This is a genomic window from Saccharopolyspora sp. NPDC002578 (assembly GCF_053592695.1).
This window is the reverse complement of record NZ_JBSFWJ010000037.1, coordinates 1-56373: the sequence shown is the minus strand read 5'-3', so window position 1 is coordinate 56373 and position 56373 is coordinate 1. Positions and strand designations below refer to the sequence as shown.

The 56373-nt window shown below is 70.9% G+C and carries 57 protein-coding genes (1 of these 57 only partly in view); 41 read left to right on the top strand and 16 right to left on the bottom strand.

Annotated elements, in window-relative coordinates; translation table 11 throughout:
* The 16 genes from ffh to whiG form a co-directional block, all read left to right on the top strand.
* Positions 1 to 1414: the 3' portion of a signal recognition particle protein gene (ffh, locus tag ACWD38_RS18490; RefSeq protein WP_184481731.1), read on the top strand. The gene continues 158 nt to the left of window position 1, outside the view; only the last 1414 of its 1572 coding nucleotides appear in the window; its start codon lies off the left edge, out of view; it ends in the stop codon at positions 1412 to 1414.
* Positions 1411 to 2487, top strand: coding sequence for an amidohydrolase family protein (locus ACWD38_RS18485; RefSeq protein ID WP_184481729.1), 1077 nt, complete (start codon positions 1411 to 1413; stop codon positions 2485 to 2487). The genes ffh and ACWD38_RS18485 overlap by 4 nt, the downstream gene beginning before the upstream one ends.
* Positions 2488 to 2654: 167 nt before the next feature.
* Positions 2655 to 3455 (top strand): CPBP family intramembrane glutamic endopeptidase, encoded by an 801-nt coding sequence (locus ACWD38_RS18480; RefSeq protein ID WP_343071541.1) that lies wholly within the window; start codon positions 2655 to 2657, stop codon positions 3453 to 3455.
* A 212-nt stretch (positions 3456 to 3667) separates the two neighbouring features.
* Positions 3668 to 4117 carry a 30S ribosomal protein S16 gene (rpsP, locus tag ACWD38_RS18475; RefSeq protein WP_184481727.1) on the top strand — a complete coding sequence of 150 codons (450 nt, stop codon included), beginning with the start codon at positions 3668 to 3670 and terminating at the stop codon, positions 4115 to 4117.
* Positions 4114 to 4353, top strand: coding sequence for an RNA-binding protein (locus tag ACWD38_RS18470; RefSeq protein WP_184481725.1), 240 nt, complete (start codon positions 4114 to 4116; stop codon positions 4351 to 4353). The genes rpsP and ACWD38_RS18470 overlap by 4 nt, the downstream gene beginning before the upstream one ends.
* Positions 4354 to 4360: 7 nt before the next feature.
* The gene (gene rimM, locus ACWD38_RS18465; RefSeq protein WP_184481723.1) at positions 4361 to 4891 is read left to right on the top strand and encodes a ribosome maturation factor RimM; all 531 of its coding nucleotides are present in this window, start codon (positions 4361 to 4363) and stop codon (positions 4889 to 4891) included.
* A 102-nt stretch (positions 4892 to 4993) separates the two neighbouring features.
* Complete coding sequence (gene trmD, locus ACWD38_RS18460; RefSeq protein ID WP_184481721.1) at positions 4994 to 5788, top strand: tRNA (guanosine(37)-N1)-methyltransferase TrmD; 795 nt, start codon at positions 4994 to 4996, stop codon at positions 5786 to 5788.
* 223 nt (positions 5789 to 6011) lie between these two features.
* Positions 6012 to 6371 carry a 50S ribosomal protein L19 gene (gene rplS, locus ACWD38_RS18455; RefSeq protein ID WP_184481719.1) on the top strand — a complete coding sequence of 120 codons (360 nt, stop codon included), beginning with the start codon at positions 6012 to 6014 and terminating at the stop codon, positions 6369 to 6371.
* Positions 6372 to 6646: 275 nt separating this feature from the next.
* Positions 6647 to 7561: a signal peptidase I gene (gene lepB / locus ACWD38_RS18450; protein WP_343071540.1), complete on the top strand. Its 915-nt coding sequence runs from the start codon at positions 6647 to 6649 to the stop codon at positions 7559 to 7561.
* 2 nt (positions 7562 to 7563) lie between these two features.
* Positions 7564 to 8331 carry a ribonuclease HII gene (locus tag ACWD38_RS18445; protein WP_343071539.1) on the top strand — a complete coding sequence of 256 codons (768 nt, stop codon included), beginning with the start codon at positions 7564 to 7566 and terminating at the stop codon, positions 8329 to 8331.
* Positions 8332 to 8364: 33 nt separating this feature from the next.
* Positions 8365 to 8691, top strand: coding sequence for a DUF2469 domain-containing protein (locus tag ACWD38_RS18440; protein WP_184481717.1), 327 nt, complete (start codon positions 8365 to 8367; stop codon positions 8689 to 8691).
* Between the two features lie 242 nt (positions 8692 to 8933).
* Positions 8934 to 9347: a YraN family protein gene (locus ACWD38_RS18435; protein WP_184481716.1), complete on the top strand. Its 414-nt coding sequence runs from the start codon at positions 8934 to 8936 to the stop codon at positions 9345 to 9347.
* Complete coding sequence (locus ACWD38_RS18430) at positions 9348 to 10865, top strand: YifB family Mg chelatase-like AAA ATPase (protein ID WP_450124523.1); 1518 nt, start codon at positions 9348 to 9350, stop codon at positions 10863 to 10865.
* 217 nt (positions 10866 to 11082) lie between these two features.
* Positions 11083 to 12219: a DNA-processing protein DprA gene (gene dprA / locus ACWD38_RS18425; protein ID WP_184481712.1), complete on the top strand. Its 1137-nt coding sequence runs from the start codon at positions 11083 to 11085 to the stop codon at positions 12217 to 12219.
* Between the two features lie 93 nt (positions 12220 to 12312).
* A complete protein-coding gene (locus ACWD38_RS18420) occupies positions 12313 to 13281 on the top strand; it encodes a tyrosine recombinase XerC (protein WP_450124522.1) in 969 nt (322 codons plus the stop codon).
* Positions 13256 to 14347 carry an RNA polymerase sigma factor WhiG gene (whiG, locus tag ACWD38_RS18415; RefSeq protein WP_450124521.1) on the top strand — a complete coding sequence of 364 codons (1092 nt, stop codon included), beginning with the start codon at positions 13256 to 13258 and terminating at the stop codon, positions 14345 to 14347. Before ACWD38_RS18420 ends, whiG begins: the two co-directional genes overlap by 26 nt.
* Positions 14348 to 14377: 30 nt before the next feature.
* Here whiG and ACWD38_RS18410 read toward each other — a convergent pair whose 3' ends face one another.
* Complete coding sequence (locus ACWD38_RS18410; protein ID WP_450124520.1) at positions 14378 to 14989, bottom strand: murein hydrolase activator EnvC family protein; 612 nt, start codon at positions 14987 to 14989, stop codon at positions 14378 to 14380.
* Between the two features lie 503 nt (positions 14990 to 15492).
* On the opposite strand from ACWD38_RS18410, the gene rpsB reads away from it, so the two are divergent.
* The 7 genes from rpsB to ACWD38_RS18375 all read left to right on the top strand — a co-directional run bounded on the left by rpsB (position 15493) and on the right by ACWD38_RS18375 (position 21738).
* Positions 15493 to 16329, top strand: coding sequence for a 30S ribosomal protein S2 (rpsB, locus tag ACWD38_RS18405; RefSeq protein ID WP_184481704.1), 837 nt, complete (start codon positions 15493 to 15495; stop codon positions 16327 to 16329).
* A 217-nt stretch (positions 16330 to 16546) separates the two neighbouring features.
* Positions 16547 to 17362, top strand: coding sequence for a translation elongation factor Ts (gene tsf / locus ACWD38_RS18400; RefSeq protein WP_184481702.1), 816 nt, complete (start codon positions 16547 to 16549; stop codon positions 17360 to 17362).
* A gap of 198 nt (positions 17363 to 17560) precedes the next feature.
* The gene (pyrH, locus tag ACWD38_RS18395; protein WP_450124519.1) at positions 17561 to 18310 is read left to right on the top strand and encodes a UMP kinase; all 750 of its coding nucleotides are present in this window, start codon (positions 17561 to 17563) and stop codon (positions 18308 to 18310) included.
* 91 nt (positions 18311 to 18401) lie between these two features.
* The gene (gene frr / locus ACWD38_RS18390; protein ID WP_184481698.1) at positions 18402 to 18959 is read left to right on the top strand and encodes a ribosome recycling factor; all 558 of its coding nucleotides are present in this window, start codon (positions 18402 to 18404) and stop codon (positions 18957 to 18959) included.
* A 182-nt stretch (positions 18960 to 19141) separates the two neighbouring features.
* Complete coding sequence (locus tag ACWD38_RS18385) at positions 19142 to 19987, top strand: phosphatidate cytidylyltransferase (RefSeq protein WP_184481695.1); 846 nt, start codon at positions 19142 to 19144, stop codon at positions 19985 to 19987.
* A gap of 10 nt (positions 19988 to 19997) precedes the next feature.
* Complete coding sequence (locus tag ACWD38_RS18380; RefSeq protein ID WP_450124518.1) at positions 19998 to 20729, top strand: class I SAM-dependent methyltransferase; 732 nt, start codon at positions 19998 to 20000, stop codon at positions 20727 to 20729.
* Between the two features lie 526 nt (positions 20730 to 21255).
* Complete coding sequence (locus ACWD38_RS18375; protein WP_450124517.1) at positions 21256 to 21738, top strand: hypothetical protein; 483 nt, start codon at positions 21256 to 21258, stop codon at positions 21736 to 21738.
* A 5-nt stretch (positions 21739 to 21743) separates the two neighbouring features.
* Here the strand turns inward: ACWD38_RS18375 and ACWD38_RS18370 are convergent, their stop codons facing one another.
* From ACWD38_RS18370 to ACWD38_RS18355, 4 genes are read right to left on the bottom strand one after another with little or no spacing between them, the layout of a single operon-like run.
* Positions 21744 to 22415, bottom strand: a complete 672-nt coding sequence (locus ACWD38_RS18370) for a metal-dependent transcriptional regulator (protein WP_425503613.1) — start codon at positions 22413 to 22415, stop codon at positions 21744 to 21746.
* A gap of 52 nt (positions 22416 to 22467) precedes the next feature.
* Complete coding sequence (locus ACWD38_RS18365; RefSeq protein ID WP_184481689.1) at positions 22468 to 23346, bottom strand: metal ABC transporter permease; 879 nt, start codon at positions 23344 to 23346, stop codon at positions 22468 to 22470.
* Entirely contained in the window at positions 23343 to 24065 is a 723-nt protein-coding gene (locus ACWD38_RS18360) for a metal ABC transporter ATP-binding protein (protein WP_184481687.1), read from the bottom strand. Before ACWD38_RS18360 ends, ACWD38_RS18365 begins: the two co-directional genes overlap by 4 nt.
* Positions 24062 to 24964, bottom strand: a complete 903-nt coding sequence (locus ACWD38_RS18355) for a metal ABC transporter substrate-binding protein (RefSeq protein WP_450124516.1) — start codon at positions 24962 to 24964, stop codon at positions 24062 to 24064. The genes ACWD38_RS18360 and ACWD38_RS18355 overlap by 4 nt, the downstream gene beginning before the upstream one ends.
* A 165-nt stretch (positions 24965 to 25129) precedes the next feature.
* Between ACWD38_RS18355 and rlmN the strand changes: the two genes are divergently transcribed.
* A complete protein-coding gene (gene rlmN, locus ACWD38_RS18350) occupies positions 25130 to 26239 on the top strand; it encodes a 23S rRNA (adenine(2503)-C(2))-methyltransferase RlmN (RefSeq protein WP_450124515.1) in 1110 nt (369 codons plus the stop codon).
* A 459-nt stretch (positions 26240 to 26698) separates the two neighbouring features.
* Here rlmN and ACWD38_RS18345 read toward each other — a convergent pair whose 3' ends face one another.
* From ACWD38_RS18345 to ACWD38_RS18330, 4 genes are all read right to left on the bottom strand, one after another.
* Complete coding sequence (locus tag ACWD38_RS18345; RefSeq protein WP_184481683.1) at positions 26699 to 27187, bottom strand: beta-class carbonic anhydrase; 489 nt, start codon at positions 27185 to 27187, stop codon at positions 26699 to 26701.
* 312 nt (positions 27188 to 27499) lie between these two features.
* Positions 27500 to 28579, bottom strand: a complete 1080-nt coding sequence (locus ACWD38_RS18340; RefSeq protein WP_184481681.1) for a hypothetical protein — start codon at positions 28577 to 28579, stop codon at positions 27500 to 27502.
* A gap of 164 nt (positions 28580 to 28743) precedes the next feature.
* Positions 28744 to 29016 carry a DUF2631 domain-containing protein gene (locus ACWD38_RS18335; protein WP_184481679.1) on the bottom strand — a complete coding sequence of 91 codons (273 nt, stop codon included), beginning with the start codon at positions 29014 to 29016 and terminating at the stop codon, positions 28744 to 28746.
* A gap of 201 nt (positions 29017 to 29217) precedes the next feature.
* Positions 29218 to 29496: a GlsB/YeaQ/YmgE family stress response membrane protein gene (locus ACWD38_RS18330; protein WP_184481677.1), complete on the bottom strand. Its 279-nt coding sequence runs from the start codon at positions 29494 to 29496 to the stop codon at positions 29218 to 29220.
* 163 nt (positions 29497 to 29659) lie between these two features.
* Here ACWD38_RS18330 and dxr point away from each other — a divergent pair, with 163 nt between their 5' ends.
* The 10 genes from dxr (at position 29660) to ACWD38_RS18280 (ending at position 40221) form a co-directional block, all read left to right on the top strand.
* Positions 29660 to 30967, top strand: a complete 1308-nt coding sequence (gene dxr, locus ACWD38_RS18325; protein ID WP_184481675.1) for a 1-deoxy-D-xylulose-5-phosphate reductoisomerase — start codon at positions 29660 to 29662, stop codon at positions 30965 to 30967.
* The gene (locus ACWD38_RS18320) at positions 30967 to 32250 is read left to right on the top strand and encodes a M50 family metallopeptidase (protein WP_184481673.1); all 1284 of its coding nucleotides are present in this window, start codon (positions 30967 to 30969) and stop codon (positions 32248 to 32250) included. The genes dxr and ACWD38_RS18320 overlap by 1 nt, the downstream gene beginning before the upstream one ends.
* Positions 32251 to 32604: 354 nt before the next feature.
* Positions 32605 to 33762 carry a flavodoxin-dependent (E)-4-hydroxy-3-methylbut-2-enyl-diphosphate synthase gene (ispG, locus tag ACWD38_RS18315; RefSeq protein WP_184481671.1) on the top strand — a complete coding sequence of 386 codons (1158 nt, stop codon included), beginning with the start codon at positions 32605 to 32607 and terminating at the stop codon, positions 33760 to 33762.
* A 175-nt stretch (positions 33763 to 33937) separates the two neighbouring features.
* The gene (locus tag ACWD38_RS18310; protein WP_184481669.1) at positions 33938 to 34774 is read left to right on the top strand and encodes a GNAT family N-acetyltransferase; all 837 of its coding nucleotides are present in this window, start codon (positions 33938 to 33940) and stop codon (positions 34772 to 34774) included.
* 94 nt (positions 34775 to 34868) lie between these two features.
* Positions 34869 to 36704 carry a penicillin-binding transpeptidase domain-containing protein gene (locus tag ACWD38_RS18305; protein WP_450124514.1) on the top strand — a complete coding sequence of 612 codons (1836 nt, stop codon included), beginning with the start codon at positions 34869 to 34871 and terminating at the stop codon, positions 36702 to 36704.
* A 24-nt stretch (positions 36705 to 36728) separates the two neighbouring features.
* Positions 36729 to 37034 carry a type II toxin-antitoxin system Phd/YefM family antitoxin gene (locus ACWD38_RS18300; protein ID WP_450124513.1) on the top strand — a complete coding sequence of 102 codons (306 nt, stop codon included), beginning with the start codon at positions 36729 to 36731 and terminating at the stop codon, positions 37032 to 37034.
* Positions 37031 to 37423, top strand: a complete 393-nt coding sequence (locus ACWD38_RS18295; RefSeq protein WP_184481665.1) for a type II toxin-antitoxin system VapC family toxin — start codon at positions 37031 to 37033, stop codon at positions 37421 to 37423. Before ACWD38_RS18300 ends, ACWD38_RS18295 begins: the two co-directional genes overlap by 4 nt.
* Positions 37424 to 37542: 119 nt before the next feature.
* On the top strand, positions 37543 to 38400 hold the full coding sequence (gene map / locus ACWD38_RS18290) for a type I methionyl aminopeptidase (protein WP_184481663.1): 858 nt from the start codon (positions 37543 to 37545) through the stop codon (positions 38398 to 38400).
* Positions 38397 to 39929 (top strand): cobyric acid synthase, encoded by a 1533-nt coding sequence (locus tag ACWD38_RS18285; protein ID WP_184481661.1) that lies wholly within the window; start codon positions 38397 to 38399, stop codon positions 39927 to 39929. Before map ends, ACWD38_RS18285 begins: the two co-directional genes overlap by 4 nt.
* A gap of 19 nt (positions 39930 to 39948) precedes the next feature.
* Positions 39949 to 40221 (top strand): type II toxin-antitoxin system Phd/YefM family antitoxin, encoded by a 273-nt coding sequence (locus tag ACWD38_RS18280; RefSeq protein WP_184481659.1) that lies wholly within the window; start codon positions 39949 to 39951, stop codon positions 40219 to 40221.
* Here the strand turns inward: ACWD38_RS18280 and ACWD38_RS18275 are convergent.
* Positions 40188 to 40886 carry an FCD domain-containing protein gene (locus ACWD38_RS18275; RefSeq protein WP_184481657.1) on the bottom strand — a complete coding sequence of 233 codons (699 nt, stop codon included), beginning with the start codon at positions 40884 to 40886 and terminating at the stop codon, positions 40188 to 40190. The genes ACWD38_RS18280 and ACWD38_RS18275 overlap by 34 nt on opposite strands.
* A gap of 103 nt (positions 40887 to 40989) precedes the next feature.
* Here ACWD38_RS18275 and ACWD38_RS18270 point away from each other — a divergent pair, with 103 nt between their 5' ends.
* Positions 40990 to 42282: a CynX/NimT family MFS transporter gene (locus tag ACWD38_RS18270; RefSeq protein ID WP_450124512.1), complete on the top strand. Its 1293-nt coding sequence runs from the start codon at positions 40990 to 40992 to the stop codon at positions 42280 to 42282.
* A 208-nt stretch (positions 42283 to 42490) separates the two neighbouring features.
* Here ACWD38_RS18270 and ACWD38_RS18265 read toward each other — a convergent pair whose 3' ends face one another.
* Complete coding sequence (locus ACWD38_RS18265) at positions 42491 to 43132, bottom strand: TetR/AcrR family transcriptional regulator (RefSeq protein ID WP_184481653.1); 642 nt, start codon at positions 43130 to 43132, stop codon at positions 42491 to 42493.
* A gap of 95 nt (positions 43133 to 43227) precedes the next feature.
* Here ACWD38_RS18265 and ACWD38_RS18260 point away from each other — a divergent pair, with 95 nt between their 5' ends.
* On the top strand, positions 43228 to 44013 hold the full coding sequence (locus tag ACWD38_RS18260) for an MBL fold metallo-hydrolase (protein ID WP_184481651.1): 786 nt from the start codon (positions 43228 to 43230) through the stop codon (positions 44011 to 44013).
* A 155-nt stretch (positions 44014 to 44168) separates the two neighbouring features.
* Here the strand turns inward: ACWD38_RS18260 and ACWD38_RS18255 are convergent, their stop codons facing one another.
* The gene (locus ACWD38_RS18255; RefSeq protein WP_184481649.1) at positions 44169 to 44387 is read right to left on the bottom strand and encodes a hypothetical protein; all 219 of its coding nucleotides are present in this window, start codon (positions 44385 to 44387) and stop codon (positions 44169 to 44171) included.
* 154 nt (positions 44388 to 44541) lie between these two features.
* Here ACWD38_RS18255 and ACWD38_RS18250 point away from each other — a divergent pair, with 154 nt between their 5' ends.
* The 3 genes from ACWD38_RS18250 (at position 44542) to ACWD38_RS18240 (ending at position 45894) form a co-directional block, all read left to right on the top strand.
* Positions 44542 to 45405, top strand: a complete 864-nt coding sequence (locus tag ACWD38_RS18250; protein WP_184481647.1) for a Scr1 family TA system antitoxin-like transcriptional regulator — start codon at positions 44542 to 44544, stop codon at positions 45403 to 45405.
* Positions 45405 to 45581 carry a DUF397 domain-containing protein gene (locus tag ACWD38_RS18245; RefSeq protein WP_184481645.1) on the top strand — a complete coding sequence of 59 codons (177 nt, stop codon included), beginning with the start codon at positions 45405 to 45407 and terminating at the stop codon, positions 45579 to 45581. Before ACWD38_RS18250 ends, ACWD38_RS18245 begins: the two co-directional genes overlap by 1 nt.
* A gap of 133 nt (positions 45582 to 45714) precedes the next feature.
* Positions 45715 to 45894, top strand: coding sequence for a DUF397 domain-containing protein (locus ACWD38_RS18240; protein WP_184481643.1), 180 nt, complete (start codon positions 45715 to 45717; stop codon positions 45892 to 45894).
* 56 nt (positions 45895 to 45950) lie between these two features.
* Here the strand turns inward: ACWD38_RS18240 and ACWD38_RS18235 are convergent, their stop codons facing one another.
* The 4 genes from ACWD38_RS18235 to ACWD38_RS18220 form a co-directional block, all read right to left on the bottom strand.
* The gene (locus tag ACWD38_RS18235; protein ID WP_184481641.1) at positions 45951 to 46238 is read right to left on the bottom strand and encodes an AbrB/MazE/SpoVT family DNA-binding domain-containing protein; all 288 of its coding nucleotides are present in this window, start codon (positions 46236 to 46238) and stop codon (positions 45951 to 45953) included.
* A 30-nt stretch (positions 46239 to 46268) separates the two neighbouring features.
* Entirely contained in the window at positions 46269 to 46772 is a 504-nt protein-coding gene (locus ACWD38_RS18230) for a metallophosphoesterase family protein (RefSeq protein ID WP_184485630.1), read from the bottom strand.
* Between the two features lie 25 nt (positions 46773 to 46797).
* Positions 46798 to 48201, bottom strand: a complete 1404-nt coding sequence (locus ACWD38_RS18225; protein WP_450124511.1) for a mycothione reductase — start codon at positions 48199 to 48201, stop codon at positions 46798 to 46800.
* A gap of 424 nt (positions 48202 to 48625) precedes the next feature.
* On the bottom strand, positions 48626 to 54097 hold the full coding sequence (locus tag ACWD38_RS18220) for an ATP-binding protein (protein ID WP_450124510.1): 5472 nt from the start codon (positions 54095 to 54097) through the stop codon (positions 48626 to 48628).
* 296 nt (positions 54098 to 54393) lie between these two features.
* On the opposite strand from ACWD38_RS18220, the gene ACWD38_RS18215 reads away from it, so the two are divergent.
* Entirely contained in the window at positions 54394 to 55563 is a 1170-nt protein-coding gene (locus ACWD38_RS18215; protein WP_184481634.1) for a histidine kinase, read from the top strand.
* A 19-nt stretch (positions 55564 to 55582) separates the two neighbouring features.
* The gene (locus ACWD38_RS18210) at positions 55583 to 56251 is read left to right on the top strand and encodes a response regulator (protein ID WP_184481632.1); all 669 of its coding nucleotides are present in this window, start codon (positions 55583 to 55585) and stop codon (positions 56249 to 56251) included.
* Positions 56252 to 56373 lie beyond the last annotated feature (122 nt).

Below are 56373 nucleotides of genomic sequence, written 5' to 3'. Positions count from 1 at the left end.
GGGTGTCAAGGATCGCGCGAAGGGTGCCGAGGTCTCCGGCGCGCTCAACCCGGCGCAGCAGGTCATCAAGATCGTCAACGAGGAGCTCGTCGGCATCCTCGGCGGCGAGACCCGCCGGCTGGAGCACGCCAAGAACCCGCCCACGGTGATCCTGCTCGCCGGCCTCCAGGGCTCCGGCAAGACGACGCTGTCCGGCAAGCTCGCCAAGTGGCTCTCCGGCCAGGGGCACACCCCGATGCTGGTGGCCTGCGACCTGCAGCGCCCGAACGCCGTGACGCAGCTGCAGGTCGTCGGCGAGCGCGCGGGCGTGCCGGTGTTCGCGCCGGAACCGGGCAACGGCACCGGGGACCCGGTGGACGTCGCGCGGCGCAGCCTCGACGAGGCCAAGCGCGCCCAGCACGACGTGGTCATCGTCGACACCGCGGGCCGCCTCGGCGTGGACGAGGAGATGATGCGCCAGGCCGCGGACATCCGGGACGCCGTCAGCCCCGACGAGATCATGTTCGTCGTCGACGCGATGATCGGTCAGGACGCGGTCTCGACCGCAGAGGCCTTCCGCGACGGCGTCGGCTTCTCCGGCGTGGTGCTCACCAAGCTCGACGGCGACGCCCGCGGTGGCGCGGCCCTGTCGGTGCGGCACGTGACCGGTCAGCCGATCATGTTCGCCTCCAACGGGGAGAAGCTGGAGGACTTCGACGTCTTCCACCCGGACCGGATGGCGAGCCGGATCCTGGGCATGGGCGACATGCTCACCCTCATCGAGCAGGCCGAGCAGGCGTTCGACGCCGACCAGGCCGAGCAGGCCGCGCAGAAGCTCGGTTCCGGGCAGCTCACGCTGGAGGACTTCCTGGAGCAGATGCAGGCGGTCCGCCGGATGGGTCCGCTGCAGAACCTGCTGGGCATGCTGCCGGGCGCGAACCAGATGAAGGACCAGCTGGCCAACTTCGACGAGAAGCACCTGGACCGGCTGCAGGCCATCATCCGCGGCATGACGCCCGCCGAGCGGGACGACCCGAAGATCATCAACGGTTCTCGGCGGCAGCGCATCGCCAAGGGCTCCGGTGTCAACGTCAGCGACATCAACGACCTCGTGAACCGGTTCTTCGAGGCCCGCAAGATGATGCAGCAGATGGCGGGCCAGTTCGGCGGCTTCGGCGGCGGGGGCGGCACCAAGAAGGTCAAGAAGGGCAAGGGCAAGAACCGCAAGAAGGTCAAGGGCCCGACGCAGCCCAAGGGCATGCGCGGCATGCCCGGCGGTTTCCCCGGCATGCCGCCCGGCGGATTCCCCGGTGGCATGCCCGGCGGCATGCCCGGTGCCGGTCAGGACATGTCCCAGCTCGAAGGCGGGCTCAACGAACTCCCGCCGGGCTTCGACCCGTCCAAGCTGAACTTCGGCGGCAAGAAGAAGAAATGACCGCGCCGCTGCACGTGCGCGGTGTCCTGCTGCCCGACGGCGAACCCGGTGAGCTGTGGATCGCCGACGGCCGGATCAGCCGCACGCCGCTGCCCGGCGCGACCACCGTGTTCGACGGCGGCTACGTCGTGCCCGGACTCGTCGACGCGCACTGCCACGTCGGCATCGGCCCGGACGGGCCGGTGGACCTCGACGTGGCGGCGCGGCAGGCGGAGACCGACCGGGACGCGGGCACGCTGCTGCTGCGCGACTGCGGGGCGCCGATCGACACCAAGCCGCTGCAGCAGCGCGACGACCTGCCGCGCATCATCCGCGCGGGCAGGCACCTGGCGAAGCCGAAGCGCTACATCCCGTACCTCGCCGACCAGCTCGAACACGAATCGCAGCTGCCCGCCGCGGTGGCCGAACAGGCCGCCGACGGCGACGGCTGGGTGAAGCTCGTCGGGGACTGGATCGACCGGTCCACCGGCGACCTCGCCCCGCTGTGGAGCGACGAGATCCTGGTCGAGGCCATCGCCACCGCCCACGCGCACGGGGCGCGCGTCACGGCGCACGTGTTCGGGGAGGACGCGCTGCCCGGTCTGCTCGCGGCGGGCATCGACTGCATCGAGCACGGCACCGGCCTCACCGACGACACCGTCGAGATGATGTCCCGCCACGGCACCGCGCTGGTGCCGACGCTGGTGAACATCGAGAACTTTCCCGGATTCGCCGCCGCGGCGACGAAGTACCCGGATTACGCGAGCCACATGACCGCGCTCTACGAACGCGGCGACGCGACCGTCGGCAAGGCGATCGAAGCGGGCGTCCCGGTCTACGCCGGAACCGACGCCGGCGGCGGCATCGAGCACGGCGTGCTCGTCGACGAGATCCTCGCGCTGCACCGCGTCGGGATGTCGACCGAACAGGCGCTGGGCGCCGCGTCCTGGGCGGCCCGCGACTGGCTCGGGCATTCCTGCCTGCGGGACGGAGAAGCGGCGGACCTCGTCTGCTACGACTCCGATCCGCGCAAGGAACTCGCCGCGTTGCGCCATCCCCGGCGCATCGTCCTGAAGGGCGCCGTCGTCACCTGAACGACGGGGGCTTCCGCGTCCGAATTCGGATGTGGGGCGGCGAAAGCCGAAGGTAATCTGACGATTCCGCCGGGAAATCGGCGTGCTGGACAGCAGACCACGGCCGAGCGGTGGAGAACGGGACGCGCGCGTCCGGGCCACGCCGCCCGCCCGAGACGGAGGCGCCCGTGCAGGTACCGCAGCCCGAGCCCACCGAAGGCGTTCCCGCCGTCGGGGAGATCGCGGGAGGAACCGCCATCGCAACCCAGGTGCAGCCGCCACCCGCGGAATCCGACCACCGGTGGGGGTTCGGCGCGTTCTTCCTCGCGGAAGCCGTGTTCATCCTCGCGTCCGTCACGCTGGCGGCCCTGTTCGGAGATCCGGGGGAGAGCTCCTGGTTCACGGTGGCGCTCCCGCTGATGCTGATGGTGCCGACGCTGCTGTCCGCCGCGGTGGCCGTGGTGATCACCGTGGTGCGCGGCAACGGGCCGCGGCTCGACTTCGGGTTGCACTGGCGGTGGTCGGACGTCACGACGGGCTTCGGCATCGGCGCGATCGGCCTGCTCAGCACGACCGTCGCCTCGATGATCTGGATCCGCTGGGTGGGGCCGGAGAACGCCACCTCCACGGTGAGCACCCTGCTCGACGGGGTGCGGCTGCCGCCGCTGCTCGCGGTGCTGATCTTCCTGCACGTGTGGCTGATCGCCCCGGTGTGCGAGGAGATCCTCTACCGCGGCCTGCTGTGGGGCGCGATGGAACGGCTGCGCTGGAGCCGGATCAGCGCGTTCGTGCTCAGCACCGCGGTGTTCGCGATCGGGCACCTGGAACCCGAGCGGACCTGGCTGCTGCTGATCATCGCGATCCCGATCGGCGTCGCCCGGATGCGCACCGGCAGGCTCACCGCCAGCGTCGTCGCGCACCAGGTGAACAACTTCCTGCCCGCGCTGGGACTGCTGCTGATCTCGCTCGGCGTGGTGACGCCGACCTGAGCGCGCCGGGGCCGTTCGGCCGGAGCAGCCCGCGGCGGGTACCTCCTGCGAGGCCGAGCCGGGCATCTGGCAGAATAAACGCCTGTTCGCTGCGAGTCGGTCCCTCTCACCGTCCGCGGCCATCGACGTATGAGCCTTCCACTCCGTATGTCCCCACACGGCTTGGTTTGCTCACCCGAGCACGAACGAGAGTCTGAGGAGCACCAGCACCCGTGGCTGTGAAGATCAAGCTGGCGCGGATCGGTAAGATCCGGGAGCCGCACTACCGCATCATCGTCGCCGACTCGCGTACCCGCCGTAACGGCCGGGCGATCGAGACGATCGGTCAGTACCACCCCATGGAGAACCCCAGCCGCATCCTGGTCGACTCCGAGCGGGCGCAGTACTGGCTGGGTGTCGGCGCGCTGCCGACCGAGCCGGTGCAGGCGATCCTGGAGGTCACCGGCGACTGGCAGAAGCACAAGGGCCTGCCGGGCGCCGAGGGCACGCTGAAGGTCGCGGAGCCCAAGCCGAGCAAGCAGGAGCTGTTCGCCGCAGCTCTGGCCGCCGCCGGCGAGGACACCGTCGCCGACGCGACCACGCCGAAGAAGAAGGGCGGCAAGAAGGCCGACGCCGACGCGGCCGCCGCCGAAGAGCAGAAGTCCGAGGACGGCCAGGCGTGACGGTCCTCGCGGACGCGCTTGAACACCTGGTGCGCGGCATCGTCGACAACCCCGACGATGTCCGCGTCCAACTCCTCACCACCCGGCGCGGCCGCACCCTGGAAGTCCACGTGAACCCGGACGACCTGGGCAAGGTCATCGGCCGCGGTGGTCGCACGGCGACCTCGCTGCGCACGGTGATCTCCGGGATCGGCGGTCGTGGCATCCGGGTCGACGTGGTCGACACCGATCGATGAGGACGGCATGACCGGTCCGATGCTGGCCGTGGGCAGGGTGGCCAAGACGCACGGCGTGCGCGGCGAAGTCGTCGTCGACGTGCGCACGGACAGCCCTGAGCTGCGGTTCGCGCCGGGCGCGGTGCTCGGCGTCCAGCGGCGCGGCGAAGCCGGGCCGGACACGCTCACCGTGACAGCCGCCCGGCCACACGCCGGGCGGCTGCTGGTGCGCTTCGAGTCGGTGGACGACATGGACGCCGCCGAGCACCTGCGCGGCGCCACGCTGATGGTCCGCGCGGATGCGCTCGAAGCAACCGGCGATCCGGACGAGTACCACGACCACCAGCTCGAAGGCCTGCGAGTGGTGCTGCCGACCGGCGACGAGGTCGGCGTGGTGCGCGAGATCCTGCACACGCCCGGCGGCGAGCTGCTGTCGGTGCGCACCCCGGACGACGTGGAACGGCTCATCCCGTTCGTGTCGGAGATCGTGCCGGAGGTCGACCTGGCCGCCGGACGCGTCGTGGTGGACCCGCCCGAGGGCCTGCTCGGCGACGACTGATCACGCCCGGACCCGCGGCGGAACCCGCCGCGTCGGCGCTCGCCTGAGCTCAGAACGCCGCCCGGCCACGTCGCCGGGACCTCTTCTTGAAGGAACACCCCGTTGCGCATCGACGTCGTCACGATCTTCCCCGAGTACCTGGCTCCGCTGCGCGCCGCGCTGCTGGGCAAGGCGATCGAGCGGGAGAAGATCTCCGTCGGGGTGCACGACCTGCGCGACTGGACCCACGACGTGCACCGCGCGGTGGACGACAGCCCCTACGGCGGCGGTCCGGGCATGGTGATGAAACCCGACGTGTGGGGCGAGGCCTTGGACGAGGTGTGCGCGTCGCCGGAGGCTCCGCCCCGGTTGATCGTGCCCACTCCGGCGGGGCGCCCCTTCACCCAGCGGACCGCGGTGCGCTGGTCCGCCGAGCCGTGGCTGGTGTTCGCCTGCGGTCGCTACGAGGGCATCGATCAGCGGGTCGTCGACGAGGCGGCCGAGCGGATGCCTGTCGAAGAGGTCTCGATCGGCGACTACGTCTTGGTCGGCGGTGAGGTCGCCGCGCTGACCATGGTCGAAGCCGTCGCCCGGCTGCTGCCCGGCGTGCTCGGCAACCCCGCCTCCGCCGAGCAGGACTCGTTCTCCGACGGCCTGCTCGAAGGGCCCAGCTACACCCGGCCCGAGGTGTGGCGCGACCGGCCGGTGCCGGACGTGCTGCGCTCCGGCAACCACGCCGCCATCGCGCGCTGGCGGCGCGACCAAGCCCTGGAGCGGACCTACCACCGGCGGCCGGACCTGCTGGACCGGCTGCCCGCGCAGGACCTCAACGCCAAGGACCGCGCGCGGCTGGATACACTGCGCGCGGATGATGAAGCGGATGTTCCTGGAGGAACTCCGCAGCAGGGGCAGGACTGACCCCCACCGGGGGGCGCGCGAGGGCTCGTACCGCGCCGCTTTCCGGGGCCGGTTCCGGCGCCTGCCTGCGCGTCTGGCACACTTGACGGGTTGCTGAAGCCGGATTCTGTACCGGCGCGCACATCGCAAGCCAAACCCCGTGTCAGACGGCGGCCGCGGTTCAGACCCGGCCACGATCCGCGAGTGCACGGGTGCCTACGACACGGATGAGGACGGACCACCGATGAACACCCTGGACGCTCTGGACGCCCAGTCGCTGCGTTCCGACATTCCGGCCTTCCGGCCTGGCGACACGCTGAAGGTCTATGTCCGCGTCATCGAGGGTTCGCGCGAGCGGAACCAGGTCTTCCAGGGCGTCGTGATCCGTCGCCAGGGCGCAGGCGTCCGGGAGACCTTCACCGTCCGCAAGATCTCCTTCGGTGTCGGCGTGGAGCGCACCTTCCCGGTGCACACCCCGAACATCGCCAAGATCGAGGTCGCCACTCGCGGCCAGGTCCGCCGGGCGAAGCTGTACTACCTGCGGGAGCTGCGCGGCAAGGCCGCCAAGATCAAGGAGAAGCGGGAGCCGATCAACGCTTCCTGATGCGTGCCGCCCGCCGGTGGCGGGTGACTTCGGACGACCCGGGTGCTTCGCGCCCGGGTCGTCCTTTTTCATGCGCGCCCGATCGTTCCGGTGATCCACGATCAGGTGAACGAGTTCGGTGGGGCGCGGCACATCGCGCCCGTTCCCGGATCTCCCGGAACCCGCGTTGATCGACCCCGCGCCGGGAACCCGCACGTCACCGGCGGAATGCGTCCCCGCGGCCTCCGGCCGGGGCAGTCCGCCGGGGGGCATCGCGGTTCCAGTAGCCTGGCTGCGTGGCCGACGTCATGCGCTCTAACGGACCAGAAGAAGAGCCCCGCGAAGGCGCGGCTGCCGAGCACCCCGAAGGGGACGGTGGCCGCTCGCGGGGCCGCCGTTCGCGCGAACGGAAGGGATCGTTCTGGCGTGAGCTGCCGATCCTGATCGTCACCGCGCTGGTGCTCACGATCGTGATCCAAGCCTTCCTGGCGCGGGTCTACGTGATCCCCTCGCAGTCGATGGAGCAGACGCTGCACGGCTGCGACGGCTGCCAGAACGACCGGGTGCTGGTCGACAAGATCTCCTACCGGTTCACCGATCCCGAACCGGGCGACGTCGTCGTGTTCCGCGGGCCCGAGACGTGGGGGCAGAACGACTTCCAGGTCGCCGAGCCGTCGAACCCGGTCGTGGGCTTCCTGCAGGGCGCGATGTCGCTGGTCGGCTTCGGCTCGCCGGACGAGAAGGACTTCGTGAAGCGGGTCATGGCCACCGGCGGGCAGACCGTCGAGTGCTGCGACGACCAGAACCGGATGATCGTCGACGGCAAACCGCTCAACGAGCCCTACATCTACTGGGAGCCGGGCCGCCCCGACACGCAGCCGGACTTCGCGCCCGTCACCGTGCCGCCGGGGTACCTCTGGGTGCAGGGCGACAACCGCAACGACTCCTCCGACTCCCGCTTCCAGGGCGGCGGCGGCGTCAACGGTGCGGTGCCGGTGGACAACGTGATCGGCAAGGCGCAGGTGATCGTGCTGCCGCCGCAGCGCTGGCAGAGCATCTCCGAGACCAACCCGCAGGCCGACGCGCTCGGCGCGCCCGCCTGGCAGGCGGGCCTGCCCGCGGGCGTCGGCTTCGCCGCCGCGTTCCCGGTGCTGTGGATGGGCCGCAGGTTCTCCGCCGTCATCCGGCAGCACCGCCAGGAGCGGCACTGACGGTGGGGGCGCGGTCCGCGGTCGCCGAGACGGGCTGGCGCCCGCCGCGGCCGGTGATCCGCCGCAGCAGCGGCAACTGGGCGCTGCAGAGCGCCCTGGACCGCAGCGGACTCGGCCCGGTCGCCGGCGTGGACGAGGCGGGCCGCGGGGCGTGCGCCGGGCCGCTCGTGGTGGCGTCCTGCGTGCTGCGCCCCGGAGACGCGCGGCGGTTCGAGGGGCTCACCGACTCCAAGGTGCTCAGCGAGGCGGAGCGGGAACGGCTCTACGACGTGATCGTGCGGCGGGCCGTGGCCTGGTCGACGGTGGTGATCGAGGCCGACGAGGTCGACGCGCTCGGCATCCACGTCGCCAACCTGGAAGGCATGCGGCGCGCGGTCGCGCGGCTGCCGGTGCATCCGGGCTACGTGCTCACCGACGGGTTCCGGGTGCAGGGCTTGGCCGCGCCGAGCGTGGCGGTGCTCAAGGGTGACCTGGTCGCCGCCTGCGTGGCCGCCGCGTCGGTGCTGGCGAAGGTCACCCGCGACCGCATCATGTGCGAGCTGGACGAGCGGTTACCGAGGTACGGCTTCGCCGGGCACAAGGGGTATTGCACGGTCCACCACACCGCGCGCATGCGCGAGCACGGTCCGAGCGGGCAGCACCGGTGGTCCTACTCGAACGTGGTCGCGGCGGCCCGGCTGCACGGGATGCGGTCGCCACGCACCGTCACCAGCAAACCCGGTCTGTTCGATGCTTCTGAGGGGGAAGTGGTGGACAATGGGCGAACGTAGAACGAACGGCGACGGGGAAGGGCTCGCACTGCGATGAGCGCCGAGGATCTCGAAAAGTACGAGACCGAGATGGAGCTTCAGCTCTACAAGGAGTACCGCGACATCGTCGGGCAGTTCACCTACGTCGTGGAGACCGAGCGGCGTTTCTACCTGGCCAACGCGGTGGACGTGCAGGTGCGCAACTCCGACTCGGAGGTCTACTTCGAGGTGTCCATGTCGGATGCGTGGGTGTGGGACATGTACCGGCCGGCGCGGTTCGTCAAGAAGGTCCGGGTGATCACGTTCAAGGATGTGAACGTCGAGGAGCTGGACAAACCGGAACTCCGGTTGCCCGAGAACGGGCCGTTCGGCGGGAGCTGACCGGTCGCGTCACCGGGCGGAGGGGCGCTCGGCGCTGATGTGGTGGAACGGGTGGTCGCCTGCGGGCGGCCGCCCGTTCTTCGCATCGGCATTCATAGATCGTTTTCGATGGAGTTGTCCACAGGTGGTCGATCCATCCACAGATTTCCCAATTGGGTCTGGTGGGCGCTGACCGGCCAGGGCACTTTGGAAGTCGGGCCCGGAGATCCGCTCCGGGCCGGTTTCCGGCCTTGGAGGCGATCATGGCGGTTCCCACCCTCGACTACCGACCGCTGCGCGGTGCTCTCTCGGACGTGCACGGGCAAGGTACGCACGCGCTCGGCCGAGCCGGTGAGCGGTTGGCGGCCGAGCACTTGGAGAAGCTGGGCATCTCGGTGCTCGCCCGGAACTGGCGGACCGCGCACGGCGAACTCGACATCATCGGCACCGACGGCTACCGCGCGGTGTTCTGCGAGGTCAAGACGCGCTCCGGGATCGACTACGGAGCGCCGCTCGACGCCGTCGGGCCGAACAAGGTCCGCCGCCTGCGGGAGCTCGCCAGAGCGTGGCTCGCGGAGCGGCGGCTGACCGGCTGCCAGGTCCGGTTCGACGTCATCTCCGTCCTGTGGCCCCCGAAGGGGCCGATCACCCTCGACCACCTGCCGGGGGTGTTCTGAATGGCGCTGCGGCGGACGTGGGCGGTCGCGCTGTTCGGCGTGGACGGCGTGCTGGTGGAGATCGAGGCGGACGTGCGCAAGGGCGGCCTGCCGAACGTGCAGCTGCTGGGGTTGCCGGACACGGCCCTGCAGGAGTCGAAGAACCGGGTGCGCGCGGCGGTGCAGAACTGCCAGGAGGACTGGCCGAAGAGCTGCGTGACGCTGGCGCTGTCACCCGCCGCGCTGCCGAAGGCGGGCACCTCCTACGACCTGGCGTTGGCCTGCGCGGTGCTGGCCGGGGCCGAACAAGTGCCCGCGCACCGGCTGGAAAGCACGGTGCTGCTGGGGGAGCTGGCGCTCGACGGCCGGATCCGGCCCGTGCGCGGGTTGCTGCCGGGGCTGCTGGCGGCGCGGCGCGAAGGGATCCGGCGGGCGATCGTGCCCGTGGAAGGGCTGGCCGAAGCCCGGCTGGTCGACGGTCTCGACGTGCTCGGCGCGGAGCGGTTGAGCGAGGTAGTCGACTGGCTGCGCGAGCAGGGCGAGCTCGTGGACGGTCCAGGCGAGGTCGTGTCCCGGCGCACCGAGTCGCCGGAGGACCTGGCGGACGTGCTGGGCCAGCCGGAGGCGCGCTGGGCGCTGGAGGTCGCCGCGGCGGGCGGTCACCACCTGCTGCTGGCCGGCCCGCCGGGCACCGGCAAGACGATGCTCGCGCGACGGCTCAGCGGGCTGCTGCCGGAGCTGTCGCGGCAGGAGGCGTTGGAGGTCACCGCGATCCATTCGGTGGCCGGTGAGCTCAGCGCGGACGCGCCGCTGGTGGCGGATCCGCCGTTCGTGGCTCCGCACCACTCCACCTCGGTTACCGGGCTGATCGGTGGCGGATCGGGGCTGGCGCGTCCGGGAGCGGTCAGCCGCGCGCACCGCGGCACGCTGTTCCTGGACGAGGCGTGCGAGTTCGGTCCGCAACGCCTCGAAGCACTGCGCACCGCGCTGGAGGAAGGGGAGGTCCGGCTCTCGCGGCGGGACGGGACGTTGCGCTACCCGGCGCGGTTCCAGCTGGTGCTGGCCACCAACCCTTGCCCGTGCGCGCCGGCCAGGGACGCCGATTGCCACTGCGCTCCGCAGGCGCGGCGCCGCTACTTCGGCAAGCTGTCCGGTCCGCTGCTGGACCGCGTTGATCTGCGCGTGGACATGCGCCCGGTCACCGCGGCCACCATGCGGGCAGGCGGGCGGACGGAGTCGACGGACGTGGTGCGCAAGCGGGTGTCGCGGGCGCGGGAGGTGGCGGTGCGGCGGTGGGCTTCGCGGGGCTGGCAGACCAACGGCGAGGTGCCGGGCCCGGTGCTCCGCCGCGAGTTCGCGCTGCCGGAGGCGGTGACGGCGCTGCTGGACCGCGGGCTCGACGTGGGGGCGTTGACCGCGCGAGGAGCCGATCGCTGCTTGCGGGTGGCGTGGACGCTGGCCGATCTGGACGGCAGCGAGCGTCCGGAGGCGGATCACGTGGCCGCCGCGCTCGCGTTCCGGGAACGGAGGCTCGCATGACCGCGGCGTCCGGGGCGATGCAAGCGATGCGGGTGATGCTGACCGCGGCGGCATCGTGTCGGTTCTCATCGCACGACGCCGACCGTCGGTGTTCCGGCCCGAGTCCGGGGCGTTCCTGGTTCGAGCTCGCGATTCGGCGCCCCGGCGCGAGACCTGGAGCGGCTGTCGGTGCGCAGGCACGTCCGGTCGGGACCGGTCGCGGCGACGGGGGTGTGCGATGAGCGGGGACGAGCAGGTCCGGCTCGCTCGTGCCTACCTGGCGGCGGTGGCCGAGCCCCCGGCGCCCGCGTTGGCCGCCTGCGTCGCCGAACACGGGCCCGTCCGCACGGCAGCGCTGGTGCGCGGCGGTTCGGCTCCCGGTGCGGTGGCCGACGAGGTCGAGTCCCGGCGGCGGCACGTCTCGGGCGCGGATCTCCTGGCGGCCACGCGGCGGATCGGTGCGCGGCTGCTGATCCCGGAAGATCCGGGCTGGCCCGCGGAGCGCTTCGGACTGCTGGCCGGGGCCGCCGAGGTCGGGGTGCCGGGCATGGCAGCCCCGCTCGCCCTGTGGGTGCGCGGCCGGGCGGATCTCAACGAGGCGCTGGCCGCGTCGGTGGCGGTGGTCGGGGCTCGCGCGGCGACGGGGTACGGCGAGCACCTCGCCGCCGAGCTGGGGCACGGTCTGGCCTCGGCCGGGTGCGCGGTGGTCTCGGGCGCGGCCTACGGCATCGACGGCGCGGCCCATCGGGGCGCGCTGGCCGCGGGCGGCACCACGGTGGCGTTCCTGGCCTGCGGCATCGACATCGACTACCCGGCAGGACACGGCCGGTTGTTGCGCGCCCTCGCGCAACAAGGAGCGGTGGCCACGGAGTACCCGCCGGGCACGACGCCCCGACGACATCGGTTCCTGGTGCGCAACAGGCTGATCGCTGCGTGCGGCCAGGGCACCGTGGTGGTGGAGGCCGGGGCGCGAAGCGGCGCGGGCAACACCGCGAACACCACCGACGCGCTGGGGTTGCCGCTGATGGCGGTGCCGGGGCCGGTGACCTCGGCCAGTTCGGTGGGCTGCCACGACATGGTGCGCTCCGGGAAGGCGGTGCTGGTGACATCGACGCCCCAGGTGCTCGAAATGATCAACCCGCTCGGGGCCGCGCCCCTCGTGGATCCGGTACCGGCCGCTCGCCGCACCGACGCGCTGGAGCCGCGTGCGCGGCAACTGCACGATGCGGTCAGTGCTTGCAAAGGTGCGGACGCCGACCGGCTCGCGCAGGAATCAGGTTTGTCCCTGCGCGCCGTGCGGGCGTTGCTGCCGGAGATGGAGCTGGCCGGCCTGGTCGAGCGGAAGGAGGGCGGTTGGGCGGTGTGCGCCGGATGAACCCGCGGTGATCGACATCGGCGCCTCGGGTGGGAGCGTGTTCACGGCGTGGCCCCCTTGACCGGACCACGTCCAAGGGCGAGCGTTTGCACCATGGAACGCAGACGGTCCGGCGCCGCGGCGAGAACGGACCTGCGCGCGGCGCGCGCATCGCTTCCCGACGAGCTGGGTTCCGCGGTGGATCGGTTCCAGCGCCACCTCGCCGCCGAGCGCGGCCTGTCCCGGCACACCGTGCGCGCCTACCTCGGCGACGTGGTCTCGCTGCTCGCCGACGTGGCGAACTCCGGACCGGGCCTGGACCAGGTGACGCTGCCCGCGCTGCGGTCGTGGCTGGCGGGCCAGCACGCCCAGGGCATCAGCAGGGCGACGCTGGCGCGTCGGGCCGCGTCGGTGCGGACCTTCACCGCGTGGGCGCACCGCACCGGACTGCTCGCCGCGGACCCCGGACCCAGGCTCACGGCCCCGTCCAAGCACCGGGTGCTGCCGTCGGTGCTGCGCGCAGACCAGGCGGACTCGGCGATGACCGCGTCCGCGGCCGGGGCCGCGCAAGGCGACCCGGTCGCCCTGCGCGATCACGCGCTGCTGGAGCTGCTGTACGCGACCGGGATCCGGGTGGCCGAGCTGTGCGGGCTCGACCTCGACGACATCGATCATGAACGGCGCCTGCTCCGCGTACTCGGCAAGGGCGAGCGGGAGCGCGCCGTGCCGTTCGGCGTACCCGCCGATGCGGCACTGGAACGCTGGCTCTCGGCGGGACGGCCCGAACTCGGCACCGACCGTTCCGGCCCCGCGGTCTTCCTCGGTGCACGCGGCGGGCGGTTGGACCAGCGCATCGCACGCCGGGTGGTGCACGACGCCGTGCAGGCCGTGCCCGGCGCGGCCGATCTCGGGCCGCACGGGCTGAGGCATTCGGCTGCGACCCATCTGCTCGAAGGAGGAGCAGACCTCCGTAGCGTTCAGGAGTTGCTTGGTCACGCTACGCTCGCAACGACCCAGCTTTACACCCACGTGACCGTCGACCGGCTGAAGGCGATTCATGACCGAACCCACCCCCGTTCCTGACGACGCCGGGGGCGGTGCCCGCACCGTGGCCACGGAAGCGACATCGAGATCGACGTCGTCGAGGACGAGTCTCCCCGGCGAGCCGACCGCGCAGCGCAGCCAGAACGGCCACGACACGGGCTCCGGCACCAACGGCGCGCAGGTCAACGGCAGCCGGCACACCGGCGGCGCGGCCACCCCCCAGGGGGCCGCGGCGCAGTCGGACACGGCCACCCGATCCGGGGTCGACCAGGGTGCTGACGCGGCGAAGCCCTCGACACCGGGGCGGTTGTCGTACCTCGTCGCCGACGATCAGCGCAGCGCCGACGACGTCGAAGCGGGCATCGTGGCGCTCTGGCACGCCTTCGGCGAACATCGCGATCAAGGCCTGCGGGACAGGCTGGTGCTGCACTACGCGCCGCTGGTGAAGTACGTGGCCGGCCGGGTCGGCACCGGGCTGCCCTCGCACGTCGAGGTCTCCGACCTGGTGCAGTCCGGCATCTTCGGGCTGGTCGACGCGATCGAGAAGTTCGAGCCCGAACGCGGCCTGAAGTTCGAGACCTACGCCATGCAGCGGATCCGGGGCGCGATCTTGGACGACCTGCGCGCGCAGGACTGGGTACCGCGTTCGGTGCGCAGCCGGGCCAGGGACCTCGAACGCGCGCTGGAGCGGTTGGAAGCGAAGCTCCAGCGCCACGCCACCGACGTGGAACTCGCCGACGAGCTCGATGTGTCCGCCGACGAGCTGCACGACCTGTTCGCCCAGCTGCAGATGACCAGCGTCGTCGCCCTCGACGACCTGATCAGCGTCGGCCGGGGCACCGCGTCGCTCGCCGAGACGCTGCCCGACGACCGGGCGGAGGATCCGGTGGCGGCCCTGGTGGACCGGGACAGCCGCAGGCAGCTGGCGGAGGCGGTGGAGCGGCTCAGCGATCGCGACCGGGTCGTGGTGACGCTCTACTACTTCGAGAACCTCACCTTGGCCGAGATCGGCAAGGTGCTGGGGGTCACCGAGTCCCGCGTCTGCCAGTTGCACACGCGCGCGGTCCTGCGCCTGCGCAGCAAGCTCACCGAACCCCAGTCGTGATCGCGGCCTAGAGCCCGTGCGGCGCGGGGCTCACGATCCGACCGGCGCAGCAGCGTCCCAGGGCAGCAGCCGCACCTCGACGGCACCGAGCAGGGCGAGCGGATCGAGGTAGTCCGCGTCGCGGCGGGCGCCCCAGTGCAGGCACGCCGGTGCCGCGCAGCCGGGATGTCCCGCTTCGAGGACGCCGATCGGCTGGCCCGCGGCCACTCGCCGACCGGCCTCGACGGTCGGGCGAACCGGCTCGTAAGTGGTGCGCAGGCCGCCCGCGTGCTCGATCGACACCACCGGGCGACCGGCGAGCTGCTCGGCGTAGCCGACGACGCCCGCATCTGCCGCCGCCACGGTGGCACCGGGCACCCCGGACAGGTCCACGCCGCGATGGCCGGGTCCGTAGGCGCTGGTGGGCGGCGCGAACGGGCGTGACACCGCGGAACCGGGCAGCGGGTGGTGCCATCCGTTCCGCGGCGGGGGAGGAGCCTCGGCACCGGGCTCAGCGCCCGGCGCGGTCGCGGCGGTGCCGGGAAGAACCGCGGGCGCGACGATCAGCAGCACCGGCAGCAGCCGGGCGAGCAGGGCGGGCCGGACGTGGCCGGAGCGCCGGTGACCGGCGCGGACGGGGAAGATCCGGGGGAGCGGGAGCATGCTTCCACCGTGACCCGCTCGGCGCGGGCCGGACAGGGGCAATCCGGAAATCTGTGGATGAATCGGCCGCCTGTGGACAACTCGCGACCTCGCCCTGGGCGGCTTTGCCCGTCGAGTACACTATTAACGCGGTTTCGTGTGCGCACGATCCGACTTCGCGTGTCCGCGCGTCGCCGTCGGGAAACCGAACAACTCCACTCCCGCACCTGTGGTTCCGCTCCTGGCGGCCCCGTCCCGCGCTGAACGGCTTCGGCCGCCCGGCTCGGCACGGCCGTCCGGGAGGCGCGAGATCACCCGGACCGATCGGTGATCGGCTCGGCGTTCGGGAGCAGGGCGGTTCGGAGCTCCGGCGGAACGAGCGGTGCCTTCGAGGTCCCGGCCCGCAGGGCCAGGGTGGGGGCACCGGGCGCGGACACCAGGGCAGCGGGCCACCCGGCTCGCCGCGAGAACCGAACCGCGCACCGCTCGGCGGTGCGCCCGACACAAGAGGTGCGAACAAGGCCATGGCCGTCGTCACCATGAAGCAGCTGCTCGACAGCGGCGTGCACTTCGGGCACCAGACCCGGCGCTGGAACCCGAAGATGAAGCGCTACATCTTCACCGAGCGCAACGGCATTTACATCATCGACCTGCAGCAGGCGCTGTCCTACATCGATGCGGCTTACGACTTCGTCAAGCAGACGGTCGCGCACGGCGGGACGATCCTGTTCGTCGGTACCAAGAAGCAGGCTCAGGAAGCCATCGCGGAGCAGTCGCTGCGCGTCGGCATGCCCTACGTGAACCAGCGCTGGCTGGGCGGCATGCTCACGAACTTCCAGACCGTGCACCGTCGTCTCCAGCGGCTCAAGGAGCTGGAGACCATGGAGCAGACCGGTGGCTTCGAGGGTCGCACCAAGAAGGAAATCTTGATGCTGACCCGGGAGAAGGACAAGCTCGAGAAGACCCTCGGCGGTATTCGCGACATGTCCAAGATCCCGAGCGCCGTCTGGATCGTGGACACCAAGAAGGAGCACATCGCCGTCGGCGAGGCTCGCAAGCTGGGCATCCCGGTCGTGGCGATCCTGGACACCAACTGCGACCCGGACGAGGTCGACTACCCGATCCCGGGCAACGACGACGCGATCCGCTCCGCCGCGCTGCTGACCCGCGTGGTCGCCGACGGTGTCGCCGCGGGCCTCATGTCCCGCAGCGGCCGTGGCAACGGCGCCGTCGAGGGCGAGGAGAAGCCGCAGCCGACCGGCGAGGAGCCGCTGCCCGAGTGGGAGCAGCAGCTGCTGGCCACCGGTTCCGGTGAAGGCGCTGCGGCCCCGGCGGCCGACGAGCAGCCCGCTCAGTCCTGATTCAGTCGTGCTGGTCACCCGCCGTCCGAGCGGGTGACCAGCACGATCTTCGCGCCGACCGGCCACACTGGTGGCCGAGGCCAGTGGCGGCGGGCATCGCTGATGCGGCCGCCGCCTCTTTCGCGTCGCGAGCGGATTCCGACGGGCCTGGTTCCGCCGGAAATCGCCGCTGAAACTTCCGCTGTGCACACATTCCGAAAAAGGACGGACCCGCACGATGGCTAACTACACTGCGGCCGACGTCAAGCGTCTCCGTGACCTGACCGGCGCCGGCATGATGGACTGCAAGAAGGCCCTCACCGAGACCGACGGGGACTTCGACAAGGCCGTGGAGGTCTTGCGCATCAAGGGTGCCAAGGACATCGGCAAGCGCGCCGAGCGTTCCGCCGCCGAGGGCCTGGTCGCCGCCGAGGACGGCGCGATGATCGAGCTCAACAGCGAGACCGACTTCGTCGCCAAGAACGACGAGTTCATCTCCCTGGCGGACCAGGTCGTCAAGGCCGCCAAGGCCGCGAACTCCTCCGACCTCGAGACCGTCAAGGCCGCCCCGCTGGGCGACAAGACGATCGGTGAGGCCGTGCAGGAGCTCGCCGTCAAGATCGGCGAGAAGCTGGAGCTGCGCCGCGTGGCCGTCTTCGACGGCCAGGTGACGACCTACCTGCACCGCCGCGCCGCGGACCTGCCGCCGGCGGTCGGTGTCCTCGTCGAGTACACCGGTCCCTCCGAGGACGCTGCCCGCAACGCCGCGATGCAGGTGGCGGCCCTGAAGGCCACCTACCTGGCCCGCGACGAGGTCCCGGAGGACGTGGTGGCGAACGAGCGCCGCATCGCCGAGGAGACCGCGCGCGCCGAGAACAAGCCGGAGCAGGCCCTGCCGAAGATCATCGAGGGTCGGCTCAACGGTTTCTTCAAGGAGAACGTGCTGCTCGACCAGCCGTCGGTGCAGGACAACAAGAAGACCGTCAAGGCCCTGCTCGACGAGGCCGGCGTGACCGTGACCCGCTTCGCGCGGTTCGAGGTCGGCCAGGCCTGATCTCGCCCGGTGCGGCGGTCGTGACCGCCGCACCGGTTTCGCGTCGCCGCCGCCGGCTCGCCCTGAGCGTGCCCGGCGGCGGGGTTCGCGACCTCACGCCCCGCCTCCGCCCCCTGGGAGGGCGGGGCGTTCGCGCAGCGCACCGCTGACGGTGCACTTCGATCACCGCGCAACAATCAGCCTCTCGGGAGGAACCCAGTGACCGACGACGGTCTGTCGGAAGACGGCTATGGGCGTGTGCTGCTCAAACTGGGCGGTGAGATGTTCGGCGGCGGTGCGGTCGGCGTCGACCCGAACGTGGTCGGCACGGTGGCCAGGCAGATCGCCGAGGTCGTGGCGGGCGGCGTCGAGGTCGCCGTGGTCATCGGCGGCGGCAACTTCTTCCGCGGCGCCGAGCTGCAGCAGCGCGGCATGGAACGCGCTCGCGGCGACTACATGAGCATGCTGGGCACGGTGATGAACTGCCTGGCGCTGCAGGACTTCCTGGAACGCGAGCACGACATCGACACCAGGGTGATGACGGCGATCGAAATGGGCCAGGTCGCCGAGCCCTACATCCCGCGTCGCGCGATCCGGCACATGGAGAAGGGCCGCGTGGTCATCTTCGGTGCGGGGACCGGCATGCCGTACTTCTCCACCGACACCGCGGCCGCGCAGCGCGCGCTGGAGATCGGTTGCGAGGTCGTGCTGATGGCCAAGGGCGTGGACGGGGTCTACACCGCGGACCCGAAGACGGACCCGACGGCGGAGCGCTTCGACGCGGTCAGCCACCGGGAGGTGCTGGAGCGGGGGCTCAAGGTCGCCGACGCGACCGCGTTCAGCCTGTGCATGGACAACCAGATGCCCATCCTGGTGTTCAACCTCCTGGAGGAGGGCAACATCGCTCGCGCCGTGCGCGGTGAGAAGATCGGAACCCTGGTCAGCACCCCGGCCGCAGGGTCCGCCTGACCGTGCTGAGATCCTGATCGGGTTCCGCTACCGACGCCGCCGCGTCGCGCGGCGCGCTGTACACATCGGCCGGCACACCTAAGGAGCAACCGTGATCGACGAGACTCTCCTCGAGGGCGAGGAGAAGATGGAGAAGGCGGTGCAGGTGGCCAAGGACGACCTGGCCACGGTTCGCACCGGCCGTGCCAATCCGGGGATGTTCGCCAACGTCGTCGTCGACTACTACGGCTCGCCGACGCCGCTGAACCAGCTGGCCAGCATCAGCGTGCCGGAGGCCCGGTTGGTCGTGGTCAAGCCTTACGACGCGAGCCAGCTCGCCGCGATGGAGAAGGCGATCCGGGACTCCGACCTGGGCTTCAACCCGTCCAACGACGGGCAGCTGATCCGCATCGCCGTTCCCCAGATGACCGAGGAACGCCGCAAGGAGATGGTCAAGCTCGCCAAGCACAAGGGCGAGGAGGGCAAGATCTCGGTGCGCGGAATCCGGCGCAAGGTCAAGGAAGAGATCGACCGCGTCGTCAAGGACGGGGAAGCGGGCGAGGACGAGGGCAAGCGGGGCGAGAAGGAGCTGGAGACCTTGACGCACCGCTTCACGGCCCAGATCGACGATCTCGTCAAGCACAAGGAAGCAGAGCTCCTCGAAGTTTGAGAGGCTGTCTTGCAACTGTGGTTCGCGGCTGCCGGGCCGCTTTCGCCGGCGGCGCCCGAGTGGGCGCCTGGTCGTTCCCGCTCGTGTCGTCCCCAGGTCCGGCCGCACGAGGTCCGGGCTCCGGAAGTGCTGGTACCGGGCGATCTTCGGTGACGACCAGCCAGCGCGAAGGTGAGTCCGGGATGTCCGCTTCCGTACCGGACCCGCCGTCGCGCCCTTCTCGCGCAGGTCGTGACCTGCGAGCGGCGATCGCCGTGGGCGTCGTGCTCGGCGCCGCGATCATCTTGTCGTTGCTGATGCTGCGGCACCTGTTCATCGGCATCGTGGCGGTGGCGGCCGCGGTCTCCACGGTGGAACTGGCCGGGGCGCTGCGCCGCGGCGCCGACATCCGGGTCAGCCTGCTGCCGGTGCTCGTGGGCGGCCAGCTGATGATCTGGTTGTCGTGGCCGTTCGGGCTGCGCGGGCTGCTGGTGGCCTTCACGATCACCACGCTGGGCTGCCTGGCCTGGCGTTTCCGGCTGGGCGTGGACGGTTATCTGCGCGACGTGACGGCCTCGGTGTTCACCGCCGCCTACGTGCCGATGTTCGCGTCGTTCGCCGCGATGCTGGCGGTGCCGGAGGACGGCGCGTTCCGCGCGCTGTGCTTCATGATCGGCGTCGTCGCCTCGGACACGGGCGGCTACGCGTTCGGCGTGCTGCTGGGCAAGCATCCGATGGCGCCGTCGATCAGCCCGAAGAAGTCCTGGGAGGGCTTCGGCGGGTCGATGCTGACGGGCACCGTCGCGGGTGCGCTGTCGGTGACGCTGCTGCTGGAGGGCCAGTGGTGGCAGGGCGCGCTGTTCGGCGCCGCCCTGGTGTGCAGCGCGACGCTGGGCGACTTGATGGAGTCTGTCATCAAGCGGGACCTGGGCATCAAGGACATGGGCAACATGCTTCCGGGGCACGGCGGTCTGATGGATCGGATGGATTCGCTGCTGCCGTCCGCGGTGGTGGCGTGGATGATGCTTTTCTGGTTGCTACCGCAATGATCTGGTCGCCGTGGTGATCGGCTCCGAGCCGGAGCCCCGGATCACGCCGAGCCCGAACATCTGGCACTGGCCGGAGGTCTACGAGCGGGAGAACCGCGCGCAGGACTCGACCGGCGCGCTGTGGGGCGCGCTGCGCGCCCGGTGCGACTGGGCGGGCCGGGACGTGGTCGACGTCGGGTGCGGCGACGGCTTCCACTTGGAGGTCTTCGCGGAGTCCGCGCGGTCGGTGATCGGAATCGAGCCGCACGCGCCGCTGGTGGAGCGGGCGCGGCGGCGGGTCGCCGGGCTCGCCGGGGTGGACGTCCGCCGGGCTCCCGCGCAGCGGCTCCCGCTGGCCGACGCGAGCGTCGACCTCGTGCACGCGCGGACGGCGTACTTCTTCGGGCCGGGGTGCCAGCCGGGATTGGCCGAGGCCGAGCGGGTGCTGCGGCCGGGCGGCACGCTGGCGATCATCGATCTGGACGGCTCGTGCGAGCCGTACGGGAAGTGGATGCGGGCGGACGCGCCCCGGTTCGACCCGCCCGCGGTGGAGCGGTTCTTCCAGCTGCACGGCTTCGACAGCGAGCAGGTGCGAACGGTGTGGCGGTTCGACGATCGCGCGGAGCTGGCCGAGGTGCTGGGGATCGAGTTCTCGCCGAAGGTCGCGCGCCGCGCGCTGCGCGAGGTATCCGGATGCGCGCTGGAAGTCGGCTATCGCGTGCGAATTCGCACCCGTCCGCTGGGCCTGCTTCGCGGTTCGTGAATTTCGAATTCTCCTTTCCGGATTCGGGTCGCGCTTTCCGGTGCCGTACCGGCCGGTAGTTCATTGCTCGGGAAAACACCCGCTCGGACAAGGGATTGCTGTATCCGAGTGCGGTTACTGCCACGTAAAGTAGCCGTGGGTCTCGATCGGCTGGGAATAACAACCGGCCAGACTATTAAGCCGAGCGGCATTATCGAGTACCGTTACCCTTCGGTGCTTTTGTCGCGATGCGAACGCCCCCGAATGACGCCTTGTTCCGGGGCGTCCGGCGTGATCGACTTGTGGTGGCGACGGGGTGTGCGCCCGCTGCAACGACGCGGCGGCTGCGCCGCCCGCAGGTCCGCGCAGAGACCCGCGACGGTGCCCCGTGGCCGACAAACGGCCTCCAGCGCCGACCACGGCACATCGAGGTGACCACCGAAACCGGTCAGCAGATCCATGATCGCGCCCGGTCGGCCGTTCCCGGACGGCCGCGGGCAGAGGCGGCCCGATCCCGCCCGAGAAGACGCGCAACAGGAGCGACCAGATGGCCATTCACGCGGGGAGACCGGTGACCGCGGGCCTGAGCCAGGTCGCCCGGATGGATCGACGCGAACGAGCCCGGCTGGTCCGGGAGCTGTCCCGGCAGCACCCGACGTTCCGGTCGCTGTGGCGCCAGGTGATGCTCGCCAGGGGAATCGCGTTCACCTCCGTGCTGGCGCTGGCGCTCGCGGTCATCCTGCTGGTGCAGGCGGACGTGCCCACGCGGTGGGTGTCCGCGCTGGTGCTCGGTGGCCTGGCCGGGTTCGCCTACGTCGCCATAGTGCTCACGGATCACCGGTTCGACCTGCTGCTCGCGGTGCTCGGCGCGCACCGCACAGATGAGCTGCACGGACGCCTGCTCACCGACGAGCTCTACGGTGCCGAGGCGGCCGAGAAGGAGGCCCCGCCGAGCGAGCCCGCCGATCACCCCGGCGAGGAGGGGGCCGACGATCGGGAGTGGGACGGGGGCAGGCGCCGCGCCTGCTGAGGCGGTCAGGTCCGGATCGAGAGCGTGCCCGCGATCTCGGTGCCGAGGAAGTGCGTCTCGGCCTGCGCGGGTTCTCCGATGCGCACGACCAGCGGTCCGCCGAACGGTTTGCGCTCCACGACCTCGATCCGCGCGCCCAGCGTCATCCCGTGATCGGTGAGGTAGCGCAGCAGCTCCGAATCGGTGTCCCAGACCCGCGCGATGGTGCCGATGGTGCCGGGTTCGACCTGGTCCAGCAGCCGGGTGGTCGGCTTCTCGACGATGCCGTCCGCGGTGGGGATGGGGTCGCCGTGCGGATCGTGCGTGGGATTGCCGAGCTTGGCGGCGATGTGCTCGATCAGTTCGTCGGAGACGGCGTGCTCCAGCGCGTCTGCCTCCGGGTGCACTTCGTCCCAGGTGTAGTCGAGCACCTCCACCAGGAACAGTTCGAGCAGCCGGTGCCTGCGGAGCACGTCGTAGGCCAACCGGCGGCCGTCCGCGGTGAGTTCGACGCTTCGGTACCGAACGTGGGTGACCAGTCCCAGCTGCGCCAGTTTGGTGATCATCCCGGACACCGACGAGGGGCTCAGCCCCAGCCGCTGCGTCAGCGTCGCGTTGGTCACGGCCACCCCGCGCTCGCTGAGCCCGTAGATCGCCCGGACGTAGTCCTCCACGGACGCCGACGGGCGTTCGGCCATGCTTGTCATGTCATCCACGATAGGAGACCGGGTGGTGCCACGAGTGGGTGGACTATCCGGCCGAAGCCGCCTCCGCCCGCCGCGCGCGTCGGCGCAGCACCTCGCGCAGCAGGCCCTGGCCGGGCGCGAACAGGTAGGTGAGCAGGAACAGCGCGGCCTGGCAGAGCACGATCATCCCGCCGGTCGAGGTGTCCAGGTGGAAGCTCAGGTAGGTGCCCGCGAGGCCGCTGCCGACCGACAGCGCCGCGGCCACCGCCAGCATCTGCGGGAAGCGCCGGGTGAGCAGGAACGCGGTCGCCCCCGGAGTGATCAGCATCGCGGTCACGAGGATGACCCCGACGGCCTGCAGCGCGACGACCACGGTCAGCGCGAGCATGGTCAGCAGCAGCGCCCCGATCAGGCGCGGTCGCAGCCCGATGGCGTGCGCGTGGGTGGGGTCGAACGCGTAGAGCGTGAGGTCCCGGCGCTTGATCATCGCCACCGCCAGCGTGATCGCGCTGATCACCAGGACCTGCGCGATGTCCCCGTCGGTGACGCCGAGGACGTTGCCGAACAGGATGTGGTTGAGATCGACCTGGCTGGGGATGCGCGAGACCAGCACCACGCCCAGCGCGAACAGCCCGGTGAACACGACGCCGATCGCCGCGTCGCCCTTGAGCTTCGTGGTGCCCCGCACCGCGCCGATCATGGCCACCGCGAGCCCGCCGAACAGGAAAGCCCCGACGGAGAACGGCAGCGCGAACACGTAGGCGAGCACGACCCCGGGCAGCACGGCGTGCGACACGGCGTCGCCGAGCAGGGACCAGCCGATCAGCGTCACCCAGCACGACAGCACCGAGCACACCAGCGCCGCGACGACGCTGACCAGCAGCGCGCGCCGCATGAAGCCGAATTGCAGCGGCTCCAGCAGCCAGATCGCGATGTCGTTCATCGGGCTCCTTCCGCCACGCCGAAGGTGCGGGCGAGCGTTTCCGGGGCGAGCACGTCGGCGACAGGGCCGTGCGCGAGGACCCGCTGGTGCAGCAGCACCGCCTCGTCGCACAGCGCGGGGGCGCCCGCGAGGTCGTGGGTGGAGATCATGATCGTGCGGCCTTCGTCGCGGAGTCCGCGCAGCAGCTCGCTGATCATCGCCTCGGATCCCTTGTCCACTCCGGCGAACGGTTCGTCGAGCAGCAGCAGCTCGGCTTCCTGCGCGATGCCGCGGGCGACGAAGGCCCGCTTGCGCTGGCCGCCGGAGAGCGCGCCGATCGGGTTGCGGGCCAGCGCGGTGAGCCCGACCCGTTCCAGCGCGTCGGCGACGGCGGCCCGGTCGGCGGGCCGGGCGCGGCGCATCGGTCCCATCCGGCCGTAGCGGCCCATCAGCACCACGTCGGCCACGGTGACGGGGAAGGTCCAGTCGACGGCCTCGGACTGCGGCACGTAGGCGATGAGCCCGTCGCCGCGGGCGCGCTTCGGGTCGCGGCCGAGCAGCCGGATCTCGCCGCTGTCCGGGCGCACGAGCCCCATCAGCGCCTTGAACAGCGTGGACTTGCCGGACCCGTTGACGCCCAGCAGCCCGCACACCCGTCCCGGCGCGATGTCCAGGGTCACGTCGTCGAGGGCGAGCGTCTCCCGGTAGGAGACGGTGACGTGACGTGCCCGCACGCTCATCGGGTACCCCCGGAGAGTCCGCCGACGATGGTTTCGGCGTCGTGGCGTAGCAGGTCCAGGTAGGTGGGGACCGGCCCGCCCGGTTCGGACAGGGAATCGACGTAGAGCTTGCCGCCCAGCCGCGCGCCCGTCTCCTCGGCGACCTGGCGCTGGGCCTTGTCGTTCACGGTGGATTCGCAGAACACGGCCGGCACCCGCCGGTCCTCGACGAACCGGGTGGTGTTCTTGATCTGCTGCGGGGTGCCTTCCTCGTCGCTGTTGACCGGCCACAGGTACGCCTCGCGCAGGCCGGTGTCCCTGGCGAGGTAGGAGAACGCGCCTTCGCAGCTGACCAGGGCCCGCTGCGGCTCGGGAATCCGGGCGATCTCGGTGCGCAGGTAGGTTTCGATCTCGTCGAGCCGCCGCGCGTAGTTCTCGGCGTTGACGCGGAACTCCTCGGCGTGCGCGGGGTCGAGCCGGGTGAGCGCGTCGCGGATGTTCGCGACGTAGATCTTCGCGTTGCGCGGCGACATCCACGCGTGCGGATTGGCCTTGCCCTCGTAGCCTCCGGCTTCGACTGGGATCGGCTCGACACCGGCGCTGAGCGTCACGTGCGGGGCTTCGCTGCGGGCCACGAACTGGGCGAACCAGCTCTCCAGGCCGAGCCCGTTGTCCAGCACCAGGTCGGATTTCGCGGCGGTGAGCAGGTCGCTGGGGGTGGGCTCGTAGCCGTGCACCTCGGCGCCCGGCTTGGTGATCGATTCGACCTCGATCGCGTCCCCGGCGACGGCCCTGGTCATGTCGGCGAGCACGGTGAAGGTGGTGACGACCGAGGGCTTGCCGTCATCGGCACGGCTCAGGTCGACGTCGCAGGCCGCCACCAGGGGCGCCGTCGCGGCCAGCGCGGCGAGCACGGTCACCGCGCGCCGCGATCTCGGCTGTCCGCAGCGAAAGTTTCGCTGCCGTGGAGAGCTGCTTTTCGGCACCCCGAAACATTAACCGATGGGGTGAGCGGCGACCAGGGCCGCCGGTCCGCGGACGGGCCGACGAGCCGCCGACGCCTTCGTGGGACACTGGTCGGCGCTATGTCGACTTCACTCCCGCTGGTCTTCGACGCGCCCAAGCGCGGCATGCCCCCTCGTCACCTCGCCGATCTGTCGGCCGAGGAGCGCCGCGCCGCCGTGGCCGAGCTGGGCGAGAAGCCGTTCCGCGCGAAGCAGCTCGCGCACCACTACTTCGGCAGGCTCAACGCGGACGTCGAGTCGATGACCGACATCCCCGCGGCGAGCCGGGAGAAGCTCGGCGCGGACCTGCTGCCGACGCTGCTGAGCCAGATCCGCACGCTCGACACCGACGAGGGCACCACGCGCAAGACGCTGTGGCGCGCGCACGACGGCACGCTGATCGAGAGCGTGCTGATGCGCTACTCCGAGCGCGCCACCGTCTGCATCTCCAGCCAGGCGGGCTGTGGCATGGCCTGCCCGTTCTGCGCCACCGGCCAGGGCGGCCTGCAGCGGAACCTGTCCACGGCGGAGATCGTGGACCAGGTGCGCACGGCGGCGGCGATGATGCGCGACGGCGAGGTGCCGGGCGGCCCGGGGCGGCTGTCGAACGTCGTGTTCATGGGCATGGGCGAGCCGCTGGCGAACTACAAGCGGGTCATCGCCGCGGTGCGCCGGATCTGCGACCCCGCGCCGGAGGGCCTCGGCCTGTCGCAGCGCTCGGTGACGGTCTCCACGGTGGGCCTGGTGCCCGCGATCAAGCGGATGACCGAGGAGCAGCTGCACGTGACGCTGGCCGTGTCGCTGCACACCCCGGACGACGAGCTGCGGGACACGCTGGTGCCGGTGAACAACCGCTGGAACGTCGCCGAGGTGCTGGAGGCGGCCCGCGGCTACGCCGACCACACCGGGCGCCGGGTGTCGATCGAGTACGCCCTGATCCGCGACATCAACGACCAGCCGTGGCGCGCGGACCTGCTGGGCAAGCTGCTGCACAAGCACCTGGGCCAGTTCGCCCACGTGAACCTGATCCCGCTGAACCCGACGCCGGGCAGCAAGTGGGACGCCTCGCCGAAGCCGGTGCAGCGGGAGTTCGTGCAGCGCGTCCGCGACGCGGGCGTGCCCTGCACGGTCCGCGACACCCGCGGCCAGGAGATCGCCGCGGCCTGCGGCCAGCTCGCCGCCGAGGGCTGAGCGGCCCGCTGGCGGGACGGTTCCGGAGCAGCCGCTCAGGTGACGGGACGACGTCATCAAGTCGGATGATCTCGTTCGAGTCCGGCCGCCTCGGCGCACCGCGTGGACTGGTTGCCGCGACACATACCCGCGGCCGGTCGTGCGGCCGCGTCGACCAGCGCGAAGTTCCACGAGCACGCTCCGGCCGGGGTGCCGCGACGATCGGTGCACGATCATCGCGGCGTCCCGCGCAAGGGGTGTCCATCGACCGTGTGGGGGCTCTGGAAAAACGGACCTGCCGGAGATCATGCTGGTGAGCGTGGTCCTGACCGACCGTCGGGACCGCGTCGGCCTGATGCCGATGCCCCCGACCGGTGTCGGGCCCGGCCGACCGGACAGTGCTCCCTTCCCCTCGCACCGCACTGTCCGGTCGGACCCCCGGTGCGCCGCGACCTCGCCGGGCCGCGGCGCCGAGGGAGATCAGCCGATCTCGCGGAGCTTCCCGGTGGCGACGTCGAAGGCGAAGCCGCGCACCGAGTCCTTCTTCGGGATGAAGGGGCTGGTGCGGACCCGCTCCAGGGAACTCCGCACGTCGGCGTCGACGTCGGTGAACGACTCCGGAGCCCACTCGGGTGCGATCCCGGTGTCGCGCTGGAGGGATGCGGTGAACTCCTCGTCGGTGAACGTGAGCATGCCGCAGTCGGTGTGGTGGATCAGGACGATCTCCTCGGTGCCCAGCAGGCGTTGGCTGATCGCGAGCGAGCGGATCTCGTCCGCCGTGATCACCCCACCGGCGTTGCGGATCACGTGCGCCTCGCCCTCGTGGAGGCCGAGCGCGCGGTAGACGTCCAGACGGGCGTCCATGCACGCCACCACCGCGATCTTCTTCGACGGGGGCAGGGGCAGCGGACCGCTGAATCCGGCGGCGTAGGCGTCGTTGTTGCGGAGCAGTTCATCGGTGACCGACATGGTGCAGCCTTCCTCGTCGTGGGAGGCGCGAGCGCCGAGTGCTCGCGCCGAGCGGGCCGGCCGCGCACCGGGTGCGCGGCCCGTCGACACGCCTGGTCGAACAGCGAGCCCCGCCGAGTCGGCCAGAACGCGGTCAGCACCGCAGAGGTCATGTGCGCACTCTTCGAAGTCCGTTCGGATCGGGCCGCGTGGTCACCGCTCGGCGCGTCCGCCGCCGGCGGCGCGAAGACCACTGCGCGACGCCTTCCTATTGGTGCACGCCGAGTGAGCGCAAGGAGACACCACGTCATGGGACGCCGGAGCTCGGCGGATTCAGCCGGGTGGGGCTCCGGACGCGATGATCCGTTCCGGGGCGTCCGGCGGCCAGGTGATGCACTCGCCGACGTCGCCGACGCCGACGCGGGGATCCGCGGAACCCGGCACGGTGACCTCGCCGTCCCGGACGGCCTCCCGCAGCCGGATCAGCACGCAGAGCTCGTAGGCCGAGCGGTCCACCCGCCCGTGCCGGTCGACGACCACGCTCAGCCAGGCGGAGGGCACCACGCCGCGCACCGGGACGTCCGCCTCCGGCGGGTAGAAGCGCTCGGTGCCCCACGCGCGCGTCGTCTCGCCGAGCAGTTCGCCCAGCGCGGCCAGCAACGGCCAGGACTCGGGTGCGGCGCTGCGGAACTCCAGCACCTGCAGCATCGCCGACAGCAGCTGCCGGTAGTCCGAGGTGTAGGCGACGTGCAGCGCGGCCCGGCCCGCTCGGGCGCGGCTGTGCTGCTCGTCCGCGCCGCGCAGCAGCGCTCCCAGGCCCTCGTCGGGCACCGGCCACCACTCCCACTGCGCGAGTCCGCCGGACGGGCCCGCGATGCGCGCCGGTCGGCCGGTCTGGCGCAGGCGTTCGGCGACGCGCGCGTGCAACTCGTCCACCAGCGCGAACAGGACGCCGAGGACTTCGTGGGTGAGTTCCGCCTGCCTGCACCAGCACAGCGCGGCCAGCAGCGACAACCGTTCGCCTGGCGAGACGGGCCACTCGGCGAGCGCGCGGTGCCGCCAGCAGTCGACGGTCTCCAGCGGTACGTCGTCGAAGGCGTCCGGTGGGAGCCGCAGCTCCCGCAGCCGGTCGAGCCGGTCGATCTCCCGGAGCAGCGCGGGCAACCGCTCGGGGGCGGGCGCTCCGCTCAGCTCGTCGAGGAAGGAACTGGGCAACCGCAGCGCGCGGACGGCGCTGATCCCGTCCAGCTCCCGGCACAGCGCTCGCGCGTCGATCCGCGCGGGAGCGGCCAGGAACTCGTGCGGTATCCGGTCGCGGCCCCGAGCGCCGAGCAGCCCGGCGAGTTCATCCGTCGCCGCCCCCAGGCGCGCCAAGACCCGCCGGTGCAGTTGCGGCTCCGGGGAATGGCCCACGAAGCGAAACGTAGACCTCCTGGGGCAAACCCGATCGAGCGACCTCCGAACAATGAATGATCATCGCTGCAGGTCGGGTCGTGGTCGGCTCGGCCGGGAGGAGGATGGGCGCCACCCGTTCGTCCTAACCGTGGCAAGTTCCCGGGTGACGACGGGGGCGTCCGTCAGCGTCGACGGCGGCGGAGGTCCGCCAGCAGTCCGATCGCGACGGCCGCGGCGAGGCCGATGAGCCAGATGTCCTCGGTCTTGAAGGTGTCGCCGCCGCTGAGGATGCCGTGGTGGTTGCCCACCAGCATGATCAGCAGCGCGAACACGGTGAACCAGCCAGCGATCTGGGTGCCCTTGGGGAACCCGCCGTGCCAGCCCCAGTCGACCGACGGCTCGTCTGCCGGGTCGATGGCCTGACCGGGCTTGGTCTCCAGCTCCGTGCTCGCCACGTACCCTCCTGCGCCACAACCAGCCACCGGGGCGGTTGAACCTGCTCCTAGGCGCGGCACGAGCCACGCGTAGCCCATCTTCGCATACGCGGGACCGCCGACCGGGTGCCTGGTGACCACCTGGGCACGCCTGCCGCGGAAACGAAGCCGCGGAACGGGATGACCCGTTCCGCGGCTTCCTGGGAGTGGACCTGGGGCGTGTCAGCCCCCTTTGGCGGCCTTGCTGGTCCTGCCGACGATCAGCCGGTAGATGCCCAGCACGATGATCGCGCCGACGATGGCCAGCAACCACGTGCGCCACGACCAGAAACTGCCCAATCCGACGTGGAAGACCCAGTTCCCGATCAGGCCGCCGACGAAAGCCCCGACCACACCCAGCAGCAAGGTGACGAGAATCCCGCCCGGATCCTTGCCCGGCATGATCAACTTGGCGATGGCGCCCACGATGAGACCGAGAACGATCCATCCGATGATGCCCATGGCGCTACCCCTTCCTGCCTGGTCGATGAAACGCTGAGCCATCGGTGCGGGCCGGTGGTCCAGGCGTCCGGTGCTCGGGGCTTACCCCCCGATCGTGACGGCAATCTCGTCTTCGCGCACCGCGAGCGACCGGTGATCGCCTGCTTCGGGGACAATGGCGGTGATGGACACCGCGACCCCCGCTTCGAGCGCGCGCCCCGAATCCCCCGTCTCCGGAACCGGTGGCCCGGCAGGTGCCGCCGCCGAGCACGACTCCGCACGCGGGACGCCGCGCAGCGTGCTGATCCTCGGTTCGACCGGTTCGATCGGGACCCAGGCGCTGGACGTCATCCGGAACAACCCCGGCCGGTTCCGCGTCGCGGGCCTCGCCGCCGGCGGCAGCGACCCGGCCGCGCTGGCCGCGCAGGCCTTGGAGTTCGGAGTCGAAGCGGTGGCCGTGGCCAAGGGCACCGCGGCCGAGGACGTGCAGCTCGCGCTGTACGCGGAGGCGCAGCGGCTCGGCTACTCCACCGGGGACTTCCGGCTGCCGAAGCTGCTGGCGGGACCGGAGGCGACGACGGAGCTGGTGCAGCGCACGCCCGCCGACGTGGTGCTCAACGCCGTCGACGGATCGCGCGGGCTCAAGCCGACGCTGGCCGCGCTGGAGTCGGGCGCGACGCTGGCGCTGGCGAACAAGGAATCGCTGGTCGCGGGCGGTTCGCTGGTGCTGCGGGCGGCGAAGCCTGGCCAGATCGTGCCGGTGGACTCCGAGCATTCCGCGCTGGCGCAGTGCCTGGCGGGCGGCAAGGCCGACGAGGTGGACCGGTTGGTGCTGACCGCCTCCGGTGGCCCGTTCCGCGGTCGCAAGCGCCACGAGCTGGAGGGCGTGACGCTGCAGGAGGCGCTCAAACACCCGACGTGGGCGATGGGCACGGTCGTCACGATCAACTCGGCCACGCTGGTGAACAAGGGCCTGGAGCTGATCGAGGCGCGGTTGCTGTTCGACGTGGACTACGACCGCATCGACGTCGTGGTGCACCCGCAGTCGATCGTGCACTCGATGGTCACGTTCGTGGACGGCTCCACGTTGGCGCAGGCCAGCCCGCCGAACATGCGGTTGCCGATCGCGCTGGGGCTGGACTGGCCGCACCGGATCGCGAAGGCCGCGCCGCCGCTGTCGTTCTCCGAGGCGTCCTCGTGGACGTTCGAACCGCTCGACGACGAGGCGTTCCCTGCGGTGTCGCTGGCCCGTCACGCCGGTTCCACCGGCGGCTGCCTGCCCGCGATCTTCAACGCGGCGAACGAGGAAGCGCTGGCCGCCTTCGTCGAAGGCAACAGCGGCTTCACCGACATCGTGCAGACTGTGGAGCGAACGCTCGCCGCGGCCGACCAGTGGCGCGGTGAGCCGCAGAGCGTCGATGAGGTCTTCGCAGCAGAGGAGTGGGCGCGAGTGAAATCCCGCGAGCTCGTGGCGGCCGGGAAGGGGCAGTGATGCTGGTCATCGTCGGCATCGTCCTGTTCTTCGTGGGCCTGCTGCTGTCCATCGCCTGGCATGAACTCGGTCACCTGCTCACCGCGAAGATGTTCGGGGTCAAGGTCACCCAGTACATGGTCGGTTTCGGCCGCACCGTGTGGTCGCGCAAGACCAGCGAGACCGAGTACGGCGTGAAGCTGATTCCGTTCGGCGGCTTCATCCGGATGATCGGCATGTTCCCGCCGAAGCGGGACGAGGAGTACGGGCGCACCGCCTCCTCGGCGCCGTGGCGCGTGATGATCGAGGACGCGCGGGAGGCGGCGGCCGAAGAGGTCACGCCGGAGGACGCGCATCGGCAGTTCTACCAGCGCAAACCGTGGAAGCGGATCATCGTGATGGCTGCGGGGCCGTTCATGAACCTGATCCTCGCGGTGCTCATCTTCGCCGGGATCCTGATGGGCTACGGCACTCCGCAGCCGACCACGACGGTGGCGTCGGTCAGCGAGTGCGTCGTGTCCGCGGACGCGAAGGACACCGCGAACTGCCCGGCCGGTGCTCCGAAGTCCCCCGCCGCCGCCGCTGGTTTCCAGCCCGGCGACAAGATCGTCGAGTTCAACGGCAAGCCGTACTCCTCGTGGACGGACCTGCAGCTGGCCATCCGCGGGTCGTCCGGGGCGGTGCCGGTCGTGGTGGAGCGCGGCGACGAGCGCCTGACCCTGAACGCCGACCTGATCCAGGACAAGCGCCCGTCGCTGCAGGAGCCGGACAAGACCGAGGTCGTCGGGTTCCTCGGGCTCTCGCCCAGCTCGGTGCTGGTCCGCCAGGACGTCGCCGGGGTGGCCCACACGATCGGCGGGTTCGTCAGCCTGACGGCGCAGAAGATCGTCGAGCTACCGCAGCGGGTGCCGGACCTGATCTCGGCCATCGGTGGTCAGGAGCGGTCCGACGATTCGCCGGTGGGCATCGTGGGCGCCAGCCGCATCGGCGGTGAGGTGCTGTCCATGGACGAGGTGTCCGTGGGCGCGCGGCTGATCACGATGCTGAACCTGCTGGCGGCGGTGAACCTCTCGCTGTTCGTGATGAACATGCTGCCGATCCTGCCGCTGGACGGCGGGCACATCGCCGGTGCGCTGTGGGAGTCCTTGCGCCGGGGCATCGCGAAGCTGGTGCGCAGGCCGGATCCGGGTCCGTTCGACACGGCTCGCCTGATGCCGCTGGCGTACGGCGTCACGTTGATCTTCATCGCGTATTCGCTGCTGGTGCTGGTCGCCGACGTCGTCAACCCGGTGACGCTGCTCTAGTCGCGCCGGGCGGTGGCCGGTTCCGGTGGGTTCGAACACCGCTCGTCGTTGCGAGGTCCGGCCTCAGCGTGAAATGTCGGTGAACACAGGAGCGGGGCGCGCTGGTGCCCACCGATGATCACGGTCAGTGATCACTGGAGGGAGAACCTTGCCTGACCGGGTGAGTGGCTATCGGTATCGTGGGGCCCGGAACGGCACGCGCCGGACGCTCGGAGATCCCTCCGAGGGGTTTCCCGGAGCGGTGTCGGCACGCTCGTCGCTGAGCCGTCCCGTCCGCCGGGGTGCGGTAGGAATCACCTCGCCCCGCCGTCACTCATCAGCGCATCCGCGCAGCGCAAAGGTGGAGAGGAATCGATGACCGTCGATCTGGGGATGCCCGCAGCACCCGCCCCGACACTGGGCGAACGGCGCAAGACCCGGCAGTTGCAGGTCGGTCCGGTCGGAGTGGGCAGCGACCACCCGATCTCCGTGCAGAGCATGACCACCACCAACACCGCCGACATCAACGGCACGCTGCAGCAGATCGCGGAGCTCACCGCCTCCGGCTGCGACATCGTGCGCGTGGCCTGTCCCAGCGCCGATGACGCCGACGCGCTGCCCGCGATCGCGCAGAAGTCGAAGATCCCGGTGATCGCCGACATCCACTTCCAGCCGAAGTACGTCTTCGCCGCCATCGAGGCGGGCTGCGCGGCGGTGCGGGTCAACCCCGGCAACATCCGCAAGTTCGACGACCAGGTCAAGGAGATCGCGCACGCCGCGAAGGACCACGGCACGCCGATCCGGATCGGCGTCAACGCCGGTTCGCTGGACCCGAGGCTGATGAAGAAGTACGGCAAGGCGGTGCCGGAGGCGCTGGCCGAGTCGGCGCTGTGGGAGGCGGGCCTGTTCGCCGAGCACGACTTCCACGACATCAAGATCTCGGTCAAGCACAACGACCCGGTCGTGATGGTGCGGGCCTACGAGATCCTCGCCGAGCAGTGCGACTACCCGCTGCACCTGGGCGTGACCGAGGCCGGTCCCGCGTTCCAGGGCACGATCAAGTCCGCGGTGGCGTTCGGCTCGCTGCTGCGCCAGGGCATCGGGGACACGATCCGCGTCTCGCTGTCGGCGCCGCCGGTCGAGGAGATCAAGGTCGGCACCCAGATCCTGCAGTCGCTGAACCTGCGCCCCCGCAAGCTGGAGATCGTCTCCTGCCCGTCCTGCGGTCGTGCCCAGGTCGACGTCTACACGCTGGCCGAGGAGGTCACCGCCGGTCTGGAGGGCATGGAGGTGCCGCTGCGCGTCGCAGTCATGGGCTGCGTCGTGAACGGCCCGGGCGAGGCCCGCGAGGCCGACCTCGGCGTCGCCTCCGGCAACGGCAAGGGGCAGATCTTCGTCAAGGGCGAGGTCATCAAGACCGTGCCCGAGGCCAAGATCGTGGAAACCCTGATCGAAGAGGCCATGCGCATCGCGGAGTCCATGGAGGGCGCCGAGGAGCAGGGCGACGGCAGCCCCGTCGTCACCGTCGGCTGATCATCGATCCCGCCCGCCGGAGCCCGGTTCCGGCGGGCGGTCCGCGTTCGCGGCGGTCGTGGCTGATCGTGGCGCCACCTCCGTCGCTACGCCGTTCGGGTGATACCCGGTGGGTGTGCGCCGGGTACGTCGGGCAGGGGAGCCCGTGGGCCGTTCGGTCTGGCAGTCTTTACCCGTGCTGAAGCTCGTCGGTGCCCGCCTGCTGGAGGATCGGGACGCGGTCCAGGTCCGCGCGGCGCTGGCCAGGGACCCGGTCGCGGCCTGCATGGTGGCGTCCAGGGTGGAACCCGCCGGGCTTCGGCCGAGCAGGCTCGGCGGCGAGGTCTGGGGTTACGGCAGCAGGCTCGACGGGCTCTGCTTCTCCGGCGTCAACCTCATTCCGCTGTCCGGGGGACCGGACGCGATGCGGGCGTTCGCCGATCGGGTGTTGCGCCGTCGCAGGGTGTGCTCCTCGCTGGTCGGCCCGGCCGAGCAGGTGCTGGCGCTGTGGGACGAGCTCGCCGCCCAGTGGGGTCCCGCGCGCGAAGTGCGCGAGCAGCAGCCGCTAATGGTCCTGTCCGGTGATCCCGCCGTGCGCCCTGACCCGCTGGTCCGCCAGGTCCGCCCGGAGGAGCTGGACCGCTACCTGCCCGCGGCGGTCGCCATGTTCACCGAGGAGGTCGGCGTCGACCCGTCCCGCGACGGCGGTGCCGCCGGATACCGCGCTCGGGTGGCGGAGCTGATCGCGGCGGGACGGGCGTTCGCCCGCTTCGAGCACGGCGAGGTCGTGTTCAAGGCGGAGATCGGCGCGATGTCGCAGGCCGTCGGGCAGATCCAGGGCGTCTGGGTGCACCCGGACAAGCGCAGCTCCGGGTTGGGCACGGCAGGCACGGCCGCCGTCGCCGACCACCTGGTCCGCGGTCTGGGGCGGGCCGCGAGCCTGTACGTGAACGGCTTCAACATCGCGGCCAGGGTCGCCTACGGCAAGGTCGGCTTCCAGCAGGCCGGCACGTTCAGCACCGTCCTGTTCTGAGGCGCCGAGTCGGACGAACCTCCGAAAGCCCCGGGCACAGGACCAACCGGGTGGGCGCTCGGAAGCCTTGGTCGACTTCGGCATACTTCGCGGGGTGCGTTCCTCACGGATCTTCCCCCAGCGGGGCTCGCGTTCGCGGGCCCTCGCCGCGTTAACCGGTCTGGCGCTGACCCTCCCCGTCTCGGGCTGCGGCGTGTTCGAGTCCGGTCCTTCCGCCCAGGAGGTCGCCTCCTCGTTCCTGAGCACGTTCGCCGCGGGTGACAGCGCGGGCGCCGCGGGCCGGACCGACGCTCCCCAGCAGGCCCGGCAGGCGCTCGACGGAGCTCGCGACGGCCTGTCGCCGCAGGCGGTGCGGTTCACCGTGACCAACGTCGTCGAGGACGAGGGCGGCGCCCCTGCCCGCGCCACGTTCGACGCGGATTGGGATCTGGGCGATGGCCGCGCCTGGCGGTACCAGGGCGCGTTCGAGCTCACCGAGTCCGACGACGGCTGGAAGGTGCACTGGGCGCCGTCGGTGCTGCACCCGAAGCTGGGGCCGGACCAGCGGCTGGTGCTCAACGAGCAGCGCCCGGAACCCCAGCCGGTGCTGGACCGCGATGGTGCCGAGCTGATGCGGTCGGAGCAGATCGTCACGGTCAGCCTCGACCCGCAGCAGGCCGGAGACCTGCCGGGCGTCGCGGGGCGGTTGGCGGACGGCCTCAAGCCGGTCGACCCGGAGATCACCCAGCAGACGATCTTGGACGGTGTCGGCCGCACGCCGCCCGGCCAGCCCTACGTGGTGGTCTCGCTGCGCCAAGCCGACTACGACCAGGTGCGTCCGGCGATCTACGACCTGCCGGGCGTGCGCTTCCCGGCGCAGCCGAAGCTGGTGACCGCCGAGCGCGGGTACGCCGCGCAGGTGCTGGACGGGGTGTCCGAGCAGGTCGACGAGCAGATCGCGGCGAACTCCGGGTGGAGCGTCGCGACCGCCGACGCGAGCGGTGCGCCCGTCGAGGTCCTGCAGGAGGAGCCGTCGCGGCCGGTGGAGCAGGTGCGCACCACGCTCAGCGACCGCGTGCAGCGGGCCGCGGAGCAGGCGGTGGCGCCGGTGCCGCAGGCGGCGATGATCGTCGCGTTGCAGCCTTCCACGGGCGGTGTGCTCGCGGTGGCCCAGAACGACTTGGCCGACGCGCAGGGTTCACCCGCGCTGAGCGGCCAGTTCCCGCCCGGCTCCACCTTCAAGATCGCGACCGCGGCTGCGGGGCTGGAATCGGGCAAGGTCAGCATCGACGCGCCGGTGGAGTGCCCGAAGAGCAAGGTGTTCGACGGTCGCACGATCCCCAACGACAAGGACTTCGACCTGGGCGTGGTGCCGTTGCGCACCGCCTTCGCGAAGTCCTGCAACACGACGTTCGCGCAGCTCGCGGTGGACCTGCCCGCGCAGGCGCTGACCGACATGGCCCGGCGGCTCGGCATCGGCGTCGACTTCGAGGTGCCGGGCATCACGACGATCACCGGTCAGGCTCCGCGCGCGGAGAACACGACGGGTCGCGCGGCGAACGGGTTCGGGCAAGGCGCCGTGCTGGCCAGCCCGTTCGGGATGGCGCTGGCCTCGGCGACGGTGGCGAACGGGTCGATGCCCACGCCGAAGCTGATCGAGGGCGCGGAGACGAAGGCCGACGCGCAGGTGGCTCCGCTGTCGCCGAAGACGCTGGAGCAGCTGCGCCCGATGATGCGGGAGGTCGTGCTGTCTGGGACGGCCACCGGGGCCGCGAGCGCGGGTGAGGTCGCGGGCAAGACGGGCACCGCGCAGTTCGGGGACGGCACCCATTCGCACGGCTGGTTCGTCGGTTACCGCGGTGACCTGGCCTTCGCGGTGCTGCTGGAGGACTCGGGCGAGTCGAAGCCGGCCGTGCAGGTAGCGGAGAGCTTCTTGTCGAACACGCCGTGAAGTCAACGTGCTACGTTGTAGCTCATGGAGCGGATCGGGGTCCGGGAACTGCGGCAGAACGCCAGCCGCTACCTCAAGCGGGTGGCGACCGGTGAGTCGATCCTGGTGACGGACCGCGGCCGGACGGTCGCGGTCCTCAACCCGCCTTCACGCGCGCATTCGCTCTACGACGAATTGATCGCCGCCGGGGAACTCATCCCCGGCGACGGCGGCGACCTGCCGGAACCGGGCGCCCCGGAGACCGGTGAGTTCGACGCGCGGGCCTGGGACGAACCGGGACCGGGCAGGACGCCGCCGGGCGACGACCGACGTGAACAGGAGCGGCTTTGATCTACTTCGATTCCTCCGCGCTGGTGAAGCTGATCGCCCCAGAGCCGGAGAGCAAGGCGCTCAGCGAATGGGTGCAGGCCCGGCTGGAGCAGCCCCGCATCACCAGCGCCGTCTCGCAGGTCGACGTGCTGCGCACGTTCCGCGAGTTCGGCCCGGCCATCGAGGACCTGGCCTCGATCATCCTGTCGAAGCTGGACCGGTTGCCGGTGAAGCAGGACGTGCTGGACACCGCGGCGGGCCTGCGGTCGCAGGTGAGCCCGCTGGAGGCGATCCACCTCGCGTCCGCGTGCAAGATCCGCGAGGGGTTGCACGCCTACGTCTCCTACGACAAGGCGCTGCTGGCCGCGGCGGAAGAGGAAGGGCTCGCCACCGCCTCGCCCGGCGCCTGAGCGAGCTGACCAGCCGGAACGCGCCGCTCGTCGCCTGTGCGGGTGGCTCGTCGCCCCGGGGGCGGCGCGGCGGGACGGGGAGCGGTCGAGCCCGGATCCCACGTTCTAGAGTGAAGGGCATGCCCGTACGCGCACCGTTGCAGCCAGGAGTCCAGACGCCCCGCCGGCCGGTGCCGGTGACGATCGAGCGGCCCGAATACGTCGACAAGCCCGCTCCGCGCCGCAACACCGACCCGGACGTGCAGCCGCCCGAGGTCATCGAGGCGATGCGGGTGGCGAGCAGGCTCGCGGCGCAGGCGCTGCAGCTCGCGGGCAAGACCATCGAGCCCGGTGTCACCACCGACCGCATCGACGAGGTCGTGCACCAGTTCTTCGTGGACAACGGCGTGTACCCGTCGACGCTGGGCTACCGGAACTTCCCGAAGTCCTGCTGCACCTCGCTGAACGAGGTCATCTGCCACGGCATCCCGGACTCGACGGTGATCGAGGACGGCGACATCGTCAACGTCGACGTCACCGGCTTCATCGGTGGCGTGCACGGCGACACCAACGCCACCTTCATCGCAGGTGAGGCGTCGGAGGAGGTGCGGCTGCTGGTGGAGCGCACCCACGAGGCGACGATGCGCGGCATCAAGGCGGCGAAGCCGGGCCGTCAGCTCAACGTGGTCGGGCGGGTCATCGAGTCCTACGCGAAGCGCTTCGGCTACGGCGTGGTGCGGGACTTCACCGGGCACGGCATCGGCCGCTCGTTCCACTCCGGGCTGGTGGTGCTGCACTACGACGAGCCGTCGGTGCAGACCGTGCTGGAGCCGGGCATGACGTTCACCATCGAGCCGATGATCACCTTGGGCACCCACGAGTACGACATGTGGAGCGACGGCTGGACGGTGACCACGCGGGACAAGTCGTGGACCGCGCAGTTCGAGCACACCATCCTGATCACCGAGGACGGCAACGAGATCCTCACCCAGCCGTGAGCGGGCTGCTGGTCGCCGGGACGACCTCGGACGCGGGCAAGAGCGTCCTGGTCGCCGGGATCTGCCGCTGGCTGGCGCGCTCGGGCGTGCGGGTGGCGCCGTTCAAGGCGCAGAACATGTCGAACAACTCCGTGGTGTGCCCGGACGGCGGCGAGATCGGCCGGGCGCAGGCGGTGCAGGCGGCGGCGTGCGGGCTGGAGCCGTCGGTGCGGTTCAACCCGGTGCTGCTCAAGCCCGGCGGGGACCGCAGTTCGCAGGTCGTGGTGCTGGGCGAGGTGGCCGGTGAGGTCACCGCGTTGTCCTACCGGGAGCGCAAAGCGGCTCTGCTGGAGACCGTGTCGTCCACTTTGGACGGATTGCGGGGCGACTACGACCAGGTGATCTGCGAGGGCGCCGGGTCGCCCGCGGAGATCAACCTGCGGGCGACCGACATCGCGAACATGGGCCTCGCTCAGGCCGCGCGGCTGCCGGTGCTGGTGGTCGGCGACATCGACCGGGGCGGCGTGTTCGCCGCGCTCTACGGCACGTTGGCGCTGCTGGACGCGGCCGATCAGGCGCTGGTGTCCGGGTTCGTGATCAACAAGTTCCGCGGTGATCCGGCGCTGCTGGAACCGGGCCTGGAGCAGGTGCGGGCGTTGACCGGCCGTCCCGTGCAGGGCGTGCTGCCCTGGTCGGAGGAGCTGTGGCTCGACGCCGAGGACTCGTTGTCGTACGTCGCCGACGGCGTGGTGGGCAATCCGGCGCCGCCGCTGGGCGACCAGTGGCTGCGGGTCGCGGTGCCGAAGCTGCCGCGCATCTCCAACGCCACCGACATCGAGGCGCTGGCGGCGGAACCGGGCGTGGCCGTGCGGTTCGTGACCGAACCGTCCCGGCTGACCGACGCGGACCTGGTGGTGCTGCCCGGTTCCAAGGCGACCGTCGAGGACTTGGCGTGGCTGCACCGGACCGGGCTCGCCGACGGGGTGCTGGCGCACGCGCGGGCGGGACTGCCGGTGTTCGGGATCTGCGGTGGTTTCCAGATGCTGTCCCGGCGGATCACCGACGAGGTCGAGTCCGGGGGCGGTGCCGTCGACGGCCTCGGGCTGCTCGACCTGGAGATCGAGTTCGAGCCGAAGAAGACGCTGCGCACCCCGAGCGGCACCGCGCTCGGCGAGGCGGTCACCGGCTACGAGATCCACCACGGCACGCCGGTGCGGCCCGGTGACGACCTGGTCCCGCTGATCACGACCGAGTTCGGCGCGGAGGGCGCGGTCAGCGGTGCCACGTCCGGCACGCACTGGCACGGCCTGTTCGAGAACGACGCGTTCCGCCGCCGGTTCCTCGCGCACGTAGCGCGCCAGGCGGGCCGGGACGGTTTCGCGGCGGCACCGGACGTGTCGTTCGCGGCGCTGCGGGAGGGGCAGCTGGACCTGCTCGGCGACCTCGTCGAACGGCACCTGGACACCGGCGCGCTGCTGCGGCTGCTCGATGGCGGGGCGCCGCGCGGTCTTCCCCTGGTCGGACCTGCGGCGATGCACGCGGGGGAGTGACCCGCGTAACATCCTCGGCATGGCGACTGAGATCTCGGTGGAAGAAGCGCAGGCGCGGCTGCCGGAGCTGCTGGACCGCGTGGAGTCCGGTGAGGAGATCGTCATCACCCGATTCGGCGCGCCCTCGGTGGCGTTGCAGCGAGCCGGTGCGGGCCGATCCCGGGAGGTCGTGACCTCCGGGGTGCTCACCGCGGCCTGGCTCGCCCCGATCGCCGGGGACGCCGCGGCGGATTCGGGCACCTTCGACTTCGGGACCGACTACTCGGCGGGTGAGGTCGGCTTCTCCGGCTGAACGTCGATCGCGTCGAGCAATTCGTCCAGGAACCCGCCGGCTTCGGCCGCGGCGCGGTCCGCGTCGCCGGAGCGCACGGCGTTGAGCAGCTCGGTGTGCGAGACCTGGGTGACCGACGCGGGGTCGAAGGTCGTGGCGACGCTGGACTGCACGGCCTCGCTGATGCCTTCGTAGAGCCCGATCAGCAGCGGGTTGTGCGAGGCGGCCACCAGGCGCAGGTGGAACCGGGTGTCCTCGTGCACGACCACTTCGCGGTCGAGGCGGTCCACCGCGTCGTCGCGGGCGGCGAGCAGCGTTTCCAGCTCGGCGACGTCCTCATCGGTGCGGGCCGCGGCGGCCAGCCGGGCGGACTCGACCTCCAGCGCGCGGCGCACTTCCAGGATGCGGCGCAGCTCGGAGCCGCAGAGCCGCCGGACCGCGCCGGAGAGCTCGTTGGTGGCGCGGACGAAGGTGCCGTCGCCCTGGCGGACCTCCAGCAGTCCTGCGTGCGCGAGTGCCCGGACGGCTTCCCGAACCGTGTTGCGGCCGACGCCGAGCGCGGTGACGAGCTCCGATTCGGTGGGGATGCGCTCCCCGAGCGGCCATTCGCCGGAGCTCACCAGCGTGCGCATCTGCGCGATGACCTGTTCGACCAGACCCGTGCGCTGGGTGGTGACCAAAGGCACTGAAGGGTCCTTTCATCCAAACATCCTATGTTTGCCATACTAGGTGGCGATGTCTCCTGAGTCGCACACCCAGCCCCCGATCGATCGAGTTCCCACCGACCGTGTGACCGACCAGGATGCCAGGTCAGCGGCTTCGGCCACGCCCGGCACCCGGGCCGACGAATCCTCCGCGCTGGCCAGAGCCGAAGTTCTCGTCAACGAAGGCGCAGCGGAGACGATGGCGCCGTCCCGCTCCCGCGCGCTGGCAGGCGGCGGATTCCTGCTGGCGGGCGTCGCGCTGGCCGCCGCGAACATGCGCCCCGCCGTCACCAGCCTCGCCTCGATCCTCGGCGAAGTGCGCGATTCGCTCGGCGCGACCAGCACCTGGGCCAGCATCGTGACCTCGGTGCCGACGCTGTGCTTCGGCGTCGCCGGCATCGGCGCGCCGCTGCTGGCTCGCCGGTGGGGGATGAACCGCGTCGTCGGCGGCTCGCTCGCGCTGCTGACCGCCGCGATGATCGCCCGCGTCCTCGGCGGCCCGTGGACGCTGCTGGCGGGCACCGTGCTGGTGTGCGCGGCGATCGCCATGTGCAACGTGCTGATCCCGGTGGTGGTGAAGGAGTCCTTCCCCGGCCGCGTCGGCCTGGCCACCGGTCTCTACACGACGGCGATGGCCGCCGGCGGTGCCACCGGTTCGGCGATCACGCCGTGGCTGAACTCGGCGACCGGCAACTGGCGGTGGTCGCTGGCGACGTGGATGGTCGTGGCGCTCGCCGCGCTGTGCGTCTGGATCCCCGGCACCCGCAAGCGGCCCACCACGAAGGCCGTCACCGAGGTCAAGGGCGAGCGGCGGTCGCTGATGCGCAACCCGCTGGCCTGGCTGATCACGTTCTACTTCGCGATGCAGTCCACCATCGCCTACGTGGTGATGGGCTGGCTGCCGGAGGTGTTCAAGGGCGCGGGCATGGACGCCACCTCCGCCGGGGCGCTGCTGGGCGTGCTGCTGCTGATCGGCGTGCCGATCAACATGGTGCTGCCGCCGCTGGTGACGCGGACCCGCGGCCAGTCCGGCTGGGCGCTGCTGATGGGCGCGCTCATGTTCGCCGGCCTGCTGGGACTGCTGCTGGCGCCGCTGGCCGCGCCGGTGCTGTGGGCGGTGCTGATCGGCATCGGCATGAGCGCGTTCCCGCTGGCGCTGGTGATGATCTCGCTGCGCACCCGCAACGCCGCCGACACCGGGCAGCTCTCCGCGATGGCGCAGAGCATCGGCTACCTGATCGCCGCGTCGGGCCCGTTCCTGTTCGGGATGCTGCACGACGTGACGGCGACCTGGACGGTCTCGCTGATCGCGGCGCTGGTCATCGTGGTGGCGCAGACGATCGTCGGCATGCTCGCCGGACGCCCCCGCGTGATCTGAGCGGAGCTCACCGAGTGAACGGACCGTTCGTCCCATCCTGTTGGGCGAACGGTCCGTTCACTTTGATCGGGAAGTGCCCGCCGCAGCCGGAGTGAGTGGAACCGTTCTCCCGGTCTCGTTGGGCGAACGGGCCGTTCACCGCAGCAGCGGCGCGATGCGGGTGGAGTGAACGGACTGTTGGTCCAATCCCGTTGGGCGAAGGGTCCGTTCACTCATCTCGGGCGGTCTGGGGTGCGCGTGCCTGCTCAGGTGCTGCTTCGAGGATGCGGTGGATGGCGCGGTGCGCGCGGTCGACGGCCCGGGGGTCGTGGTCGAGCTGCAGGGCTTGGTTCAGGGCCAGACCGACCGCGATGATCTCGAAGACGGCCTGGTCGACGTCGACGTGCGCGGGCAGTTCGCCGTGGTCCGCCGCCGCGGCGAGCTCGTCGCGCAGCCGGCCGCGCCACCACGACCACCGTTGGGCGACGGCGTCGCGCACCAGGCCGGGGCGGCCGTCGAATTCGCTCGACGCCGCCGTGAGCAGGCATCCGCCGGGCAGTTCCAAGGTGGCCAGGAAGGTCACCGAGTTCTCGCAGAGCGCGTGCAGCCGCGGCATGCCCGGCCGGTGCTGTTCGGCGGCTTCCACGACGCGGCGCCAGAAGTTCGCGAAGGCGTCGTCCAGGGTCGAGGCCTGGAGCGCTTCCTTGGTTCCGAAGTGCCCGAGCACGCCGGACTTGCTCATCTCCAGCTCGCCCGCCAGGCGGCCGATGGTGACGCCTTCGAGTCCTTCCTCGGAGGCGATCTCGGTGGCGCGGTGGATGATCCGCGCTCGCGTGGCGCGCGCTTCGGCGGCGGAGCGTCGAGGTGACATGCCCGCCAGTTTAGCGTCCGATCGTGCGCTATTGACTTGGCGAACGATCGGACGCTAAATTTCGGCAGGTCAACCGGAGAACCGAGGAGCACGTGATGCGCATCCGGCGTTTGGCCTGGGCAGGCCTGGAAATCGAAGCGGACGGCACGACCGTCGTGGTGGACCTGGTCCAGCACCCGAACGAGCTGTTCGGGATCCGCGATCCGCGGGTGGAGCTGCCCGTCCCCGCCGACGGGTCGGTCGACGCGGCGCTGGTGACGCACCTGCACCCCGACCACGCCGGGGTGCCCGCGCTCGAACGAGCGCTGAAGCCCGGCGCGCCGGTGTTCCGGCCGGCGGCGTTCGACGACGTGCTCACCGGGCCGGTCGAGCGGGAACTGGCGGCGAGCGGACTGGCCGCCGACGTGGTGGGCGAGTGGGAGCGCCGCGAGCTCGGCCCGTTCCGGATCACCGCCGTGCCCGCCGTCGACGGGCTGGGTTCCCCGCAGGTGAGCTGGGTCGTTGAGGCGGGCGGCAAGCGCGTCCTGCACGGCGGGGACACCTTGTTCCACGGCGCCTGGTGGGCCATCGCGCGGCGTTGCGGCCCGTTCGACGCGGTGTTCCTGCCGATCAACGGGCCGGTGGTGGACGATCCCGCCCTCCAGCCGCCGAGTCCGTTCCCGGCGGCGCTGACCCCGCGGCAGGCGGCGGTGGCGGCGAGCATCCTCGGCGCTCGAACGGCGGTGCCGATCCACCACGACGACGAATACCTGATCAAGCCCGCCGGTTACGCCGCCGAAGTGGACGCCCCGGTCGCCGAATTCCGCCGACATGCGGCAGAACTCGCGCGTGTCATGGATGTGGGGGAGTGGCAGGACTTCGAGTCCGAACTCGCCGCCTGAGCGTCCGCGTTGGGCGAACGGTCCGTTGACTCAGCTGCGGATCGAGTGAGCGGACCGTTTGTCCAACGGGTTTGGGCGAACGGTCCGTTGACTCGGTTCGGGTTGTGGGTGAGCGGACCGTTTGTCCAAGGGGTTTGGACGAACGGTCCGTTCGCTCAGTTCGGGGTGGGGATGCCGAGGAGTTCGGTGTTGGCTCGGCCTACTGCGCTGGTGAGTTCGGCGAAAGCCTTTTCGGTGAAGTTCAGGGTGAGGCCGTCGCCGCTGCCTCGGAAGTCGAGCTGGACGGAGCGGTCCGGTTCGGTCTCGAAGGTGACCCTGACCTGCTCGGACAGGCACACGTAGGTGTCGTTCTCGACTGCTCGCTGCTCGCGCATCCGGGTTCCTCCTGGTCTGCGGTGTCTCGGTACAGTTCACGAAAGATCTTCATTTAAGCCGCATAGTTTGGCTTGTGGGACAACTAGAGCACAGGTTGTGGTCTATTGTCGGTCCCCTGATCAGGTAGCCGATGGATCAGCCGGAGGAGATTTCGTGCCCACAGGCCGCCAAACCGTCGAGCGCCGCCAGCTGGGGCTCACGCTCCGCCGACTACGGCGCGAAGCAGGGCTGTCCCAACAAGAGGCGGCTCGCGCGATCAACCGGCACTACACCCGGATCAGCCACCTCGAATCGGCGAAGGCCTCGCTGAGCGTCGACGAGCTCGGATTGCTGCTCGACCGCTACGGAGTTGCCGACGCGGACCGGGAAACCGTGCTCGCGTTGGGTGCGGTGGCCCGGAAGCGGCAGCGCGGGAAGGGGTACACCGATCAGCTGCCCAAGTCGTTCGAGCGGCTGGCCGACCTGCAAGCCGATGCCGCCACGATCGGCTTCTACGACACCGGAATCGTCCCGGGACTCGCGCAGTCGCAGGACTACGTCGTCGCGTTGATGCGCGTAGGGGACGGAATCTGGTGGGAGCCCTCCGAAGCGGAGATCGAGCGTCGGATCGAGTTCCGGCTTCAGCAGCAACGTCGGGTGTTGGAGGCCGAGGAACCGAAGCAGATCGACTTCGTGCTGACCGAATCGGCCCTGGAGGAAACGGTCGGGAGCCCGGCGATCATGCGCGGTCAGCTCCTCCACCTGCTCCAGCTAGGTGAACGTCCGTCGGTGACCGTTCGGGTTCTGAGCCGGGCGACCACATCCAAGTTCCTCCTTGGAGGAGGCCTCATCACGTTGGATTTCGCCGGGAACGCGCCTCGCATCGCTTGCGCCACTTCCCACGGTCCCTGTACTTACCACGATCAAGAGGTGGAAACTGCGCCCATGTTTCGGGCATGGGAGAGCGTTCGAGAGCTTGCCCTTGATCCGGAACCGGCTCGTGACTTGCTCATCGAGAAGCTGAAGGATCTGAAGTGATGCGCTACGACACCGGATGGTTCAAGAGCAGCCGCAGTTCGACCTCGTCCAACGCTTGCGTCGAGGTGCGGCTGACTGAGCGGGTGGTTTCAGTGCGGGATTCGAAAGATCCGCAGGGTGGCGAGTTATCGGTGGGGCACGTCGCGTGGGCGGCGTTCCTGTCGACGCTGAACTAGCGGAACAGGGGCTCGCCGCTCAGGTTCGTGGTGGCAGCTGGTGGAGTTCGATGGTCGTCCGATCCCCGCCGGTGAGCTCCGTGGATGCGGGCGCGACGCGCTCTTTGCTGGTCGAGAAGCTGAAGGATGTCGCATGAACGACTACGACACGGGTTGGTTCAAGAGCAGCCACAGTGCGGCCTCGTCCAATGCTTGCGTCGAGGTCCGGTTGACCGAGCGGGCGGTCTCGGTGCGGGATTCGAAGGACCCGCACGGCGGCGAGTTATCGGTGGGGCACCGCGCATGGGCGGAGTTCCTCCGCTGGATGGCGTGACCGTTGAGGTGACGCGCCCGGAAGCGCGTTATAGCCCTGCCTCTCAGATGCCGCGTTCACGTCGCACCCGATTCGCGTCGGGCGTCCCGGCTGCGATCGGCGGCCAGCTCATCGGCGAGCGAGGGACTGTCGGCGCCGAGTTGCTTGGTTAGCGTTGTCCGCAAACGCTGAATCTTCTGAGCGCGAGTCTCCAAGACGATCCGACCACCGGTGCCCTTCGCGGTGATGTAGGCCTTCGTTCCCGGTTCGCGCCCGGCAGCTTGGCGGACTTCCTTCGGGATGGCCGACCGCCCTTGCGCAGTGACAGTGGCTTCGGCTGATCCCTCGTACTCGGTTGAATCCATGCTTGCAGTTGTATCCCAGCAACAACGAGATCAGGCGCGCGGCGGTAGGCGGTGCAGGGTGACCCCTGTCAGTTCGCCGTCAATGAGCTCCGCCGTCTGGTACGTGCAGTGGGGTTGGCGTCTGCGGTCGGTGGGGGAGCCGGGGTTGAGCAGGCGCAGGCCGTTCGGCGTGACCGTGTCCCACGGGATGTGGCTGTGGCCGAAGACGAGCACGTCCGCGTCGGGGAAGTCCTTGTCGCAGCGGCGTTCCCGGCCTTGGGCGGCGCCGGTTTCGTGGATCATCGCGAAACCGACGCCATCGAGCTCCACGCGCGCGATCTCCGGCAACCGGCGCCGCAGCTGTTCGCCGTCGTTGTTGCCCCACACGCCGATGAGCCGCGCGCTGCGGGATTCGAGTTCGTCCAGCAGCGGCGGCTCCACCCAATCTCCGGCGTGGAACACGACGTCCGCCCGCGCGACCTCCTGCCACACCTGCTCGGGCAGCGCCTTGGCGCGCTTGGGCAGGTGCGTGTCGGCGAGCAGCAGCAGGCGCATCGTCACCTCGGGATCGGGCCGGAGCTCACTCCGGGTGCAGTTCCAGCCCGAGCAGGGCGTTCTCCAGCAGTTCCGGCATGGCCGGGTGGATCCAGTACTGGCCGCGGGCCATCGTGCGGGCGTCCAGGCCGAACTGCATGGCCTGGATCAGCGGCTGCAGCAAGGTCGGCGCCTGCGGGCCGATGATGTGCGCGCCGAGGATGGTGCCGTCGGCGGGGTCGGCGAGCAGCTTGAGGAAACCGGTGGTGTCCTCCATCGCCCAGCCGTAGGCGATGTCGCCGTAGTTCTGGATCTTCGTGACGTAGTCGACGCCCTGCTCCCGCGCCTGCTGCTCGGTGAGCCCGACGGCGGCGATCTGCGGGGAGGAGAACACCGCGTGCGGCACGTAGGTGTGGTCGGAGTCGATGAGCTCGTCGGGGTGCAGCAGGTTGTGCTGCACGACGCGCTGCTCGTGGTTCGCTACGTGCTTGAGCTCGTGGTCGGAGCTGACGTCGCCCAGCGCCCACACGCCGTCGACGGAGGTGCGCTGCTCGGCGTCGACCTCGATCTTGCCGTCCTCGCGGACCTTCAAGCCGCCCGAGACCGCGTCGATCAGATCCGAGTTCGGGGTGCGGCCGACCGCGACGAGCAGCTGCTCCGCCTCGACGGTTTCCGCGCCGTCGGGGCCTTCCAGGTGCAGCCGCACCACGTCGCCGTCGCGCTCGACGCCGGTCTGCTTGCGGTTGAGGCGCACGTCCCAGCGGGCCTGGGCGAGTTCGGTGAACCGCTGCGACACGTCCTCGTCCTCGGCGCGCAGCAGCGCCCCGGAACGGGCCACCACCGTCACCTCGACGCCCAGCGCGGAGAACACGTGCGCGAACTCGGCGCCGATGAAGCCGCTGCCGAGGATGATCATGCGAGCGGGCAGCTCGTCCAAGCGCATCACGCTGTCGCTGGTGTGGAAGTCGACCGCGTCGATGCCGGGGATGTCGGGAGTGGCCGGGCGGCCGCCGGCGGCGACGACGAAGCGGTCCGCGGTGATCGTCTCGGGGCCGGAGCCGGTCGCCACGGTGAGTTCCTTCACCCCGGTGAACCGGGCCTCGCCCTGGAACAGGGTGACGTTCGCGCTGCCCTCGGCGCGGTAGCGGCGGCCCCCGTCGGAGATGGCGTCGATGCGGCCGAAGATGCGGTCCCGGATGTCGCGCCAGCGCACGTCCCGCAGCTCCAGGTCCACGCCGAGCTTGGTGCCGACGCCGGGGCTGGACGCGGTGTCGGCGGTGTGCACGAACATCTTCGTCGGGATGCAGCCCACGTTCAGGCAGGTGCCGCCGTAGTTCCCGGTGCTGCCGACGCCCTTCTCCACGATCGCGACGTTCCAGTCGTCGAACCGCTCGTCGAGGATCGAGTTGCCGGAACCGCTGCCGATGATGACCAGGTCGAAGTGAGGCATGTCCATCCTGTGCTCGTCGTGGGTACCGCGGTGCGCGGCGCCGGAGGCGCACCTCCGCGGTACAACCGCGCGGGCGGCCCGCTGATTCCCGGAGAGCGTCGCTGATCACCCGACCGGTGGTCGTGGCCGGGTGGGCACCGAGGGAGGCGCTGCGCCGCTAGGATCCGGAACGGGCGAGTCCCGCTTACCTACTACTACGTAGGTTTACCCCGGATCTACTCCTCAGGGATGTCGACCGTTCTCGACCAAGATCACTAACTTGGTCCTCGCATCGCTGTGCGCTAATGCCGGAACGGGTGCGGCCGCGCGGCGATCACGGGGAGGCACAGGCGGGGATGGCCCTCCAGGGGGTGGTCATCCCCGCTTCCCGCTCCTGACGCCGACCGAGCCCGCGACCACGTGGATCGCGGGCCCGGCCTCGTCCTCAGCGCTTGAGGCCGTGCTCGATGGCCTCGATGATGCGGGGCCGCAGGTCCGCCGCGCTGATGATCGCGTCCACCGAACCGACCTCGACCGCCCGCTGGATGCTGTGCACCTGGTCGAACTCGGTCGCCACCTCACCCAGCTTCTCCGCGCGGACCGACGCCTGCAGCTCCGCGAGCCGGGCGTTGAGCCGGGCGCGCTCGACACCGCTGGACTCGCCGACGAGGGCCTGGAGCTCGGTGACCCGCGGATCGTTCGCGGTGCGCTTGCCGACCTCGCCGGAGAACACCACCGCCGCGGCCGGGGCGCCGCCCAGCACCGACGCGTACGAACCCTCCAGCGCCAGCACCGTCATGTTCGGGTTCAACGCCTTCGAGAAGACCACGAACGCGCCGCCGTGGTAGCGGGAGATCACGCAGAACACGATCGGACCGTCGAAGTTGACGATCGCGCGGCCGATCTCCGCGCCGTACTCCAGCTGGAGCTTGCGCATCGACTCCGGTGAACCGTCGAACCCGGACAGGTTCGCCAGCACCACCAGCGGCCGGTTGCCCGACGCCGAGTTGATCGCGCGGGCGGCCTTCTTCGACGACCGCGGGAACAGCGTGCCCGCGGTGTAGGTGTCCGGGCCGTCGGTGGGAGGGAAACCGCGCCGCTGCACCGAACGGGACTCGATGCCCAGCAGGCACACCGGACGGCCGCCCAGGTGCACGTCCTGCACGGCGGCGGTGTCCGCGTCCGCCATGCCCGCCCAGCGCTCCAGCACCGCGTGGTCCTGGTCGGACAGGGCCCGCATCACCGTGCGGATGTCGAAGGGCTTCTTGCGGTCCGGGTTGTGCTCGGACGAGAAGATCTCGCCGACCGTCCGGAAATCGCTGCCCGCGGCCTCGTGCGGGAACGGGGAGACGTCGCGGTCCACCGGGTCCGAGGTCTCGGCGGCGCGCGGCGCGGCCTCACCCGGCACGACGTAGGTGTGGTCGTAGTGCGCCATCAGCACGTCGCGCGCGGCCGGGAGGTTCGGCGCCCAGTACTGCGCCTGCCCGTTCGGGCCCATCACGCGGTCGTAGCCGCCGATGCCGAAGTTGTCCTCCGCCGAGACGCCACCGGAGAAGTCCAGCGACTGCTTGCCGGTGAGCACCATCGTCGAATCCGGCGTCATCACCAGGATTCCCTTGGTGTGCATCAGCATCGTGGCCTCGGCGTTCCAGTACGGCTGGGCGCCGACGGTGATGCCGGCGACCACGATGTTGATCTCACCGCCGTCCTGGGTGAACTCCACGATCCGCTTGAGCGCGGCGGCGACCCAGTCCATGTTCTCCGTGCCGGAGGACATCGAGATCCGGGCGCCCGCCGACAGCGCGAACCACTCCAGCGGCAGCTGCAGCCGCTCGGCGAGGTCGAGCGCGGCGATGACCCGGGCGCACTCGGGTTCCGACAACGCGCCCAGCGCCTTCGTCGGATCGCCCAGCAGGACCACGCGCCGGACGCCTTCGGGGTGGCGCTCGGTCGGCGTCGAGACGACGCCCGCGACCAGCGCCGCCGAGTTCTGCCCGCGCGGCCGGTCGACGGGGACCAGGACGCCGTCGTCGTCCAGGTCGTGCTCGACGAAACCGCCCGCGTCGCCGGTGAGCATCCCGGTGAGCTCGTAGGGGTAGACGTTGCCGCGCCGCGCCGCGCGCAGCACCTTCTGCCGGTAGTCGTCCAGCGGGCGCAGCGGCTCCGTCGACGGCTCCTCGACGTGCAGCTTCGCGCCGTCGCCCTCGCCGAGCGCGATGCGCACGGCCATGTCGGCGAGCTCGCCGTTGTCCTGGCGCTGCCGCGCGAGGAACGTGACCTCCTCCATCCCGGCGCCCGCCGTGGTCGGCAGGATCCGGCGGGTGAGGGTGTTGAGCTCGTCGGCGGTCAGCTCCGTCGGCGGCCACACGTACATCAGGATCCGGTTGGTGTCGAAGCGCTTCTTCGCCGGGCGCTGCGCCTGCACGGTGCGGATCGCGTCCAGGCAGCCCGCGAGCATGTCCTCCACCGCGGGCAGCGCCACCAGCCGGCCGTCGTTGTCGCGCAGCGGCGTCAGGTCCCGGACCTGGGCCATCGCCACCAGGCGCTCGTCGGACGGGTTGTCCCGCGCGACGCACTTGAACAGGTAGACCTCCTCGTCCGCCGACGGCAGCCGGGTGAGGTCGAACTCGCGCAGCCGCTCCAGCTGCATCCGCTGCGCGATCAGCGGGTGCAGGCCGCGGATCAGGCGGTCCTCGGTGAAGCCCCGCTCGTCGCGGCGGAAGGTGAAGTGGTGGTGCATCACGGCGCCGCCGATGCCGGCGACGGTCGTGGTGATCCGGGCGACGCCGTCCGGCAGCGGCTGCGCGGCGAGCACCTCGCCGAGCCGCGCGGCCATCGCGTCCGCGTCCGGCTGGCCCTCCCACTTCACGTAGAGGTCCGCCACCACGCCGGGCTGCCCGTCCGCGAGCTCACCGACGGCGCGCACCGCGTCCGGCAGCGCGCTGAAGTCGACGGCCGTGGTGACCAGCCTGGTCACGCCCTCGTCGGAACCGTGCTCGGCGGTGACGAACCGGCAGCCCGCGGTCTCCCGCGCCGTGACCGCGGTGAGCGCGCGGTTGCCGTAGTAGCGCCGGGTCAGCACCTCCAGCAGCGGCGCGTGGTCGTGGTCGCGGCCCATGCGCTGGCCGAGCAGCCGGACCAGCGGCTCGGCGCTGGCGACCATGGCGGCGATCCGGTCGGCGCGGTCCGCGGCGTCCGGGTGCTCGTCGAGGTAGCGCAGCTCGGCGCGCACCCCCGCGTAGACCTCCGCGCGGTTGCGGCGCAGCAGCGGCTGGGCGAACCAGCGGAACACCACGCCGCGGGCGAGGTCCGACACCGACGGGAAGCGCACCTGGGTGGCCTTGACGACGTGCTCCAAGGTCAGCCCGGCGTGCTCGTGCAGCTCCCTGCCCGGCGGTGCCTCGGTGGTCCACTGCCGCAGCAGGGCCGTGACGATGGCGACGTCCGAGGACGCGCGCTGCTGGGCGAGGAAGATCCGGAAGACCGCCGCCTCCAGCTCCGGGGTCCGCTCCAGCTCCGTGACGCCGTAGTGCGACAGGACGCGGCGCAGGCGGTTCTCGAAGCCCGCGGTCACCCCGGCCCGCTCCACGTCGAGGCTCTGCAGGTAGCTGTGGAAGTACTCGCGAGGGCTGTGCACCGGGCCGGTCTCGTCGTCGAGGTCGCCCTTGTTGCGGCTGAGCTCGGAGAGGTCCGCGAACACGCCCAGCAGCGCCACCTCGCCGGGCAGCGCGTCGGAGGTCTCGTCCAGCTCGGCCCGAGCGGCGAGGTAGCCGCTGAGCACGCGCTGCTGGTCGTGCGGGTCGACGTCGAAGCCCAGCAGCAGGCTGCGCAGGTCGTGCAGGCCGCGTTCGACGCGCTGCTCGGGGGAGGCCGAGCCGCGCTCCGCGGGCAGTTCGACCTCGACGGCGGAATCGGTGTCCTGCTCCTGCTCGGCGTCGTCGTCGGCCAGCGGCTCCAGCCGCATCAGCGGCGCGCCGGTCTCGACCTGGCTGCCCATCGACACCGGCAGTTCGCGGACGCGGGCGCGGAACGACGCGCGCAGCACCGTTTCCATCTTCATGCTCTCCAGCACCAGGATCGGTGCCCCGGCCTCGACCTCGTCGCCGACGGCCAGCGGGGTCGCGACCACCAGCGCGGGCGCGGGGGAGCGCACGACGCCGCCCTCGTCACGGCTGACGCGGTGCGCGACGCCGTCGACCTCCACCAGGTGGATCGGCCCGTGCGTGCCGGTGACCAGGCGGAACCGGTGGCCGTTGACGGTGATCTGGCCGCTGTGCGCGTCGAAGCGGTCGATCTCGACGTCGGCCGGGTGCACCTCGCCGCCGCCGGAAACGCCGACGCGGAACCGCTTCTGGCCCACGCGGGCCACGCTCACCTGGTAGCCGACGCCGCGGAGCTTGAGCTCCAGCGGGCGCCCGCTCTCGTGCCGGACCTGCGGCCGGCCGCCGAACGCGGTGGACAGCAACCGCTGGCGCGCCACGGACTCCTCGTCCTGGTAGGCCTCGATGGCCGCCGCGACCAGCGCGATCGCCGAGTGCCGGTGGCTGACCAGGCGGCCTTCCTCGCGGACCCGGTCGATCCAGCCGGTGTCGGCGCTGCCGTCGATCACCTCCGGCTGGTCGAGCAGGTCGAGCACGAAGCTCTTGTTCGTCGCGCCGCCCTCGATGATCACCGTGGTCTCGGCCATCGCGCGGCGCAGCCGGGCCAGCGCCTCGTCGCGGTCGCGGCCGAACGCGATGATCTTCGCGATCATCGAGTCGAAGTCCGCGGGGATGCTGTCGCCCTCGGACACCCCGGTGTCAACCCGGATTCCGGGCCCCGAGGGCAGCGCGAGCCGCGCGATGCGGCCGGGAGCGGGGGCGAAGTCGCGGTCCGGGTCCTCGGCGTTGAGCCGTGCCTCGACCGCGTGCCCGCTCTCCACCGGGGCCGGGCCGTCGAGCTTGCCGCCGGAGGCGACGTGCAGCTGCAGCTTGACCAGGTCGGTGCCCGTGGTGCTCTCGGTGATCGGGTGCTCGACCTGCAGCCGGGTGTTGACCTCCAGGAAGGCGAACAGCCGCTCGACGGGGTGGTAGAGGAACTCGACGGTGCCCGCGCCGCGGTAGTCGACGGCCAGCGCCAAGCGCTCGGCGGACTCCTTGAGCTCCGCGGTCTGCTCCGGGGACAGGATCGGCGAGGCCGACTCCTCGATGATCTTCTGGTTGCGCCGCTGCACCGAGCAGTCGCGCACGCCCAGGGCCAAGGCCGTGCCCTGCCCGTCGGCGATGACCTGCACCTCGACGTGCCGGGCGCCGGTGACCAGGCGCTCCAGGAACACGACCCCGGAACCGAAGGAGCGCAGCGCCTCCTGGCTGGTGCGCTCGTAGGCGTCGGCGAGGTCCTCGGCGGAGGTGACCTTGCGGATGCCGCGCCCGCCGCCGCCCGCGGTGGCCTTGAGCATCAGCGGATAGCCGATCCGCTCACCCGCGGCCAGCGCCTCCTCGGCGTTCGCGACCTCGCCGCGGCTCCACGGAGCGACCGGGACGCCGACCTCCTCGGCGAGCAGCTTCGCGCCGATCTTGTCGCCGAGCCTGCGCATCGCCTCGGCGCTCGGGCCGATGAAGGTGACGCCGATCTTCTCGCAGACCTCCGCGAACGCCGGGTCCTCGGCGACGAAACCCCAACCGACCCAGGCGGCGTCCGCTCCCGTCTCGATCAGCGCGCGCTCCAGCACGGCGTGGTCCAGGTACGGCCGGGCCGAAGCCGGGCCGAGCGAGTAGGCGACGTCGGCCTCCCGCACGAACGTGGCGGAGCGGTCCGCGTCGGTGTAGAGCGCGACCGTCTCCATCCGGTTCCCGGTTTCCGCGGACAGATCCCGAACGGCGTGGATGAGCCGCATCGCGGCCTCTCCGCGATTGACGATGGCGACACGACTGAACACCGGATGAGCCTCCTGATTTGCCACGCACAACAGGCGACGTCCGAGAGCCCGGAGCGTCGCCTGCACCTACCTACACCCTGCTCCGTCAACGGGTGGTGCACCAATGTCCGACCCGGCGCATGCCGGAGCCGAGGTTTTGTAGGAACCCACCAAAAAGTTAGCGGAGATCACCGCTGGAGCGACTGCGAACGCAGGTCTACCACATGAATTCGGGTGGGATCCCGGAAGATCGGTCGAGGTGCCGAGCGCCGGTCCCGACGACGGGACCGGGTTCCCGCGGCGGCTAGGTTCGCACGGTGAACTCAGCTCGCTGGACCGCGTGGCCGCAGCGGTACCCGTACCTGGCGGACGCGGTGCTGGCGGGCTTCGTCACCTACGTCGCGCTGCTGGGCATCGCGCCGGCCGACGTGCTCCACAGCGGCGACCCCGGCCCCGTCGCGTACACCGCGGCCGTGCTCGGCGCGGCACCGCTGGTGCTGCGCAGGCGGTACCCGATGCCGGTGCTGGTGGTCGTCGCGCTCGCGCTGACCACGTTCTACGGCTCCGGCTGCAAGACCTCCCTCGGGCTGCTCGGCCCGCTGGTCGCGATCTACACCGTGGCGGTGCGCCACCCGCTGGGCCGGTCCGTGCCCGTCGCCGCCGCCGTGATCGCGGTGGTCAGCGGCGGGGTCGCCTACGGCATCGCCGACTTCGCGTTGTCGGCCGATTCGTTCGCCGGGATTCTGTTCGGCTCCACCCAAGCCGTCATCGCGGTCGTCCTGGGCTACGCGATCCGGGTGCGCGGCGAACAGGCCGAACGGTTACGCCACGAACGGGACCTGGAGGCCGAGCGCGCCGTCACCGAGGAGCGAATGCGCATCGCCCACGAACTGCACGACGTCGTCGCCCACCACCTGTCCGTCGTGTCCGTGCAGGCGAGCCTCGCGCGCTACGTGCTGGACTCCGACCTGGAAACGGCCCGCGAGGCGCTGAACACGATCTCGGCGACCACCACCAGCTCCCTCGACGAACTCGGCAGGTTGCTGCGGGTGCTGCGGCCCAGCCTGGAGCAGCCCGACGCCGACACCCGGTTCCTGCCGCAACCCGGGCTCGACGAGCTCCCGGTGCTGCTGGAACGGGTCCGGTCCTCCGGAGTGGCGGTGCGGCTGCGCACCGAAGGCGAACCGCGAGCCCTGTCCCCGGGCGCCGAGCTGTGCGCCTACCGCGTCGTGCAGGAAGCGCTGACCAACGTGCTCAAGCACGCCCCGTCGGCCACCGCCGAAGTCGTCGTGCGCCACGACGCCGACGCCGTGACCGTGCTCGTCCGCAACGAAGGCGCACCCGCCCCGAACAGCAGCAGGCCATCCGGGCACGGTTTGATCGGCATGTGCGAACGGGCGAAGATGTACGGCGGCACCGTCGAAGCGGGGCGCCGCCCCGAGGGCGGTTTCCAGGTGACGCTGCGCATTCCCCGCTCCGGGGACTGACCGGACCGGGAGCGGCGGCATGACCGGTGTCCTCATCGTCGACGACCAGGACCTGCTGCGGGCCGGGTTCGCCGCGCTGCTGCGCGCCACCCCCGGCATCGACGTCGTCGGCGAAGCCGCGAACGGCCGCGAAGCCGTGGCGCTGGCGAAGGAACTGCGCCCCGACGTGGTGCTGATGGACCTGCGGCTGCCCGAGCTGGACGGGGTGGGCGCCACCGAGCGGATCCTCGCCGAGGCCGAACCGCCGCGACCGGGAATCCTGGTGCTGACCGTGTTCGACCTGGACGACTACGTGTACTCGGCGCTGCGGGCGGGCGCGTCGGGTTTTCTGCTCAAGGACAGCCCGCCGGAAACGCTGATCACCGGGGTGCGCACCGTCGCCGACGGCGGGATGCTGTTCGGCCCCACCATCACCCGGCGTTTGGTGGAGACCTACATGCGGGTGCCGCCGCCGAACTCGGGGATCCCGTCGCAGCTGTCCACGCTCACCCGGCGGGAACTGGACGTGCTGCGGCTGATCGCGACCGGCGCCACCAACGCCGAGATCGCCGAACACCTCGTCGTCAGCGAAGGCACCGTGAAGACCCACGTGAACCGGGCGATGACGAAGCTCGGCGTGTCCAGCCGGGCGCAGGCAGTGGTCATCGCCTACGAATCAGGCCTGGTGGTGCCTCGGGGGAGCGGTTGAGCGGTTGTTGATCTCGGCTTGAGTGATGGGTCAGGTGGCGGAACCTCAGTGGCTTCCTCGCTGCGGGATCTTTTTCCCGAGTGGCTCCGCCACGAGGGAAAAAGCTGTCCTCGCGAGGAAAC

Coding starts and splice junctions, on each gene's coding strand:
- ACWD38_RS18430 (WP_450124523.1), top strand. CDS start 9,348: ATGGCGCTGCGGCGGACGTGGGCGGTCGCGCTGTTCGGCGTGGACGGC.
- ACWD38_RS18245 (WP_184481645.1), top strand. CDS start 45,405: ATGCGCTACGACACCGGATGGTTCAAGAGCAGCCGCAGTTCGACCTCG.
- ispG (WP_184481671.1), top strand. CDS start 32,605: ATGACCGTCGATCTGGGGATGCCCGCAGCACCCGCCCCGACACTGGGC.
- ACWD38_RS18410 (WP_450124520.1), bottom strand. CDS start 14,989: ATGCTCCCGCTCCCCCGGATCTTCCCCGTCCGCGCCGGTCACCGGCGC.
- rimM (WP_184481723.1), top strand. CDS start 4,361: ATGACCGGTCCGATGCTGGCCGTGGGCAGGGTGGCCAAGACGCACGGC.
- ACWD38_RS18260 (WP_184481651.1), top strand. CDS start 43,228: ATGCGCATCCGGCGTTTGGCCTGGGCAGGCCTGGAAATCGAAGCGGAC.
- ACWD38_RS18320 (WP_184481673.1), top strand. CDS start 30,967: ATGCTGGTCATCGTCGGCATCGTCCTGTTCTTCGTGGGCCTGCTGCTG.
- ACWD38_RS18330 (WP_184481677.1), bottom strand. CDS start 29,496: ATGGGCATCATCGGATGGATCGTTCTCGGTCTCATCGTGGGCGCCATC.
- ACWD38_RS18265 (WP_184481653.1), bottom strand. CDS start 43,132: ATGTCACCTCGACGCTCCGCCGCCGAAGCGCGCGCCACGCGAGCGCGG.
- ACWD38_RS18440 (WP_184481717.1), top strand. CDS start 8,365: ATGAGCGCCGAGGATCTCGAAAAGTACGAGACCGAGATGGAGCTTCAG.
- ACWD38_RS18225 (WP_450124511.1), bottom strand. CDS start 48,201: ATGCCTCACTTCGACCTGGTCATCATCGGCAGCGGTTCCGGCAACTCG.
- ACWD38_RS18300 (WP_450124513.1), top strand. CDS start 36,729: ATGGAGCGGATCGGGGTCCGGGAACTGCGGCAGAACGCCAGCCGCTAC.
- ACWD38_RS18375 (WP_450124517.1), top strand. CDS start 21,256: ATGGCCATTCACGCGGGGAGACCGGTGACCGCGGGCCTGAGCCAGGTC.
- dprA (WP_184481712.1), top strand. CDS start 11,083: ATGAGCGGGGACGAGCAGGTCCGGCTCGCTCGTGCCTACCTGGCGGCG.
- ACWD38_RS18360 (WP_184481687.1), bottom strand. CDS start 24,065: ATGAGCGTGCGGGCACGTCACGTCACCGTCTCCTACCGGGAGACGCTC.
- ACWD38_RS18255 (WP_184481649.1), bottom strand. CDS start 44,387: ATGCGCGAGCAGCGAGCAGTCGAGAACGACACCTACGTGTGCCTGTCC.
- rpsB (WP_184481704.1), top strand. CDS start 15,493: ATGGCCGTCGTCACCATGAAGCAGCTGCTCGACAGCGGCGTGCACTTC.
- ACWD38_RS18420 (WP_450124522.1), top strand. CDS start 12,313: ATGGAACGCAGACGGTCCGGCGCCGCGGCGAGAACGGACCTGCGCGCG.
- ACWD38_RS18210 (WP_184481632.1), top strand. CDS start 55,583: ATGACCGGTGTCCTCATCGTCGACGACCAGGACCTGCTGCGGGCCGGG.
- ACWD38_RS18370 (WP_425503613.1), bottom strand. CDS start 22,415: ATGGCCGAACGCCCGTCGGCGTCCGTGGAGGACTACGTCCGGGCGATC.
- map (WP_184481663.1), top strand. CDS start 37,543: ATGCCCGTACGCGCACCGTTGCAGCCAGGAGTCCAGACGCCCCGCCGG.
- ACWD38_RS18385 (WP_184481695.1), top strand. CDS start 19,142: ATGTCCGCTTCCGTACCGGACCCGCCGTCGCGCCCTTCTCGCGCAGGT.
- ACWD38_RS18280 (WP_184481659.1), top strand. CDS start 39,949: ATGGCGACTGAGATCTCGGTGGAAGAAGCGCAGGCGCGGCTGCCGGAG.
- tsf (WP_184481702.1), top strand. CDS start 16,547: ATGGCTAACTACACTGCGGCCGACGTCAAGCGTCTCCGTGACCTGACC.
- ACWD38_RS18435 (WP_184481716.1), top strand. CDS start 8,934: ATGGCGGTTCCCACCCTCGACTACCGACCGCTGCGCGGTGCTCTCTCG.
- dxr (WP_184481675.1), top strand. CDS start 29,660: ATGGACACCGCGACCCCCGCTTCGAGCGCGCGCCCCGAATCCCCCGTC.
- ACWD38_RS18235 (WP_184481641.1), bottom strand. CDS start 46,238: ATGGATTCAACCGAGTACGAGGGATCAGCCGAAGCCACTGTCACTGCG.
- rplS (WP_184481719.1), top strand. CDS start 6,012: ATGAACACCCTGGACGCTCTGGACGCCCAGTCGCTGCGTTCCGACATT.
- ACWD38_RS18365 (WP_184481689.1), bottom strand. CDS start 23,346: ATGAACGACATCGCGATCTGGCTGCTGGAGCCGCTGCAATTCGGCTTC.
- ACWD38_RS18240 (WP_184481643.1), top strand. CDS start 45,715: ATGAACGACTACGACACGGGTTGGTTCAAGAGCAGCCACAGTGCGGCC.
- ACWD38_RS18485 (WP_184481729.1), top strand. CDS start 1,411: ATGACCGCGCCGCTGCACGTGCGCGGTGTCCTGCTGCCCGACGGCGAA.
- ACWD38_RS18345 (WP_184481683.1), bottom strand. CDS start 27,187: ATGTCGGTCACCGATGAACTGCTCCGCAACAACGACGCCTACGCCGCC.
- rlmN (WP_450124515.1), top strand. CDS start 25,130: ATGTCGACTTCACTCCCGCTGGTCTTCGACGCGCCCAAGCGCGGCATG.
- ACWD38_RS18230 (WP_184485630.1), bottom strand. CDS start 46,772: ATGCGCCTGCTGCTGCTCGCCGACACGCACCTGCCCAAGCGCGCCAAG.
- whiG (WP_450124521.1), top strand. CDS start 13,256: ATGACCGAACCCACCCCCGTTCCTGACGACGCCGGGGGCGGTGCCCGC.